The organism is Butyrivibrio sp. VCB2006, assembly GCF_000420945.1.
Taxonomy (GTDB): Bacteria; Bacillota; Clostridia; order Lachnospirales; family Lachnospiraceae; genus Butyrivibrio.
This window is the reverse complement of sequence record NZ_ATVX01000005.1, coordinates 1-55,637: the sequence shown is the minus strand read 5'-3', so window position 1 is coordinate 55,637 and position 55,637 is coordinate 1. Positions and strand designations below refer to the sequence as shown.

At 43.1% G+C, this 55,637-nt stretch carries 71 protein-coding genes, 1 tRNA gene and 1 pseudogene (1 of these 73 running past the window's edge); 7 read left to right on the top strand and 66 right to left on the bottom strand.

Annotation, left to right across the window (positions count from 1 at the left end):
- From G613_RS0106080 to G613_RS0106065, 4 genes are all read right to left on the bottom strand, one after another.
- Positions 1-165 carry the start of a flavodoxin family protein gene (locus tag G613_RS0106080; protein WP_029231807.1) on the bottom strand. 288 nt of this gene lie to the left of the window's left edge, so 165 of the gene's 453 nt are visible here — the first part of the coding sequence; its start codon is at positions 163-165; its stop codon lies beyond the left edge, outside the window.
- A gap of 53 nt (positions 166-218) precedes the next feature.
- Complete coding sequence (locus G613_RS0106075; protein ID WP_029231806.1) at positions 219-650, bottom strand: hypothetical protein; 432 nt, start codon at positions 648-650, stop codon at positions 219-221.
- A gap of 71 nt (positions 651-721) precedes the next feature.
- Positions 722-1,018, bottom strand: coding sequence for a hypothetical protein (locus G613_RS0106070; protein ID WP_029231805.1), 297 nt, complete (start codon positions 1,016-1,018; stop codon positions 722-724).
- 30 nt (positions 1,019-1,048) lie between these two features.
- Positions 1,049-2,071, bottom strand: a complete 1,023-nt coding sequence (locus G613_RS0106065; protein ID WP_029231804.1) for an HD domain-containing phosphohydrolase — start codon at positions 2,069-2,071, stop codon at positions 1,049-1,051.
- A 131-nt stretch (positions 2,072-2,202) separates the two neighbouring features.
- Here G613_RS0106065 and G613_RS0106060 point away from each other — a divergent pair, with 131 nt between their 5' ends.
- Positions 2,203-2,784 carry an Hpt domain-containing protein gene (locus G613_RS0106060; RefSeq protein ID WP_029231803.1) on the top strand — a complete coding sequence of 194 codons (582 nt, stop codon included), beginning with the start codon at positions 2,203-2,205 and terminating at the stop codon, positions 2,782-2,784.
- A 42-nt stretch (positions 2,785-2,826) separates the two neighbouring features.
- Here G613_RS0106060 and G613_RS0106055 read toward each other — a convergent pair whose 3' ends face one another.
- From G613_RS0106055 to G613_RS0106035, 5 genes are all read right to left on the bottom strand, one after another.
- Entirely contained in the window at positions 2,827-4,131 is a 1,305-nt protein-coding gene (locus G613_RS0106055; RefSeq protein ID WP_029231802.1) for an ABC transporter substrate-binding protein, read from the bottom strand.
- 13 nt (positions 4,132-4,144) lie between these two features.
- Positions 4,145-6,664 (bottom strand): response regulator, encoded by a 2,520-nt coding sequence (locus G613_RS18535; RefSeq protein ID WP_029231801.1) that lies wholly within the window; start codon positions 6,662-6,664, stop codon positions 4,145-4,147.
- A gap of 160 nt (positions 6,665-6,824) precedes the next feature.
- Complete coding sequence (locus G613_RS0106045) at positions 6,825-8,042, bottom strand: RNA-splicing ligase RtcB (RefSeq protein WP_029231800.1); 1,218 nt, start codon at positions 8,040-8,042, stop codon at positions 6,825-6,827.
- A gap of 56 nt (positions 8,043-8,098) precedes the next feature.
- The gene (locus tag G613_RS0106040) at positions 8,099-9,568 is read right to left on the bottom strand and encodes a DUF2828 family protein (RefSeq protein WP_029231799.1); all 1,470 of its coding nucleotides are present in this window, start codon (positions 9,566-9,568) and stop codon (positions 8,099-8,101) included.
- 81 nt (positions 9,569-9,649) lie between these two features.
- Positions 9,650-9,714: transfer RNA gene (locus G613_RS0106035), tRNA-His, on the bottom strand.
- A gap of 165 nt (positions 9,715-9,879) precedes the next feature.
- Here G613_RS0106035 and G613_RS0106030 point away from each other — a divergent pair.
- From G613_RS0106030 to G613_RS0106020, 3 genes are read left to right on the top strand one after another with little or no spacing between them, the layout of a single operon-like run.
- Positions 9,880-10,878 (top strand): WYL domain-containing protein, encoded by a 999-nt coding sequence (locus G613_RS0106030; protein WP_029231798.1) that lies wholly within the window; start codon positions 9,880-9,882, stop codon positions 10,876-10,878.
- The gene (locus G613_RS0106025; protein WP_029231797.1) at positions 10,875-11,384 is read left to right on the top strand and encodes a CinA family protein; all 510 of its coding nucleotides are present in this window, start codon (positions 10,875-10,877) and stop codon (positions 11,382-11,384) included. The genes G613_RS0106030 and G613_RS0106025 overlap by 4 nt, the downstream gene beginning before the upstream one ends.
- Positions 11,368-12,288 (top strand): DMT family transporter, encoded by a 921-nt coding sequence (locus G613_RS0106020; protein WP_051151040.1) that lies wholly within the window; start codon positions 11,368-11,370, stop codon positions 12,286-12,288. Before G613_RS0106025 ends, G613_RS0106020 begins: the two co-directional genes overlap by 17 nt.
- A 39-nt stretch (positions 12,289-12,327) precedes the next feature.
- Here the strand turns inward: G613_RS0106020 and G613_RS0106015 are convergent, their stop codons facing one another.
- The 8 genes from G613_RS0106015 to G613_RS0105980 all read right to left on the bottom strand — a co-directional run bounded on the left by G613_RS0106015 (position 12,328) and on the right by G613_RS0105980 (position 18,041).
- Entirely contained in the window at positions 12,328-12,867 is a 540-nt protein-coding gene (locus tag G613_RS0106015) for a macro domain-containing protein (protein WP_029231795.1), read from the bottom strand.
- 78 nt (positions 12,868-12,945) lie between these two features.
- Positions 12,946-13,539, bottom strand: coding sequence for a hypothetical protein (locus G613_RS0106010; RefSeq protein ID WP_029231794.1), 594 nt, complete (start codon positions 13,537-13,539; stop codon positions 12,946-12,948).
- Positions 13,540-13,558: 19 nt separating this feature from the next.
- Entirely contained in the window at positions 13,559-14,398 is an 840-nt protein-coding gene (locus tag G613_RS0106005) for a metallophosphoesterase (RefSeq protein WP_029231793.1), read from the bottom strand.
- A 63-nt stretch (positions 14,399-14,461) separates the two neighbouring features.
- On the bottom strand, positions 14,462-15,190 hold the full coding sequence (locus G613_RS0106000) for a MerR family transcriptional regulator (RefSeq protein ID WP_029231792.1): 729 nt from the start codon (positions 15,188-15,190) through the stop codon (positions 14,462-14,464).
- Positions 15,191-15,308: 118 nt separating this feature from the next.
- Positions 15,309-15,776 carry an HD domain-containing protein gene (locus G613_RS0105995; protein ID WP_029231791.1) on the bottom strand — a complete coding sequence of 156 codons (468 nt, stop codon included), beginning with the start codon at positions 15,774-15,776 and terminating at the stop codon, positions 15,309-15,311.
- A gap of 225 nt (positions 15,777-16,001) precedes the next feature.
- Positions 16,002-16,496: an NUDIX hydrolase gene (locus G613_RS0105990; RefSeq protein ID WP_330361445.1), complete on the bottom strand. Its 495-nt coding sequence runs from the start codon at positions 16,494-16,496 to the stop codon at positions 16,002-16,004.
- Positions 16,497-16,833: 337 nt separating this feature from the next.
- Positions 16,834-17,067, bottom strand: coding sequence for a C-GCAxxG-C-C family protein (locus G613_RS0105985; RefSeq protein ID WP_029231789.1), 234 nt, complete (start codon positions 17,065-17,067; stop codon positions 16,834-16,836).
- 86 nt (positions 17,068-17,153) lie between these two features.
- Positions 17,154-18,041, bottom strand: coding sequence for a hypothetical protein (locus G613_RS0105980; protein ID WP_029231788.1), 888 nt, complete (start codon positions 18,039-18,041; stop codon positions 17,154-17,156).
- A gap of 149 nt (positions 18,042-18,190) precedes the next feature.
- Here G613_RS0105980 and G613_RS0105975 point away from each other — a divergent pair, with 149 nt between their 5' ends.
- The gene (locus G613_RS0105975; protein WP_029231787.1) at positions 18,191-18,682 is read left to right on the top strand and encodes a hypothetical protein; all 492 of its coding nucleotides are present in this window, start codon (positions 18,191-18,193) and stop codon (positions 18,680-18,682) included.
- Positions 18,683-18,756: 74 nt separating this feature from the next.
- Here G613_RS0105975 and G613_RS0105970 read toward each other — a convergent pair whose 3' ends face one another.
- The 37 genes from G613_RS0105970 to G613_RS0105780 form a co-directional block, all read right to left on the bottom strand.
- Entirely contained in the window at positions 18,757-19,320 is a 564-nt protein-coding gene (locus tag G613_RS0105970) for a rhomboid family intramembrane serine protease (RefSeq protein WP_029674600.1), read from the bottom strand.
- Positions 19,321-19,575: 255 nt separating this feature from the next.
- Positions 19,576-20,013, bottom strand: a complete 438-nt coding sequence (locus G613_RS0105960; protein ID WP_029231785.1) for a hypothetical protein — start codon at positions 20,011-20,013, stop codon at positions 19,576-19,578.
- Between the two features lie 11 nt (positions 20,014-20,024).
- Positions 20,025-20,204, bottom strand: a complete 180-nt coding sequence (locus G613_RS0105955) for a hypothetical protein (protein ID WP_029231784.1) — start codon at positions 20,202-20,204, stop codon at positions 20,025-20,027.
- Positions 20,205-20,241: 37 nt separating this feature from the next.
- Entirely contained in the window at positions 20,242-20,664 is a 423-nt protein-coding gene (locus G613_RS0105950) for a hypothetical protein (protein ID WP_029231783.1), read from the bottom strand.
- Positions 20,665-21,074: 410 nt separating this feature from the next.
- A complete protein-coding gene (locus G613_RS19990) occupies positions 21,075-21,203 on the bottom strand; it encodes a hypothetical protein (protein ID WP_278246497.1) in 129 nt (42 codons plus the stop codon).
- Positions 21,204-21,604: 401 nt separating this feature from the next.
- A complete protein-coding gene (locus G613_RS0105940; RefSeq protein WP_029231782.1) occupies positions 21,605-22,435 on the bottom strand; it encodes a deoxyribonuclease IV in 831 nt (276 codons plus the stop codon).
- Between the two features lie 72 nt (positions 22,436-22,507).
- Positions 22,508-23,035 carry an NUDIX domain-containing protein gene (locus G613_RS0105935; RefSeq protein WP_029231781.1) on the bottom strand — a complete coding sequence of 176 codons (528 nt, stop codon included), beginning with the start codon at positions 23,033-23,035 and terminating at the stop codon, positions 22,508-22,510.
- Between the two features lie 326 nt (positions 23,036-23,361).
- The gene (locus G613_RS0105925; RefSeq protein WP_029231780.1) at positions 23,362-24,150 is read right to left on the bottom strand and encodes an inositol monophosphatase family protein; all 789 of its coding nucleotides are present in this window, start codon (positions 24,148-24,150) and stop codon (positions 23,362-23,364) included.
- 41 nt (positions 24,151-24,191) lie between these two features.
- Entirely contained in the window at positions 24,192-26,357 is a 2,166-nt protein-coding gene (locus G613_RS0105920) for a DEAD/DEAH box helicase (protein ID WP_029231779.1), read from the bottom strand.
- 15 nt (positions 26,358-26,372) lie between these two features.
- Entirely contained in the window at positions 26,373-26,714 is a 342-nt protein-coding gene (locus G613_RS0105915) for an arsenate reductase family protein (RefSeq protein ID WP_029231778.1), read from the bottom strand.
- 241 nt (positions 26,715-26,955) lie between these two features.
- Positions 26,956-29,667, bottom strand: a complete 2,712-nt coding sequence (locus tag G613_RS0105910; protein ID WP_029231777.1) for a heavy metal translocating P-type ATPase — start codon at positions 29,665-29,667, stop codon at positions 26,956-26,958.
- Between the two features lie 81 nt (positions 29,668-29,748).
- A complete protein-coding gene (locus G613_RS0105905; RefSeq protein ID WP_035774374.1) occupies positions 29,749-30,063 on the bottom strand; it encodes a metal-sensing transcriptional repressor in 315 nt (104 codons plus the stop codon).
- Positions 30,064-30,258: 195 nt separating this feature from the next.
- Positions 30,259-30,432, bottom strand: coding sequence for a hypothetical protein (locus G613_RS0105900; protein ID WP_029231775.1), 174 nt, complete (start codon positions 30,430-30,432; stop codon positions 30,259-30,261).
- Positions 30,433-30,444: 12 nt separating this feature from the next.
- The gene (locus tag G613_RS0105895) at positions 30,445-31,176 is read right to left on the bottom strand and encodes an AlkZ-related protein (RefSeq protein ID WP_029231774.1); all 732 of its coding nucleotides are present in this window, start codon (positions 31,174-31,176) and stop codon (positions 30,445-30,447) included.
- A 33-nt stretch (positions 31,177-31,209) separates the two neighbouring features.
- Positions 31,210-31,503, bottom strand: a complete 294-nt coding sequence (locus G613_RS17895) for an HNH endonuclease (RefSeq protein WP_029231773.1) — start codon at positions 31,501-31,503, stop codon at positions 31,210-31,212.
- 72 nt (positions 31,504-31,575) lie between these two features.
- Entirely contained in the window at positions 31,576-31,809 is a 234-nt protein-coding gene (locus tag G613_RS0105885; RefSeq protein WP_029231772.1) for a hypothetical protein, read from the bottom strand.
- Positions 31,806-32,105 carry a hypothetical protein gene (locus G613_RS0105880; protein WP_029231771.1) on the bottom strand — a complete coding sequence of 100 codons (300 nt, stop codon included), beginning with the start codon at positions 32,103-32,105 and terminating at the stop codon, positions 31,806-31,808. Before G613_RS0105880 ends, G613_RS0105885 begins: the two co-directional genes overlap by 4 nt.
- 504 nt (positions 32,106-32,609) lie before the next feature.
- The gene (thpR, locus tag G613_RS0105875) at positions 32,610-33,122 is read right to left on the bottom strand and encodes an RNA 2',3'-cyclic phosphodiesterase (RefSeq protein ID WP_029231770.1); all 513 of its coding nucleotides are present in this window, start codon (positions 33,120-33,122) and stop codon (positions 32,610-32,612) included.
- A gap of 108 nt (positions 33,123-33,230) precedes the next feature.
- Positions 33,231-33,449, bottom strand: coding sequence for a hypothetical protein (locus tag G613_RS0105870; RefSeq protein WP_029231769.1), 219 nt, complete (start codon positions 33,447-33,449; stop codon positions 33,231-33,233).
- A complete protein-coding gene (gene bcp / locus G613_RS0105865; protein ID WP_029231768.1) occupies positions 33,446-33,913 on the bottom strand; it encodes a thioredoxin-dependent thiol peroxidase in 468 nt (155 codons plus the stop codon). Before bcp ends, G613_RS0105870 begins: the two co-directional genes overlap by 4 nt.
- Positions 33,914-34,083: 170 nt before the next feature.
- A complete protein-coding gene (locus G613_RS19450) occupies positions 34,084-34,239 on the bottom strand; it encodes a hypothetical protein (protein WP_155828042.1) in 156 nt (51 codons plus the stop codon).
- Between the two features lie 92 nt (positions 34,240-34,331).
- Entirely contained in the window at positions 34,332-35,162 is an 831-nt protein-coding gene (locus G613_RS0105855; RefSeq protein WP_029231767.1) for an AraC family transcriptional regulator, read from the bottom strand.
- Positions 35,163-35,249: 87 nt separating this feature from the next.
- Positions 35,250-35,741, bottom strand: coding sequence for a MazG nucleotide pyrophosphohydrolase domain-containing protein (locus G613_RS0105850; protein WP_029231766.1), 492 nt, complete (start codon positions 35,739-35,741; stop codon positions 35,250-35,252).
- Between the two features lie 401 nt (positions 35,742-36,142).
- Positions 36,143-36,361, bottom strand: a complete 219-nt coding sequence (locus tag G613_RS0105845) for a hypothetical protein (protein ID WP_029231765.1) — start codon at positions 36,359-36,361, stop codon at positions 36,143-36,145.
- A 98-nt stretch (positions 36,362-36,459) separates the two neighbouring features.
- Entirely contained in the window at positions 36,460-36,918 is a 459-nt protein-coding gene (locus tag G613_RS0105840; RefSeq protein ID WP_029231764.1) for a PaaI family thioesterase, read from the bottom strand.
- Between the two features lie 43 nt (positions 36,919-36,961).
- Positions 36,962-37,654: a YczE/YyaS/YitT family protein gene (locus G613_RS0105835; protein ID WP_029231763.1), complete on the bottom strand. Its 693-nt coding sequence runs from the start codon at positions 37,652-37,654 to the stop codon at positions 36,962-36,964.
- A gap of 182 nt (positions 37,655-37,836) precedes the next feature.
- Complete coding sequence (locus G613_RS0105830) at positions 37,837-38,181, bottom strand: phenylpyruvate tautomerase MIF-related protein (protein ID WP_029231762.1); 345 nt, start codon at positions 38,179-38,181, stop codon at positions 37,837-37,839.
- A 50-nt stretch (positions 38,182-38,231) separates the two neighbouring features.
- Positions 38,232-38,534 carry a hypothetical protein gene (locus tag G613_RS0105825; RefSeq protein ID WP_029231761.1) on the bottom strand — a complete coding sequence of 101 codons (303 nt, stop codon included), beginning with the start codon at positions 38,532-38,534 and terminating at the stop codon, positions 38,232-38,234.
- 1 nt (position 38,535) lies between these two features.
- Positions 38,536-39,030 (bottom strand): peptide-methionine (S)-S-oxide reductase MsrA, encoded by a 495-nt coding sequence (gene msrA / locus G613_RS0105820; protein ID WP_029231760.1) that lies wholly within the window; start codon positions 39,028-39,030, stop codon positions 38,536-38,538.
- 94 nt (positions 39,031-39,124) lie between these two features.
- Positions 39,125-39,712, bottom strand: a complete 588-nt coding sequence (locus tag G613_RS0105815; RefSeq protein WP_029231759.1) for an SOS response-associated peptidase — start codon at positions 39,710-39,712, stop codon at positions 39,125-39,127.
- A 92-nt stretch (positions 39,713-39,804) separates the two neighbouring features.
- Positions 39,805-40,473: an alpha/beta hydrolase gene (locus G613_RS0105810; protein WP_029231758.1), complete on the bottom strand. Its 669-nt coding sequence runs from the start codon at positions 40,471-40,473 to the stop codon at positions 39,805-39,807.
- Entirely contained in the window at positions 40,470-40,661 is a 192-nt protein-coding gene (locus G613_RS17890) for a winged helix-turn-helix transcriptional regulator (protein WP_081647800.1), read from the bottom strand. The genes G613_RS0105810 and G613_RS17890 overlap by 4 nt, the downstream gene beginning before the upstream one ends.
- 108 nt (positions 40,662-40,769) lie before the next feature.
- Positions 40,770-41,450, bottom strand: coding sequence for a nucleotidyltransferase domain-containing protein (locus G613_RS0105800; protein WP_029231756.1), 681 nt, complete (start codon positions 41,448-41,450; stop codon positions 40,770-40,772).
- Between the two features lie 309 nt (positions 41,451-41,759).
- The gene (locus G613_RS0105795; protein ID WP_029231755.1) at positions 41,760-42,080 is read right to left on the bottom strand and encodes a putative quinol monooxygenase; all 321 of its coding nucleotides are present in this window, start codon (positions 42,078-42,080) and stop codon (positions 41,760-41,762) included.
- 13 nt (positions 42,081-42,093) lie between these two features.
- Positions 42,094-42,507, bottom strand: a complete 414-nt coding sequence (locus G613_RS0105790) for an EamA family transporter (protein ID WP_029231754.1) — start codon at positions 42,505-42,507, stop codon at positions 42,094-42,096.
- Between the two features lie 35 nt (positions 42,508-42,542).
- The gene (locus G613_RS0105785) at positions 42,543-43,100 is read right to left on the bottom strand and encodes a rhodanese-like domain-containing protein (protein WP_029231753.1); all 558 of its coding nucleotides are present in this window, start codon (positions 43,098-43,100) and stop codon (positions 42,543-42,545) included.
- A gap of 50 nt (positions 43,101-43,150) precedes the next feature.
- Positions 43,151-43,462: a hypothetical protein gene (locus G613_RS0105780; RefSeq protein WP_029231752.1), complete on the bottom strand. Its 312-nt coding sequence runs from the start codon at positions 43,460-43,462 to the stop codon at positions 43,151-43,153.
- A gap of 292 nt (positions 43,463-43,754) precedes the next feature.
- Here G613_RS0105780 and G613_RS0105775 point away from each other — a divergent pair, with 292 nt between their 5' ends.
- The gene (locus G613_RS0105775; protein ID WP_029231751.1) at positions 43,755-44,984 is read left to right on the top strand and encodes a hypothetical protein; all 1,230 of its coding nucleotides are present in this window, start codon (positions 43,755-43,757) and stop codon (positions 44,982-44,984) included.
- A gap of 171 nt (positions 44,985-45,155) precedes the next feature.
- Here G613_RS0105775 and G613_RS19445 read toward each other — a convergent pair whose 3' ends face one another.
- The 6 genes from G613_RS19445 to G613_RS0105745 all read right to left on the bottom strand — a co-directional run bounded on the left by G613_RS19445 (position 45,156) and on the right by G613_RS0105745 (position 51,491).
- Positions 45,156-45,329 (bottom strand): hypothetical protein, encoded by a 174-nt coding sequence (locus tag G613_RS19445; RefSeq protein ID WP_155828041.1) that lies wholly within the window; start codon positions 45,327-45,329, stop codon positions 45,156-45,158.
- A 19-nt stretch (positions 45,330-45,348) separates the two neighbouring features.
- Positions 45,349-46,098: a DUF624 domain-containing protein gene (locus G613_RS0105765; protein WP_029231750.1), complete on the bottom strand. Its 750-nt coding sequence runs from the start codon at positions 46,096-46,098 to the stop codon at positions 45,349-45,351.
- Between the two features lie 15 nt (positions 46,099-46,113).
- On the bottom strand, positions 46,114-46,959 hold the full coding sequence (locus G613_RS0105760) for a carbohydrate ABC transporter permease (RefSeq protein ID WP_013282097.1): 846 nt from the start codon (positions 46,957-46,959) through the stop codon (positions 46,114-46,116).
- Positions 46,960-46,975: 16 nt separating this feature from the next.
- Positions 46,976-47,899, bottom strand: a complete 924-nt coding sequence (locus G613_RS0105755) for a carbohydrate ABC transporter permease (RefSeq protein ID WP_042258082.1) — start codon at positions 47,897-47,899, stop codon at positions 46,976-46,978.
- Between the two features lie 153 nt (positions 47,900-48,052).
- Positions 48,053-49,498 (bottom strand): ABC transporter substrate-binding protein, encoded by a 1,446-nt coding sequence (locus G613_RS0105750; RefSeq protein ID WP_029231749.1) that lies wholly within the window; start codon positions 49,496-49,498, stop codon positions 48,053-48,055.
- 52 nt (positions 49,499-49,550) lie between these two features.
- Positions 49,551-51,491, bottom strand: a complete 1,941-nt coding sequence (locus G613_RS0105745) for a glycoside hydrolase family 127 protein (protein WP_029231748.1) — start codon at positions 51,489-51,491, stop codon at positions 49,551-49,553.
- Positions 51,492-51,825: 334 nt separating this feature from the next.
- On the opposite strand from G613_RS0105745, the gene G613_RS0105740 reads away from it, so the two are divergent.
- Positions 51,826-52,839, top strand: a complete 1,014-nt coding sequence (locus G613_RS0105740) for a LacI family DNA-binding transcriptional regulator (RefSeq protein ID WP_242662229.1) — start codon at positions 51,826-51,828, stop codon at positions 52,837-52,839.
- Between the two features lie 156 nt (positions 52,840-52,995).
- Here the strand turns inward: G613_RS0105740 and G613_RS0105730 are convergent, their stop codons facing one another.
- The 6 genes and pseudogenes from G613_RS0105730 to G613_RS19655 all read right to left on the bottom strand — a co-directional run.
- Positions 52,996-53,232: a GlsB/YeaQ/YmgE family stress response membrane protein gene (locus G613_RS0105730; protein ID WP_029231747.1), complete on the bottom strand. Its 237-nt coding sequence runs from the start codon at positions 53,230-53,232 to the stop codon at positions 52,996-52,998.
- Positions 53,233-53,259: 27 nt separating this feature from the next.
- Positions 53,260-53,442: a DUF6440 family protein gene (locus tag G613_RS0105725; protein WP_029231746.1), complete on the bottom strand. Its 183-nt coding sequence runs from the start codon at positions 53,440-53,442 to the stop codon at positions 53,260-53,262.
- Between the two features lie 320 nt (positions 53,443-53,762).
- Positions 53,763-54,020, bottom strand: coding sequence for a hypothetical protein (locus tag G613_RS0105720; RefSeq protein ID WP_029231745.1), 258 nt, complete (start codon positions 54,018-54,020; stop codon positions 53,763-53,765).
- A 58-nt stretch (positions 54,021-54,078) separates the two neighbouring features.
- Positions 54,079-54,846: a nucleoside phosphorylase gene (locus tag G613_RS0105715; protein WP_029231744.1), complete on the bottom strand. Its 768-nt coding sequence runs from the start codon at positions 54,844-54,846 to the stop codon at positions 54,079-54,081.
- Positions 54,847-55,015: 169 nt separating this feature from the next.
- On the bottom strand, positions 55,016-55,294 hold the full coding sequence (locus G613_RS0105710) for a GNAT family N-acetyltransferase (RefSeq protein WP_029231743.1): 279 nt from the start codon (positions 55,292-55,294) through the stop codon (positions 55,016-55,018).
- 48 nt (positions 55,295-55,342) lie between these two features.
- Positions 55,343-55,637, bottom strand: a pseudogene (locus tag G613_RS19655) (RNA-guided endonuclease InsQ/TnpB family protein); the annotation flags it as partial.

Below are 55,637 nucleotides of genomic sequence, written 5' to 3'. Positions count from 1 at the left end.
ATAGATACCGGATGCAAATCCGATAAGATCATAACCTGACAGGTCCTTTTCTTTTACCTGTGTAGCGTCAACAAGCTCCACGTCAAATTCCTTGGCGATGGCCTCAACTACCTTCTTAGTGTTGCCATGATGTGTTGATGCATAGACAATTACTGCGTTACTCATACCTTTTCCTCCTAGAAAGGCGGCCATTTCAGGCCGCCCTTTAATAATTATGATTATTTCTTTTTAGTCTTAGATGAATTTACATAAACAGCAGCTCTGGACAGGAACTTGAATTCCTCTTTGCCGTTTTTCTTAACTACTGCTCTCTCAATGCCCTTGGCAGTTCCCTTACGAACAGCCTCATTGAACATCTTACCAAGGCGGGCTCTTACCTGAGCCGGAGACTCAGCAATCTTGTACTCTTTAACAACTTCACCAACGGAAGCGAATGTAGGAAGGTCAGCAAGAGTGAACTCTTTATCCATCTTCTTGGCTTCATCTATCATGTTTGCAATAGCAAGTGCATAGCCATAGACTGTTTTTTTACTGAACTTCTCTTCCAGCATCTCACAGATGTAATAGTTAACGGTTACGTTTTCTTTCTTGGCTGCTTTCTCAATCTGATCGTACAATTCCTGACTGATTGATAAATTTGCTCTTGGCATCTTATCCCCCTCCTATGAGTATTGTATCATCTATATATGATGATACCACAAAACTCACACAATATAGATAATTATTTTTTACTATTATGTTCTAATCTCATCATGAAAATAGCGTATTCATCATTCTGGAACTCTAAATCCGGCGAATTCTCACCGCCGCCGTTAGTACTTCTTTTTATTTCTGCGTAGAACTCCTCCCCCTGATTAACTATGTCCATAACAGAAACGTCGATTCCGTTCTCCACTGCAATCTTGCAAAACTCAGCCAGTGGCTCCTTACAATTTCTTGTGTCCATGAGCTTATTTCTAAGAGCCTCATCTTCATTGGCTTTACTAAGTAGAATCTCAAGTTTGTCAGCAATACTCATATTTTCATCCCCAATCAAAAAAGCATGAAATCAAGTCTTGGCGTGGTCATCCCGCATGCGATACTCTTTGTCGTCGTCGATCATTGCCAGCATAATATCCGCAAACTTAGGATCGAACTGGCTTCCTTTACCCTTTTCAATCTCTCCTCTTACTATGTCCTGAGCAAGGACTCCTCTGTAGCTTCGGTTACTTGTCATAGCATCGTAAGCATCAGCTACAGCAATGATTCTGGCTTCTTCCGGAATATCATCCCCGGCAAGTCCCTGAGGATAACCGCTTCCATCGTATCGTTCGTGATGCCATTTAGCTCCAGCCGCAAGTTCAGGCATTTCCTTGATATTGCCAAGAATTTTCCCGCCGATTCCCGGATGTTTCTTGATGCAGGCAAACTCCTCTGCTGTAAGCCTTCCCGGCTTATTTATCACCTCATCCGGAATACCGATCTTGCCAACGTCGTGGAGAAGCCCCATCATGAAGATCTTCTCCTGCCTTTTCTCGTCGTAGCCGAGTCTGGCCGCTATCTCCTTTGAATATAGAGCAACTCTGCCCGAATGTCCATTGGTATAATTATCTTTTGCATCAATTGCATCTGCAAGGCTCTCTACAACGTGGAGGAAAAGATTCTCATTTTCCTTGGTTTTCTCATCAACCATGCTCTCAAGGTCCCTTTGGAGCCTTACAAGTTCCACAGCATGTTTAACCCTGAGTACAAGAACGCTGGCCACAAAGGGCTTCCTGATAAAGTCCATTGCCCCAAGAGAAAGTCCCTTGGTCTCTGTATCCTCATCTTCATTGGCTGTCAAAAAGATCACCGGAGTATCTCTCCACTTGGCCTCACTCTTTTTCAGCTCCTTAACAACCTCAAATCCATCCATCTCCGGCATACTGATATCCATCAGGATCAGATCCGGCGCAGCATTTTCCTTGGTGTATTCCAAAAGAGCTTTTCCCGATTTGAGCACAATTGCCTTAAGCCCGGCAGATGAAAGGGTATTCCAGGCTCTTTTTAAAATTATAGGATCATCGTCGACAATTATGATTTCCGGAATCATTATTACCTCCAACGAGATTAGTTCCCGTTTATGATATTTTATGATATCTCAAAGACGTTTATTCATCAACTAAATAGTGGTATACTCAAAATGTGCTAAACCCTAGAAAATCCAAGGAGGAACCTGCTTACGTGAACATTAATATCCCAGGCGTCGATGTCGATAGTGCCATTAATAATTCCGGCTCTGAGGAGCTTTTCACAGAGCTTCTTGGTGATGTTTACAAAATCATAGATGAGAAAAGTAATCAGGTAGAAGCTTTTCTAAGGGATAAGGACATTAAAAACTACACTATTCTGGTCCATTCCCTTAAGACCACCTGCCGCATGGTCGGTGCCATGGAGCTTGGAGAAAGCTTTTTTACCCTTGAAAAGCTGGGAAAAGAAAACGACCTTGAGCAGATAGAAAAGGCTACCCCTGAGGTTTTAAGCGCCTTCAGAGCTTTAAAGCCCTATCTTGAGCCTTTTGCTGCAGGTAACGGCGGACCTAAAGCCGCTTTTGATAAAGATGCAGTTTCAGCCATCTTAAATAAGCTCATTTCCGCAATAGATGACTTTGACCTGGGCTCTGCAGAAGAGGCCGCACGTTCTCTCTTCTCCTATAGTTATAACCAGGACCTGGCCCACAAAATGGAGGCCCTGGATAAACTCGTCACCAATCTTGATTATGTTGAGGCCAAGGATCTGGCTGGGCAGATTCTGGGAAGCCTCTAAATATCATTGTTCTGCGACATTTAATTCGTAATATTCCACTTATTAGTCCGTGTGTATCGATCCATAGTTTGCCACTGCTTCATCCACGGTCATTGTACCGTTTATGACAGCGTAGGCAGCTGCCCTAAACTGTTTTACCGCAGTATCAAGGATTTCTATATCTCTTACATTAATAGTTCTATCCTCCGGGAAGCCGGAAAGTGAGGCATATACTTCGTCCAGGGAATAATCCTTGGTAGGAGTTATAAGCCTTTTCTTTTCTGCCATAAGTCCGAGCTCAACTTTGCTGGTCAAAAATCTCATGAATTCATTGGTCATATCCAGATTCTTGCTGTTCTTGTTGGCGCAGAACAGGATTGATACTGAATCCATGTAGTATCCACCCTTATCACCGGATGGAGCCACGTAGAAATCATACTTGAAAGGATTTGCGGAAAAAGCTTCCGACTTACTCTCACGCTTCTTGGTTCCGGAAACAACGTCGCCGGAGCAGAGCATCATGGGCACATCCCCTTCAAAGAAGCGCAGGATCACTGCATCGTAATCATTCTCAATTTCAGCTGAGCACTTAGCCACATCAATACAGCCGTAGTCCACAAACTCTTTTAACCTGCTAAGAGCGGGTCTCATGGCTTCTCCTGCAGAAGGCTCAAGGTTATTAAGATCACCCTCTACGCTCCTGTCGCCCTTGACTGTATTGGCAAACATAGGATAAGCAAAGGAATAGCCGATTCCCGGCGTTGTTGTGGTATTACTTCCCATAACAGGAGATTCGTAGCCTGCTGCCTTGAGCTTGTCGCAGACTTTTTTAAGCTCTTCGAAGTTCTTTGGCACCTCCAGGCCCTCTTTTTCGAAGATATCCATATTTACCAGCATTCCATAGGAGGTTGCAAATATAGGCAAAGCCACAATCTCGCCGTTTTCCATATCCAGGGTAACTCCGGGACGGAGGCAATCAAGATTGATTTCCAGCTCTGAATCCGAGAGAACCTCTGCCCCCTCAAACATTGAATCATATTTCTCGTTTCCAATCATCCAGGGCTGAGCCACGAAAATATCCGGAGCCTCATCACCTGCAAGAGCATTCAAAATCGCATTTCCGTAATCATCCAGGCAGGTGTAAGTTATCTCGCCCTTTGGATAATGCGCATAAAATCTCTCGATTGCATTATCCAGGGACTCGAAATTCGAATACGTTCCTACTACAGACAGCTTATATTCTGTATCCGGCGAGTACTTGGGGGAAAACTCCTTAACCACCGATTTGTCCTGGCCGCATCCCATAACTCCCATTACCAGCATTGCCACAAGCGCCATAGAAACAATTGTTTTAATGCGATTTTTCATGTGTCCTCTCCTTTCAGCATCCTTCACCCAAAAACTCTTTTATCTGTGAAGTTAATTCGTTCTGACTAATGTCTTTTAGATTCATTCTCTTTAGCTTGTCCTCGTCCAAGCCTCCCGGATCAGGCATTTCGCTGCTCATAATGATCAGCTGCGCCTCATGCTTTTCCAGATATTTCAAAGCCTGCTCTCCTGATTTGACCACCACCACGTTGTACGCGGAAGAGAGCTGGTCTTTTAGTTTTTTGAGAAGGGCTACGTCTTCGTCTACTAGAAGAAGTGTATGAATAGGTTTTGAGTCTTTCTCTGCATCTACTGATTTATCTGCATCGGAAAATTCATCTAGTGGCTGCTCTATCAAATCTGTCGGCAAATATGTAAGCAGCATGTTTTCTAGTCTATTAGTGTCGATTGGTTTCGTAAGATAGTCATCAAAGCCAGCATTTATGTACATCTCGCGCATTCCTGAGACTGCGTTGGCCGTAAGGCATATGATCGGAGTCTTCAGGTTCGGTGTATCCGTGCACTCCTTCATTTCCTTGATAGTCTCGATACCGTCTTTGTCCGGCATCATATGGTCAAGGAAGATCACGTCGTAGAGATTTCTCTTAAACAGCGCAATTCCCGCATCTCCGCTGTCCGCAGTATCTATCTGTATCTTGGTCTTACCAAGAAGACTTACGAATACCTTAAGGTTGATCTCTGTATCATCCACCACCAGCACTCTTGCCTTAGGCGCAATGAACTGAGCTTTGTACCTTTGTCTGTCTCTGATAAAGCTCTTGTAAGCTGCATCAAACTCCCCAAGGGGCTCCCATTTCACCACTTTTTGCTTCAGGTCAAAAGAGAACTCGGAGCCCTTTCCATATTCACTTTCCACCTGAATCTTACTTCCCATCATGTTGAGGAAGTTCTGAGCAATGGCCATTCCAAGGCCGGTTCCCTCGATGTTTCGATTTTTCTTTTCCTCAATCCTCTCAAAAGCTACAAAAAGCTTGTTGAGCTCTTCCTTCTTGATTCCGATTCCCGTATCCTTGACGCTTACATGGAGTATTACGTGATTCGGCTCCTCTTCACATTTTGTGGAGGATATTGAGAAGACAACACTACCTTCCTGGGTGTATTTGACCGCATTTGAAAGAATGTTGGTAATAACCTGCTTGATCCTAATCTCATCACCATGAAGAATTCTTGGTATATTGCTGTCCACATCAAGCTTGAAGATAAGCCCCTTTTCATCAGCTTTTCGCTGAACCATGTTAACAAGGTCGTTCAAAAGAGATGCTATGTTGTAGTCCACGTTGATGATTTCCATCTTGCCCGCTTCAATCTTGGAGAAATCGAGGATATCGTTGATGATTCCAAGAAGCGTACTTCCTGCAGCCCGGATGCTCTCTGAGTACATCAATATTCCTTCATCGTGGCTATCTCTCAGGATCATCTCATTCATGCCGATTATGGCATTCATAGGTGTCCTGATGTCATGGGACATTGTGGACAAGAACAGAGACTTCGCTTCATTGGCCTGATTTGCTGCTTCCGCAGCCACAGTCAGCTTACGGTTGAAGTTTAGGAGAAGTAATAAGTTGAAATGAAGAAGAACCATAAGTCCAATGGATACGATAACAAGAAGAATCCAGTCAATTGACCTGTTCATTATCAGCTCTTTTGCCGGAATATAGGCCACCAAAAACCAACCCTCAAGATTGCTGAGAGGGGTATAAGCTATTACGCAGTCCTCATTCTTGGAGTTGTGAATATGCATGGATCCTATGTCTGTGAGGATCGTATTTATAACCTCGTTGTATTCCTGGGCAGACATTGGGTTATAGGATTTGAAATATTCAAAGAAATTGCTGTTTTTAAGGGATTTGCCGTGGATCATGTAGCTTCCGTCCCAGTCTATAAGGGATATTTCCACATCTTCGTACTCACCCTTCAAGAAGACCAGCTTCTGCTCAAGACGGCTCACCGGTACCACGCGTAAAAGAAGCCCCTGTCTCAGCGCCCCTGTTTCCTCGTCCATAACCTTAACATTGTTAAGAAATGCAATGGACTGCACACCGTTAAGCGGATTGGTATAGGCCCTTGTCAGGTTTACCGCACCATCCACGTTACTGATCTCAAGATTATCGAAAATTGAAATATGAGAATACTTAATTGAATAATCCGACGTATCCGTGGTACTGGCAGTAGTCGATATTCCCTTCATGGATCCGTCATCAATATATATCAGATGTCCCGAGATTTCCGGAGATATCTTGGCCTTTCTAATATACGAAATCGCCTCATCAATGGTCATAGGATCTCCCGCTTCCGCCGACCTATTGATGTAATTCGACCAGATATCGCACAGATGCTGCTCATCCTCCAGATAATTGGCTATGATCTGCTCTGTGGTCGTCGTCATCTTCTCAAAAGACGCAACCGAAGCCTGGTTTGACTCCCTCGCCCTATCGTTGGCATACTTCACGATAATGAAGAGAATCAACCCTACTATCACAATATTTATGATGATAATATATCGCTTCTTCAACCTGCACCCTCAGTAAACACTTAAAAATCTACATAACTGTACAGATTAATTATACTATTTTGCGTTCATTAATATTGTTAAAAAAGTATAAATGGAGAATAAAGAACTACCTCAGTCTTCTCCCACAAGCGGTTAAGTGCTATTTATGGCTCTAATAAAATTAGTTTGCTGCCTTAAAGTTATAAATTGGTTTCATCACATCGATAATCTCCACTGACTCCTTGATTACATCGATGATGTCATCCAGGGACTTGTAGGCCATTGGTGCCTCGTCGATGGTGGCCTCACAGACGGATGAGGTGAAGATTCCCTTCATGGACTCCTTGTACTCCTCCATTGAAAGGTTGTTTCTGGCTGCAGATCTGGACATCAGCCTTCCTGCGCCGTGGGGAGCTGAGTAGTTCCACTCCGGATTGCCCTTACCGATGGCAAGGACAGAACCATCCCTCATATTGATAGGGATCAGAACCTTCTCGCCCTTGTGAGCTGCAATAGATCCCTTCCTAAGGATCATCTCCTTTGTATCAATGTAGTTATGAACTGTGTGAAAAGACTCACCAGCTGACAGACCAGTCTTCTCCAAAAGAATCTCCACCATCTTCTCGCGATTTCTTTTGGCAAATCTCTGGCATATCTCCACGTCGTGAAGGTAGTCCTCAAGGTACTTGCCGGACAAATAGCACAGATCCTCAGGCATGGTCATTGGTCCCTCGTGGTACTTCTTGTTATAAAGCTCCTTAAGCGCGGCCTGAATCTCAGTACGTCTTCCCTGCTCCTTGTACTCTTTGATAAGCTGCTCCCTTGCCTCCAGATACTCACCGATTCCCTTATCAAGGTCCACCGCAAGAGTCTGGTAAAGCTCAGCTACCTGCTTGCCAAGATTTCTTGAGCCGGAGTGAATTATGAGGTACTGACTGCCATCAGCCGCTCTGTCCACCTCGATAAAATGATTACCGCCGCCAAGAGTGCCTAAAGATCTCTCAAGACGCTTTGCCTCCTTGAGCTGACGATAGCAACGTAGCTCTGTCAGATCGAACTTCTCAATTCTTCCATCCCACACATCGCGTCCGCAAGGTATTGTGAATGCCGCCATATCCAGCTTCTCCAGGTCAATCTTCTGCTTGCCAAGATTAACTGTGTACATGCCGCATCCGATATCAACGCCAACCACGTTAGGCACTGCCTTGTCTGTGATTGTCATTGTTGTTCCGATTGTGCAACCCTTTCCTGCATGAACATCAGGCATGATTCTTATCTTTGACCCCTCTGTCATTGGGTAGTCGCACATTCGTCTAATCTGCTCTATTGCCTCATCCTCCACAACCTTGGCGTAGCAAAGAGCTGTATTAACTTTTCCTTTTATCTCAATTGTATTCATAATTTTCCTTCCAATCCTGGCCGGGAGTCTTCATTCTCCCAGCATCTTCTATTAAGCTAAGCCGCTATTTTCTGATAACGCGCATTCATCAACACGCTCATCATAAATTTGTATGGCTCTAAATTACCCTCTTTTAACATTGAAAAGATCTGTGGGCTGCAGCCTGAAACAAGCGCCACGCCCTGATCATTCATCCCAACTGGCTGCTGCATGTTACGGCTGTTCACGTTCCAGAAAACTATCTGTGGAAGTCTGAAGCCGTATCTTGCGAACTCTGCCTTGGCATGTTCAAAGTTTGTTGCCTTCGAATTGCCGGCGCAGAAGTCGAACTCCATGTCAGAGATTATGTAAAGCTTCTCGGGCATATCTGCCTGTGTGAGCTTATTGTCCACAGCAGATCTTAAGATCAACGCAAAGGTCTTTTCAATATCTGTGTTGCTGCACTCGTTGAAGCCCATGCAGTAACGCACCTTCTCCGCAATATCTCTACCCTTGATCTCAATGAGTCTTGGGTTCGTTGAGAATGTTATGAAGTGATTTCTGAATGCGCCGGTATTTCTTTCTGCAAAATAGATGCCCAGGGACTGAGCAACTGCTGCAGGAGTAGGATGAGCGCCATGGTACATTGAGCCTGATCCGTCAACCACTACAAGAGAATTCTCCGAACCCGCATAATTCTCAAGGGCATTCCAGGTTACATTCATTGCACGTCTCTCGCCCAAAGTAAACTCTTTTCTTCTGATAACAGGCGCGATCACATCGTATGGTGTAAGTGTTCCAATGTGCATAACAGAAGGATCTGCTTCAGCCCTATTTATAAAGGCTTGATATCTCTCCCGATCATTTCTGACGAAAGCCTGTCTGTATTTGTACAGTGCCTTTGAAGGCTGCTTTTCATAGTCAAAAGAATAATCTCTTTCGCGAAGATTGTTCTCAATGATTTTGATCTGCGATCTAAGAGCTGAGAGTGTTTTGCGATACTCACAATCAGACATCTTCATGAATCTTGCAATCTTCTTGGCATTTCTGACAGCATCCTTGTTGCTTGTATTCACAGAAGGAAGCCATTTCGCCAAAAGAGATACATCTGCCTTCTCACCGTTTTCAGCAAGCTCGTCCATATCTGCATCAAAAGTTTTCTTAATGTATGCCATAACCTCTTTTTCTACAGGTGTATCAAGTAGAGCCAAAAGGTCATCGTATCTGCCATACTCTGCCACGTTCTCGATATTTCTTTTTACAGATTCAGGCTCTGCAGCTGCCAGATATTTGAGGATTACCTTGAATACTCTTCTCTCACCAAGGCCGCCTCTGATATCTCTTGCAAAGAAAAGCATCTTCATTGCAAAATCAGCATCCTCCGCATAAGCTCTTGTAAATCTTTTTATGATATTTTCATCAGCTGTGTTTCTGAGCGCACCGATTGTAGCAAAGAGATCAAGGCAGTCTGACTTGGTTGAAACATATGTAACTGCGCCGTTCTCTGTATAAGTTTTGTTTGCTTCTTTCTTTAAGAATTCTAACATTGCTTTTTACCCCTTTAATACTTGACCCATGATTCTGTGGCTGTCATGGGCCATTTTTCAAGACACATACACCCCGAAGGGTCGGAGCGGGATTCGGACCCGCGATTTCCGGATTCATGATCCGGTGCTTAACCACTTAGCTATCCTGTAATGATTGCTGCCTGTGTCTTTGTTGTGATTTAATAATATCGCTTTGAATTGGAGATAAAAAGATGCAGATTGACTTGCTAACGCAACCCCAATATAATGTGAAATATACATATAATCATGTTAAAAGAGATATTTTCACAACCCCAATTAAGAGGCGTAGCATGACAGAGAAATACAAAATTTATCTTTCAGATGATACTAAAACAAGACTCATAAACGACGCCGAACTCTTCGAGTTCACCAAGAAGGACGAGTCAGTGAACCTCAACGCCTTCCTCAAGACGCTGATTGTGAACTACTTTGACCGGTACAGGCAGGATAGCGAAAGCCTCCTTTCAAGCATCAAGCAGGATCTGACCGCCATCACATCCATAAGTGACAAGGATGCTGCGCTCCTGGCGGATAAGATTGTCAGCACATATATTAAGGCAGACAACTTCCAGAGCAGCAAGAACTCTGCCCTCACCCTGACTGTAAGCGGCTCCTCTTACGAGATTCTAAGAATCATCGAGAATAACATGTTAAAAGACACCTCGCTCTCCCAGTACCTCAAGGACATGTTCAACTCCTATCTGTCCATACCAAGAAGTGAGCGAGAGGCCATTATCTTCAAGGATACCTACGAAGACATTACCAGAGCTCTCAAGGAGCACCGGATATTGTCTTTTACCAATACAACATCCGGCGATGAGAAGGCCTACCTTGTAGAGCCTTACATTATCGCTCCTTCCAAGGAAGAACAGTGTAACTACCTGCTTTGCATGGATCGCAGCACCAGAAGGCCCAGAACCTTCAGAATTTCCAGGATCAGAAGCGTTTTTGTAACCTCTGATTCTTTTCCCGTAAATCCGGACACACAAAAAGAGCTCCAGGAAAAAGCCATCCGGAGCCCTCATTCGGTATCATTAACAGTCCAGGCCGTCGTTCGTCTGAACAAATATGGAGTTAAAAAGTTTAAGGCAATTACCAAGAACAGGCCTATCGTCTCTAAGATTGAAGGCGACCTCTACTACTTCGACTGGCCCGAGCTTCAGCTGGAAGAATACTTCAAGCGTTTCGGCAGAGATGCCCTCGTAATTGAGCCTGCCTCGTTAAAAGAAAAAATCAAAAAATTCTACTATTATGGTCTTAGAGAATACAACAAAGGAGCCATTAAATGAGCAATTTGGAAAAAGAAGTAAGAGAAAAATACGAGAAATTAACTAAACTTCTGATAGAGAAAAACCTCACAATAACCACAATGGAGAGCTGTACCTCCGGTCAGATTGCCTCTCTCATAACTGATACAGAAGGTGCATCAGCTATTATGAAGGGGGCTTTTGTCACCTACAGTAACGAAGCCAAAATTCGCCAGGGTGTTTCAAAAGATACAATAGAAAAATACGGTGTTTACTCCAAAGAGACCGCCACAGAAATGGCGCAGGTTTGCAGATCTTTTTACGACGCCGACCTCGGAATAGGCGTAACAGGGAGCTTCGGCAACGTGGACCCCAATAACGCAGACAGCGTCCCCGGGGAAGTGTATTTTGCAATCGCCACCAGAAACGCTGTTCAAAGCTACTACTGCGAAGTCCCGCCGCAGCCAACCAGGCTAGACTATAAGCTTTACATGGCCGGGAGAATAGTAGAAAACCTTTTGGAGAACAAACATGACATCAAAAATTAAAGATACCCAGATGAAAAGTTCATTACTGCTTCTTCTTGCGTCTGTTGTGTGGGGACTTGCGTTTGTCGCCCAGTCTGTTGCAGGCGGAAGCGTTGGCACCTTCACCTTTAACGGAATCAGATTTATTATCGGAGGCCTGTGCCTTCTTCCATTTCTTAAAGGACATAACGTCAGGCCATCCAAGATTCCACCTCGCAAACTCGTCGGCGGGTTTCTATGCGGATCTGCTCTCTTTCTGGCATCTTCTTTTCAGCAGGGCGGAATTGCCCTGGGAGCTGACGCCGGAGAAGCAGGATTTTTAACCGCCTGCTATATCGTCCTGGTGCCGATTCTTGGGATATTTATAGGAAAAAAGTGTTCTGTATTTGTTTGGCCCGCTGTAGCCATTGCCCTGCTTGGCTTGTACATGCTCTGCATCCCTGTGGCAGGCAGTGGTCTGAAGATTTCCCCGGCAGATCTTTTGCTCCTTGGATGTGCGCTGATGTTCTCAGTACAGATCCTGTGCGTTGATCACTATGCTAGAATAATGAGCCCTGTCGCCCTTGCTTGTATTCAGTTCTTTGTAAGCGGCGTGGCTTCTCTGGTGGCAGCCTTAATATTTGAGCTTAGGCCCGATCCCGCAGCATGGATCAGCAGCCTTTTGGCGCCTCTGTCATGGGTAGCCATCCTCTACACCGGAATCTTCTCCTGCGCCGTAGGTTACACACTTCAGGCCATCGGCCAGCGCGACATAAATCCGGCTCTCGCTTCTCTGATAATGAGCCTTGAATCCGTCTTTTCATCCATATTTGGTTGGCTCATTTTAAGGCAAACCATGACCGTACGCGAAATATTCGGCTGCGCATTCATCTTTGCCGCAGTACTTCTCGCCCAGATTCCGCAAAAGAGCTCTCAGCCAAGCTAAGCCATCTATTCCACACGCAAAAATGCCATGTAACGGTACTCAACCGCAACATTCGCAATCAAACACCGCCTCGGCCTTCATCATCTCATTCTGCCCATAAGCGCATAGTTTTACATCAATCTCATAATCAGGATAATCCTGAACGAATTTCTTGTAGGCCAATAAGCACTGCTTAGTTGATTCAGCCACCGGATTAGCCAGATTTCCTCCAAATATTCCGGAACTTATAAGCGGAAAAGAAATACTGTGATAGCCATTCTCTTTTAAAACAACCAGGGAGTTGTAATATGCCTTAAACAACTCTTCAAATGCAGTAGGCGTAACCGCAAAGTTTGGACCCACTGCATGAATTATCGCCTTTGCATTTGTCAGGTTAAATGCCGGCGTAATTACCGCATCTCCGTCCTTAAGCGGCGTTTTATACTTGCCACACGCCTGCGTAAGTTCCTTCATTCCTGCCTTATTGAAAATAACTCCGCATATTCCACCACCGGCCCAAAGCCCGCTGTTTGCTGCGTTTACTACAGCATCTGCTTTTTGATCTGCGCATGAACCATGTATAAGCTCTATCTTACTCATCTTTTTTCTCCTTACAACCTACATACATCTGCCACAATGTAATTGTTGAACACACAATCTGCCAATCAAAGCAAAACCTCACAAATTCAGCACAAAATAAAATGCCAAGCACATCAGCGCCGATCCCAGGTGCATGATCACGTAGGAAATCTTCCACTTGCCGCCGGCATTAAAGCCATAGAAATCTTCCCATCCCTTGCCTTCCGGCGCAAATACCACTTTGTAAAGATATAGCGGCCCGTACAATGCAACAGGTAACATTCCCAGAAATGCCGCCCCCAGGCTGGTTTCCCTTCTTTCAAATATACACAGCGAAGCAAGGGCCATCAGCGGCGTTAGCAGATGCATGAATAGATCAAAGCCTTTTAGTAGCGGCCCAATTCCATAAATTCTGGCCAGGAAAAGAAATACCGTCAGCATCGTAACTGTAACCCCAGCCGTTCCAACAATTTTCAGGTAATACACCCACATTTTTTCAGGGAAAATACACATGCACACAGATGCTGCAGCACACAGAAGATTACTTTGAAGGGTAAAATAGCGCATCGCCTTTTTTCCCCTCTGAACATTCCACTTTCCATCCTCTCTAAAAAGCCCCATTGTAAGGACTACCGTGAGGATCGCTATAGTTAAGTTGATTATAAAAGAAATGGTAGAATTAGCGCTTTTCATACACTAATTCTACCATTATTCATGAAATATCAATAATAACTATTTCCGGATGATTAAAGAACCTTGGATAAGGCATTCTTTCCCTGCAAAGGCCTCTGCTCACAACCATGTCGGTATCCTCAGAAAGCTCATACAGTCCACTAACATACTTTGGGTAGTAACCTTGATCCGGTGCCAGTGTTCCAATTCCGGTAAACGGATTTATCCACTGGCCTCCATGAGCATGACCGCTAACTACAAGATCAAAGCTATAACTCCTGTACACATCTACTTTTTCAGGCCTATGGGACAAAAGAACCTTGTAATTCTCCGGATGGGACATAGCATCCGCATTGTCAAGCTGACTTTGCCACTCTTCCGGTGACATATAAGTAGGATCATCAACCCCGCATATATCAACGTCATTTCCGTTTATGTTTATGGTACATGAATCTCCGTCAAGAACTACAACCCCTTTAGAAACAAGATATTCCTTAATTTCGTTTTCTCTTTTGCTCCAGATTTCATGATTTCCGGTGACGTAGAAACATGGATATGCAGAAGCTATGGCCTCAATGAGCGCTTTGGAATTGTCATCAGTAAACTTGTTATCAAATATATCCCCCGACAAAAGAACTGCATCAGGCTTCTCTTTTTTGATCATACGAACAAGTCGCCACTGATTCTTGCCATAGTAGCAAGAATGAAGGTCAGTAACCAGCGCAAATCTCACAGGTGAGCTTACCTTCCCCTTGCCCTCAAGACTGATGTGCTCCGTGACCGGAATTTCAAAATACATGATTACCAAAAAGAATAGTGCAATCAAGCGTAGCGGCCACTTCCAAAATTTTCCTTTATGTTGTCTATCAGCTTTTTTCATCGCAACCCCCAAACGAATTGTATTTATCAATAATACATCTTTGGAGGAAGTTTTGTTGTAGTTTTATTTTCCGCAATAAATCTTAATTGCCTGAAATACGAATTCTGCGGTTCCCTTTCCGCCCATCTTGTCGATGTTCTGGGTGAACTCTCCGCCACTTGCATAGCCGGTTCCAAGGCTGTAAAGAATTTCGTTAGTGCAGGTATACATATTCTCAGTAATGAAATCCTGGATCTTTTTTACCTGCCCCTGAACCTCCGCGGAAGCGGGATCCTTATCCTTCATGGTGCCGAATTCCTCAAAGAGCTTGGAAAAGTCAGCCATCATGCTGCTTTTATCTTCCTTGGTCCAGTTTTTACTCTTTTCCTCATACTCTTTATAAGCAGCAGTCTCTCCCCACTGCTCTTTTGCTCTCTTTGAATATTCCTCAAGTTTACTGCTATCAAATGCTGTAAAATCCAATCTTCTCACTCCTCTCGTTTTAAGGTAATTGCACAGATTGAGCAGATTCTCAATATGCTCCTTCTTTAACTCCAGAAGTTCAATCTGCTGCTCCAGTGCCTTCGTCTTGTCAAAATCAGATCTGTTTATTATTTCTTTTATGTCTTTAAGCGGAAACTCCAGCTCCTTGAACAGTAAAATCTGCTGCAATTTCTCCAGTGCTGCATCGTCATACAGCCTGTAGCCTGACTCCGTGTATTCTGCCGGCTTCAAGAGTCCTATTTGGTCGTAATACTGCAAAGTGCGTATACTCACTCCTGTCAGTTTACTTACTTCATTTACTGTCTTCATGGCTTTCATCTCCTTCACGTGTAACTATACCTTAAACCATGACGTAACGTTAGAGTCAATACTTTTTGAGAAAAAAAATATAGAGGCCGCGAAACCTCTATACTTCTATAAGCCTATATTATTCAGTAATCCCAAATTCTTTCATCAAACTGTCAAACCTTGCCTGCTCTTTTTCCTTAATGGGCTTGGAAAGGTCATTCACGCAATGATGGATTACGTCCGCATCCTTGATGACTTCGTCCATAGGGCTATCCACAGTCAGCTTGTCATCATGGTGATAAATTGCTGAGCAGATAATGTCTGTCTCCTCAGGCGTTGTCAACTCAAGCTTTGTGAGTATCTTCCTGGCATAATCCGCACCAAGATGGGCGTGGTCATCATAAGAACCCGTCTTATAGGCATGCATATCATGGAGCATAGCCGCCATAGCCGCAAGCTCCGGATCAAGGCCCCTTTTCTTAGCTATCATCTGCGCAGCGAGAGACACTCCGTAAAGGTGCGCTATTGCACTTGTCCTTTTATCCTCATCTTCCATCTTGTTAAGCTTCTTATCAACATACTTTCTCAGTTCCTTTAATCTACTCATAAAGCCCCCTTTATTCTGTTCATAAGTTATGTTTTATTGGATTATCTTCTCCTTGAATATATGGATGATATCAGATTACGCCTAATCCTCAGTTTTTCCTTTCTCACTCGTAGCCACTCCGCTTAGATAGAGTCAAGACTACGAGTATTAACTGATTTTTGGCTCAGCACTCGTAGTATTTTCTTTACGATTTTTGCTCAACCACGCGTAATCAATTCTCCATTATCAGTGCTTCGCTCTCTCCCTGACCATCTCGAGCTCCTCAGGATAGATGCAGTTCTTGAACGCATTATCCCTGACTCCGCTTATGCATTCATCAAGGTCCATCCACAGCACTCCGCTCACTTCTTCCTCTTGGAGAACAAGATCACTTTCTTCCACGTCAGCCCACAAAAAGTAAACCTTCGTGAACTGCCTGTCGTGGTACTCCTCTCCAAAAAATACGTCGTCCCAGACAATCCTTCTGTCGCCGCAGTATACAAGATCAGACTCGTTCGCCGTAATCCCCAACTCCTCGCGAAGCTCTCTTACCGCAGATTCAAGGAATTCCTGTCCTGCTGTAATATGGCCAGCGCTGGAAATGTCATAACATCCGGGAAAAGACTTAGTCTCTGCCCTCTTCTGCAAAAGAACCTGTATCTTGCCCTCTCTTCTTCTCAAAATCCAAACATGCGCCGTTCTATGGTGCACACCATTCTTGTGAGCGTATGCCCTCTCCACCGTTTCCCCGGTGGGATTTCCGTTTTCATCAACAATATCGAGATATTCCATCATCTAACCTCACAAAAAAATTTTTTGCCATTTCTTTCCCGTCCTTCGTATAAATAATCAGAACATAAAAAACACAGCAGTCCAAGTAGCTTATGCTTTACAAAAGGCCAGCAGTGTTAATGAATGTGAAAAAGATACTGGGAGCTGCTTAAGCCTAGCTCAGAGGTATCAACAAGTATCTACAGCGAGAATAGCGAATGCTTTATTCGAGCCAAGGGAAGCGTTACAAGAGCCTATCCGAAAGGATGGGCTCTTGTATCGTTTAGCTGTCATTATGATAAAAACTTTATTCCCCGATCATCTCTTCGAGCATTGCTGCAGCCTCACCAACCAGGTCATTACAGTTCCTGCCGGTACCAGCCCTCTTCGCAATAAGAGTCTTGCAATCAAGACTTCCATTTTTCTCAAGGAAGGCCTTCTCATACTCTGCTGCCTTGTCTATTCCCAGCTTTTCAAGCATGGCAACGACGCTCAGATATGTTCCACATTTTCCATCAATGCTTCTTGGCGGTGGAACCAATTTCTGCGCCTCTGCGCATCTCGTATTTTGAAATCCTCATTTTTATACGAGGGAAAAAATACATGGCAAAAGAAATTTCTTTTCCCTTAAGCGACCTCCGCTTTCGCCCTTCGTGACATGGGGTCTACCATGATGATCACATACAGGAATACCAGCGCAAAAGATAACACTCCGCAAAGTATACCAAAGCCAAATCCGTCATCAGCACCGTCCCACCAGAAAATTCTCTCAACGACCTCATAAATAAGTATATTTGTCAAAAAAGAACTTGCTGCGAATATCAAAAGCTGCTTCCTGGACTCTATCACCCTGAATATCTTGATGCATAAATACGGGAATAAATCAAGGATTACCCCGCAAATGATCAGACTCGTAAATTCACTCCAGTTATTATTTGGATCAAACATATCAAAAAACGAATTCATAAAGCTGTCCATTAGGTCAGACATTGATATCGCCCATAAAAAGGTGGAACAAAGCATACCGGCAAGTATTACCTTTACGCGTTCTTCCTTGTCTTTTGCCTTGGGTTGCTCGCCCCTCTTGGCATCACGTACTACGCCCTTTTGAATATACATAAATAGAGCCAGTAGCACGATCACAACCACGATCATGTTATTGAATATGTACAAGAGCCTGTCAGCCCAAAAGCCAAGGTCTGTTCCATAGTAGCTTTCTTCGGCGCCTGTGCCATGCATGCGACTTATAATGCCATTAATCAAAAGATTTCCCAAGAACACAGGAGTCAAAGCATAACCTATATCCATAGGCTCTTCCGGCCTGCACAGCAGCATAAGCAAAGCTGCCATTACTGTACCGCAGGCCACTGCGATAAGCCTGGGATGTCTGAACACGCTCCTGTACCAGGTTTCAAAAGCTCCATTATCATGTGCGATTGATACTCCCGCCAAAACTGCCAATTGAATTAAAAATATACCCCCACAAATAAGTGCCCTTTTAGCATTCTTGTTCATTTCATACCTCCCATTAGAATTTATTTAGAAAACGGTTAAACTTTTTTACGATAAAATTTCATGCGTCTTAATACTTCCTTAACTAGTACTTAACATTTCGTTGCTACCATATTACAAAAGCTATTACTGATGTATGGAGGATAATACTCATGGATGAATTTACTGTCACATACACTTATAATCTGCTATTCCAATGGTTAAAAGAAACGCTAAGCGTTACCCCATATAACATTACTATTCAATCAGACAAAAGTAAAACTACAATTGTCCCAGTTAAAAATCTGAAAAAAATCGAGTTGAAAAAACGGTATAGTGTAATTCATTTTTTACTTGGTTTCTTACTTGTATATGTGGCAATGGAGAGCACTATTTCTCTTAATGACCTTATTCATACCATTCCCATTGCCATCCTGGGAGCTATAGCTTTTTTAAATGGGGTTCAATATAAACTAGTATTCCACATGAGGGAAAATGCCGCATACCCATCGACATATAGAATTATTGTTCCCATCTTTGAGAGATCGAAGCTTCAAGACGCTCAAAGGGCAATCCGTGCTGTCATGCCATACGAGCCCGAAAAGAGAAAAGCAATATTCCCGCACCCGCAGAATATTCAGCCTGTTCAGATAAAAAGAGCTTAGAAAGCTTTATTCAAGCCAAGGAAAGAGAATCAGCTCCAAATCCATCTCTGAATTCTTTGCTGATTCTCTCATTTTTATTTCTTATTAAGTCTATATCCCACAATAGCACCAATAACGCCGCCCAAAACATGTGACAGATTTGATATATTATCCTGAAGAAATAATCCTTCATACACCTGCTGCCCGATGAAGATGATAGCAACCAGAATAAATGTCAGCGGTATTTCTCCATTCTTGAAGCTAGTAAATGATGTTAAAAGAATAAACGCAAACACTACGCCACTGGCTCCGCACAGAGCCACATTCCAGAACAAAAGATAATTCACAAGTCCTGTCACTACTGCAGTGATCAAAATCACCTGAAGAATTCTCTTGGAGCCATATTTTTCTTCAAGCATAGGACCAAGCAAAAGAATGTATGCTGCATTACCGATGTAGTGTTCCCATCCGCTGTGGCCTAATACATGTGTAAAGAATCTTACGTAAGTAAACGGATCTGTAAGTGCTGAATGATAGGTCATGAACAGAAGCTGATTGGTCATCCCAGCTGTCAGATACCCAAGTAACAGCACTCCAAAACTTATAAATATGAATCCAAGTACTACTGGAGAATTGAATGTAATCTTTAACTTCTTCATCTCTATGTGGAACACTCCGTTTTTGTTTTCTATTGTACTACACTTTCATCAATAATTATCGTTCCAGTAATCTTCAGCTGCATCATAAGCTTCGTCTTCATCCGGCATTTGGCTTTATTCTTAAGGTAATGTCTTACGGCCACTATGATGATTGCAAGCAGTAGTTCAAACATAAATAACATAGGAATCACCACCTTCCTAAAAGGGCACAGGGGCAGGAGATGATATATGATCATCCCCTACCCCAACTTATACTTAATCCACATCCCCATAATACCCTGGTTTGGTGTAACCATTCTCCCCCGTTGGAAGTCCGATGACGTGAAGTTCATCTGCAGAGTATACCCATCCTTTTCCGGAACCTGAGTAGCCAGAACTGTTGCTGCTGCCACTAGTTGAGCTGCCAGAGCTAGTTCTTTTACCACCGGATTTGTGATTAGGCTTTCTAGTTGATGTTCCTTTGCTGATGGAATCAATTGCTTCCTGAGTGAGGTTTCCATCTGCCTCGAGTTCGTCCATGTACTTTTCCTGCTGCTGACGCATCTTGGCAAGCCAAGCCTGGGCATAATCGTCGGAGTCACCGGCATGAACTGTGATACCGGTAAAGCCTACAATCAGCCCAACTGCGATTATTGTTGAAAGTGCAATTATCATCTTTTTCATGAGGTCACCTATTCCTTTCACATCAAACATTGGTTAAATCTTCATCGTCTTCGCCTTATGATCCAGTAGTAAGGGCAGCTGCACACACACCATATTCCCTTACCAAAAGATAGGAAAAAGATTTTCAGCACCAGGAACACTCCATACAATCCGAGCAAAACCGGTGCAAGCGCCATTGCTATTGCTCCATAAAATATAAGATCAAGAATCAAGTCAATCATGCTATCACTTCCTTTCTAAACTACTACGCCGACTAACTTATCCCCACATTTCTTCTTTCATCACATCCTGACAGTTTCTGAGGTTTGACATGCTATCGCAGAGGATGAGGACTTCATTCCAGCAGGTTGATACTTCATCTGCCAGAGAATCGGCATCTTCAATTCCCCACATAACTGCGAAGTCTTCGAAGCCGTTAATCTCAAGGTCTTCCCGGTAAAAGATATTTCGAAGGTCCTCTGCTACCTCTCCGCAGAAAGCAACGTTCTTGCAGCCTCTATTTAGAACCGCATCCGCTGTTTCTTTTACCATGGATTCATCCATGATCTCATCAGCTACGACGATCACTGTGTGGTTGGACAGGTCTCTAAGGTTCTTGTTGCTGCCAAGGATGCCTTTGCCGATTATTCCAAATGTGATGTTCTGGTTAGTCTCCTGTGGTGTATATACGTACTGGATCATGGTGTCCCTCCTTCTGCAAAAGTTATTGCAATACAAATCTTGGTTTCTATGATCCTAGTATGCGCCTTATTGAGTCCTATAAAACTCTCAACTAGGTATTGTGGCTTAATGGAGTTCTTTTGCCGTATATATGCAATATATTGCGGTATTGCACAAAAAGGCTTCTCTACAATGTAACGAAGCCGTAAGTTTATTATTATTTAATTTATTGGGGTTAAATTCTCGGCACCACCCACCGATATAAGAAGTAACAAAAGAAAGGAGGAAGATACACGATGAGAAATCTTCCTAAGAGATAAAGGTACCTTCACTGCGGCAGGCTCCCGGTGGAGGTACTTTTTTATGTTCTGATTAGTTCCCGGATAAGTTTCCCATTAGATACAAGAGCATCTGTTAGGCTTCTTTTAGTGTCATGCATTGAACCCGCTAATTCTTTTCCCAACTTCTTCATCTGCAGTGAGGTCATAAACCATCCTATAGCAGTCAAGGGCCTGGTTATGGTCGCCGGCATCTGCTGCCTCTTCTGCTGCCTTGTACAAAAGGGCAAGAGTCACAGGGTTGGCCTGGGTTGGGATTTGGTTATCCTCGAGAATCTTTTGGATCTGCGAAAGGTCATTTCTCGCAACTTTTTTGCCTTGTCCTTGTGTGGTGTCAGGGTATCTTCAGTGTTTATCTCATATTCATCTTCCCCCAGGCAGTAGTACTCGTACAAAAAGACTTCTGAAATATGCCTGAGGCAAACCTGTAGTTTACTCATAGTATGTAGAATCTTACCTTTCTCAGTTACTTATCCTCTGGCTGCAGAAACCGTTTTAATCTTCACTCTTGAGGTTGTATCTCCACCTCAGCACAGCAATGGTCACCAGTGTTGAGAAGACTGAAAAGCACAGGACGATTATCGGGGTGCGCTCACCTTTTTTGCCGAGTCTTCTGACAAAATTTATTCAAACCAGCTTTTCACTGTGGCAATCTCCTGGATATAGCCGTCATCATCGTTAGGGGTTTCGAGAATAAATGGGAGGCCCTCAAATGCCGGATGCATGGCAAATCGCTTCATTGCTTCCATTCCGATAAAGCCCTGTCCGAGCTTCTCATGGCGGTCTTTGGCGGCGCCGCACTGATTCTTGCTGTCATTAAAATGTACTGCCTTGAGCTTATCAAGGCCGATAATCTTGTCGAAACGGTCAAGGACGCCGTCCAGGTCTTTTACTATGTCGTAACCCGCATCCCAGGTATGGCATGTGTCAAAGCACACCCCAAGTTTATCATTTAGTTCTACACGGTCGATGATTGCCTTAAGCTCCTCGAAACTTCTTCCTACTTCTGAGCCTTTTCCGGCCATGGTCTCAAGGAGCACAGTTGTCTGCATTTCCGGGAAAAGAGCTTTATTAAGGCCGTCAGCTATCTGCTCTATTCCAACCTCCGGGCCCTGTCCTGTGTGTGAACCTGGATGGAAATTGTAATACTGTCCGGGAAGAGCCTCCATTTTTTCCAGGTCCTTCTGAAGCATATCAAGGCCGTTGGCTCTAGTGTCAGGATTGGCGGAGCAAAGATTCATGGTATAGCTGGCATGAGCTACAAGCTTGCCAAATTTCTTTTCCTCAAGTATGTTCTGTAAGGCCTTGACGTCTTCCGGGGTGACATCCTTGGATTTGCCGCCGCGAGGGTTTCTCGTAAACCAGGCAAAGGTGCTTCCGCCAAAGTCCACCATCTGATGGCCCATGGCCTCGTATCCGTTTGTAACTGATAAGTGACATCCGATGTATATCATAGTTTTCTTTCTATCTCCTTGGTCTGTCGAATATTCATAGATTCTTTTCTATGTCCTTGGTCTGTCGAATATTCATAGTATCTTTTCTATATCTTTCAGTTCGTTGCAGAAATCTTCGTCGTTGTGGTCCGATACGTGATGAAGGAATTCACTAAAGGGCATGACTTTCACGTCATTTACTTCTTTGGGGTCAAATTTAAAGCCGCTTTCCGGCACATCCACTCTGCACATGAATACAGAGAGAAGTAGGCCTGTGCCATCCTCCCAATCTACGATGCGGTTGAAGGCCAACTGCAGGTCTTTTGCCGGAATTGTTATATCCAGTTCTTCCTGAACTTCCCTTATGACTGCTGCCTCTGGCTCCTCTCCTGCCATCACAGCGCCTCCGGTCATGTCCCACTTGCCCGGGTAGTACTTGGCCTTGAGGGATCTCTGCTGAACGATGTATTGTCCTTCGCCCTCTCCCGGCGCGGGGCTTTCTGTTGTCTTCATGATTATGAGGACGTGTCTATAATATTCTCCGGGCTTTTTGGGATCATGCTTGGGTCTGGTAACCCCGGTGTACTGCCCGGAGCGGGTGAAAATGTCGATGTATTCCATGGTGGCTAGTTTCCTATACTTGTTATTCTTCTTTTATTCATTCATTTGCATTGGTTTTATTTTATCACTTCTGATGGAGGCAAAAAAAGGCTTTCACAAAAATGTGAAAGCCTCGAAAATTTACTTACCTTTGTAAACCCTTTGGAATAAATTCTATCTTTAATGTGCTGTTTGGTCCTACAACGCTCCAGTCAGGTAATACCAAATGAAACCATTCTTAATTCTTGTTATTACGAGCTCCCCTATAATCAATTCCACCACAATTATCTCTTCGATTTCCCCACTCACCTAGTCCAATCCCCCATCACAATAGCTCATGAAAAAGCTCACCCAAAGCACTCCGGGATTTCTTTTACACCACGACTCATGCAAAGAGTTGAGGAGGCGCCGGTGTAGGAAAGGGGGTTGCCGTCGATGTCGGTGACGCTGCAGCCTGCTTCCTTGGCGATGAGGGCTGCTGCGGCGTAGTCCCAGATCTGGATCTTGAGCTCGAAGTAAAGGCCGCAACGACCAATGGCAACGCTACACATATCCCAGGCGGCGGTGCCGGATCTACGAAGGTCGACACAGAGAGGAAGGAGGTTTTTGGCAATGTCAAAGGATTTGTCTCTGTATTCCTCGTAGTAAGGCGCGGTACCAAAGCATGCAAGCTGCTCGGAAAGCGGGGCTTCGGAGGACATGATCTTTTCGCCGTTCATGAAGGCGCCCTGGCCTGCTGTGGCAGAGAACATCATGTCGTCGTAAGGATTGTAGACAACTGCCATGTAGGGCTTGCCGTCCTTAAGGAGGCCCACTGATATAACTGATGGTCGATACTCATAGATGAAGTTTGAGGTTCCATCTATCGGGTCAATGACGAAGCAGTATCCGCTTGCCATCTTGGCGGAAAAGACATCCTGGCCGTCCTCTTCTCCAAGGAATTCGGCCTCAGGAAGAATTCTCTTAAATCTCTCCACCAGAAATCTCTGAACTTTCTCATCTGTCTCAGTGACGAAGTTGGCATGTCCTGACTTCTCCATGATCTTAGGACGCTTAGCAGTAAGTAGTATGTCTCCGGCTTCCTTTACTATTGAAATAATCTGATCTATAGTCATTATTCTTCTCCGTATTAGCATTCAGTAAATCAATTGTCATTCCTAATCTACCTGTAATCTATTTAAGCTCCATAAACCGCAGGTAAGTATTTCTGTCTTTCTTGTTCTATTGCCTTGGTGATCCATTCCTTGTCCATGATGTTGTCAAAAGCACCTGCAACAACGGATTCGTCGGCATAATTATCAAATTCCATCTGCTTCTCATCGAGGATCAGCATCATCTGGTCGTCAATTGTATCGGGGCAAAGAAGCCTGTACACAAGGACGTTTCTGACCTGGCCCATTCTGTAGACTCTTGAAAGAGCCTGGCTTTCCAATGAAGGCTTGATCTGAGGTTCGCAGAAGACCACGATGCTGGCCGCCTGGATGTTAAGTCCAACACCGCCTGCTATAATCTGGCTCACCAGAACGCTTCCCCCGGGGGCATCTGCCAGCTTATCCACCAGGAACTGCCTTGTGGCCATCTTGGTATCTCCGCTGATAACGCCAATGCATCTGCTGCCCAAAAGGGCGCTGACTTTGGAAATTGTTTCTTTGTAAAAAGAGTATATGATGACCTTTCTACCCTGGTCTCTGGCCTGATCAAGAAGCTCTAACAATCTCGCGCACTTGGAAGAGGTGGCCATGTCGTCCTGAAGGAAGGAAACTCTTCTCATGTCGGAGAAGCTTCCACTGAGGATGGCATCTTTGTAAGCATCTCTGTCCGAATCTGTAAGGCTACACCACTCCTGTTCCTGAGCAATCTCAGGAAGTTCCTTGAGAACCTGCTGTCTTGTTCTTCTGATATAAACGGGAGCGAGGCTTTCCTTGAACTGAGGAAGGTGGCTGATATTCGCCAGCTCTTTTACCTCCTTGGTCATATCAGGGCGGACAAAATCTATGAGGTTGCACATTTCATCCACGCGGTTTTCAAGGGGCGTGCCTGTCATCAAAAGAATTCTCTCGGACTCGTTGTCGAGCCTTCGGATGTACATAGTTCTTTTTGCATCAGGATTCTTCATGTAATGGGCTTCGTCGATGACCAGCATGGCCAGTGACATGTGGTTGTCGATGCGGTCCACAATCTTGCCCATGGATTCGTAGTTGGTTATGGCTGCGCCGCCGTTTTCCCTCCATCTGTTAAAAGAATCCTCGAGGGTCTGGCCATGTACAATATAGGCTTCTATTCTGCTGAACTTCTTAAGTTCTCTTGCCCAGTTAATGAGGACGCTGGCAGGACAGACAATGAGAAAATGACATTTATCTTTCTTTGTTGCCTGTATGTGGGACATGGCGGCAATGGCCTGGATGGTCTTACCAAGTCCCATCTCATCCCCCAGGAGGACTTTGTTCTGATGGAGAATGTACTTGGCTCCAAAGGCTTGATATGCTCTTAGTGTTCCGCAAAACTCATCGAGATTGAGCTGTGTCTCATTTATTTCTTCTGCAAGCTGGGCGGGAATGCTGTCATATACAAAGGGTTTGTTTCCTGTAGCATTGCCAAGGCTTTCCAGAAGTGCATAGAAGTCTGCGCTGTTGGTATTAAATGACTCTAGTGCAACACTCTGAGATGTATGGGATGCTTCCTGATACAAGTCGATAGTGTGAAGCATCTTATTAAAGAATGCACTGTTGCAAAACTCATATATATCATCTGCCATGGCCACGGTCTTTTGCTTGGTGGTAGCAGATGAAAAGATCCAGTGGACGCCGTTTCTTATGATGCCGCTATCCTTAATCTTCAGGGCATAAACATCGAGGTTCTGTGCTGCTTCCAATGCTTCTTTTCTAACTTTTTCACTATTAAGGTAATTGGCAATCTCTGTAATTAGGGCTGCGTTATCCTCCGGGTTTTCTGCCTGGGGATCTGCATCCAGGCGGATTGTGACTCTGGAGGCAAGGCTATTGGCAAATTCGGTAATGACATTTCTTATTGCCTCAGTCTGCTTTTCTCCAATGCCGTCAACTGCCTGTATTTCGTAGTCAGTAGCCTTAACTATCTGCCCAAAGGTGGTGTACCCGGCATCAATAAGGGCCTGCACACGGATTCCTGCTTTGGCGTTTTTAAGCTCATCCACAGAAACATTACAAAGGTCCTTACGAGCCTGGTTCCCTGCAATCTTGTTGCACAGATGCTTGATATTGTTTGCCTGAATATCCCTGTCATTGTAGATGCTTTTGAAGGTGGCATTTGTGTCGTCGATTGCCTTTATCAGCTTTTTTAGGTCTTTAAAATTTGGCTTATCCATAGTTATCTATGTCTCTTATTCCCACTTTTTCCATACATCCGGCTGATAGCCAAGAGTGGCCTGTCTGCCGTTTCTGACCACAGGGGTCTTGATGATCTGCTGGTTCTCAAGGAGTTTGTCGAACTTGTCCTCATCTGCAATGTACTGGATAAGGGCTACTGTGTCCTTGTCCTTGGCATCTGGGTTGACCATGCTCATGACGCCGCCAACAGCGCTTGCCACGGATGTGAGCTCGCCCTTGCTAAGGCCCTTCTCCTTAAGATCAATAAACTGATATTTGATATTGCGCTCTTTGAAGAAACGCTCTGCTTTCTTGGTGTCGTTGCACTTCTTGGTGCCAAAAATCTGGATATTCATCCTCGTACCTCTTTTTAATTATTGTCATTGTTCTAATTATAACAAAAAACTGCGTCATTTCTTAAGATATGTACCCTCCTTACTGGATATCCAATAAAGAGGGTACATATCATAATCAATAGCGTAGTTTTTAACTTTTATAATCCTCTATTCAGGCTTTGCTTGATGTCTGTTCCCACTTCTTCCATATGTCTTATTATTGACCTTGCATAAGTATTCTGCTCGTCAATTTCTTTCTGTCTCACGCGATTCCTGCGTACTCATAGCCGGCTTCTGTAACTGCTGCCTTAATGAGCTCCTCGTCAACGTCCTTGGAGTTTGTGATAGTTACAAGGTTCTCCTCGTGGGAAGCTACTGCTGTTTCGATTCCATCAATTGCCTCAAGAGCCTTCTTTACATGAGCCTCACAGTGTGCACACATCATTCCATTAACTTTGATCTTCATTTCTTTATTCTCCTTTTCTTTGATTTCCTTTTCATTTATATCTTTGCCTTTGATATCTTTTTCTTTGGTTTCTTTTTCTTTGATGTCTCTGTCTTTGATATCTCTATCTTTGACATCTTTATCATTGATATCCTTGTCAGTCTGATTATTATCCGACTGGATGATCCTGTAATTGATTGGATTTTTTACTGTCTTATCCTTAGTTCCATCGTGAACCTTGAGCCAATTTAGCCTAAGCGCATTGGATACTACGCAGAAGCTTGAAAGGCCCATGGCTGCTGCTCCGAACATTGGGTTGAGAGTCCATCCGAAAGCAGCCACATAACAGCCTGCAGCAAGGGGTATTCCAATAACGTTGTAGAAGAATGCCCAGAACAGGTTCTCGTGAATATTCTTGATGGTAGCTCTGGAAATCCTGATGGCTGCTGCCACATCACTAATGCTGCTCTTCATAAGAACAACGTCTGCTGTATCTATGGCGATATCAGTTCCTGCTCCAATAGCTATTCCAACATCTGCGCGGGTAAGAGCCGGGGCGTCGTTTATTCCATCGCCAACCATGGCAACCTTTCCCTTTTCCATGAGCTTCCTGATAACTGCCTCTTTTCCGTCGGGCAGAACTCCGGCTACGACTTCATCAACTCCTGCCTGATCTGCAATGGCCCTAGCTGTGATCTCATTGTCTCCGGTCAGCATCACCACATGGATGCCCATGTTCTTGAGCTCGGACACTGCCTGAGGTGTGTCCTCTTTTATTGTATCAGCAACTGCAATTATTCCAATAAGGTTATTACCCTCGGTGAAAAGAACCGGTGTCTTACCCTGAGATGCAAGTTGGTCTATACAGCTAGAAGCACTTACTCCATCCGTGTTAGCATAAGTGTTCTTTACTATTATTTGGGTTAATTTCTGGTTATCCAGAATTCCCGAAATAAACTTCGTATTACCACCAGTGATTGTAACTCCATCAAGCTTTCCCTTAAGTCCGTTTCCAGGAAGAGCTTCAAACTCTGCAACGTCCTTAAGCTCTGCCATTTTCTCTTTTGCATATTCAACAATAGCTTTTGAAATTGGGTGCTCACTCTTGGCTTCAAGTGCATATGCTGCGGTAAGCAGGTCTTTTTCCAGGGCTCCCTCTACAGGAAGGAGGTCTGTAACCTGCATAATTCCTGTTGTTATGGTTCCAGTCTTATCAAGGGCCACGATCTGGGTCTTACCTGTAAGCTCCTGGACCGCTGCGGTCTTGAACAGAATTCCGTTCCTAGCACCAACGCCGTTTCCAACCATTATGGCAACCGGAGTTGCCAATCCCAAAGCACATGGGCAGCTGATTACGAGAACCGAAACAGCTCTTGCCATGGCGTATCCAAAGGTCTGTCCTACCAGAAGCCACACGATAAAGGTGACCAAAGAAATTCCGATTACTGTGGGCACGAATACCCCTGATACTCTGTCTGCGATCTTGGCAATTGGTGCCTTGGTTGCAGCGGCATCGCTGACCATTCGGATGATTCCGGCAAGGGTAGTGTCCTCGCCAACTCTTGTGGCCTCGCATACCATGTAGCCTGAGGTATTGATGGTTGCAGCAGAGACCTTGTCTCCGATCTGCTTCTCCACCGGAACGCTTTCTCCGGTGAGGGCCGACTCGTTAACGGCGCTTGCTCCCTCTTTTACAATACCATCCACAGGTATGCTGTCGCCGGGCCTTACCACGAATCTGTCACCAACTGCTACTTCTTCTATAGAGACAGTCTTCTCTTCACCGCCTTCAAGAATAACTGCGGTCTTGGGTGCCAGCTTCATAAGTGACTTAAGAGCATCTGTTGTTTTGCCTTTCGATCTGGCCTCAAGGGTCTTGCCCACTGTGATGAGAGTCAGGATTGTTGCGGCAGATTCATAATAAAATTGGTCCATGAAGTACATGACCTTGTCTGTGGCGCCATTCATCACTGCACCAGTCATAGCGAAAAGGGCGTATACGCTGTATGCGTAGGATGCAGTAGCTCCAAGGGCCACCAGCGTGTCCATGTTGGGGAATCTGTGAATGAGGCCCTTGAATCCGCTGATAAAGAACTTCTGGTTTATCACCATGATAAATCCGGCTATGAGGAGCTCATAGATTCCCATTGCCACGTGATTGCCATCAAGAAAGGTCGGCAATGGCCAGTTCCACAGCATGTGTCCCATTGAGACGTACATCAGTGGGATCAGCAATATTACTGAGGCTATGAGTCTCTTTTTAAGTACCGGTGTCTCTGTATCTTTTAACGAATCATCGTAGTTTGCCGCGGAGGCGGCCACTTTACCAGCTTTCTTGAGGCTTGCGCCGTAGCCTGCTGCCTCTACTGCCTTGATTATTTCCTCGCTAGATGCGCTGCCCTCAACGCCCATGGAGTTGGTGAGAAGGCTCACAGCGCAGCTCTCTACGCCGTCGATGGCATTTACTGCCTTCTCAACTCTGGCCTGGCACGCGGCGCAGCTCATTCCGGTTACATTGTATTGTTCCATAGTTATTCCTTTCGGGGACTACAAGATGCAATCACCCCAGTCCCCTTAGCATTTCACATACTTCTACTCGGTTTCCATAGGTCACTTCATGAGCTTCTGCAGCGTAACTACAAGCTCATCAATAATCTCATCGTTACCTTCGCGAATGTTGTCAGCCACGCAGCTTCTCATATGGTTCGCCAAAAGAACCTTGTTAAAGCTGTTAAGTGCACTGGTGATGGCAGAGACCTGAATCAGGATGTCAGTGCAGTATGCGTCGTTTTCAAGCATTCCCTCAACGCCACGTACCTGACCTTCGATTCTCTTGAGTCTGTTCATGAGATCTCTTTTTTCCTTGTCGTCTCTGTCCTTGTGTTTACCGGAGCAGTGTGGGCAACATTCATTCATTTCTTCCATGTTGTTTGCGTTCTCAGACATATCTTTTTCTCCATAAAAATACCCCACTAGGGTATATTGCCTTTAAACACAATATATACCCTAGAGGGGTATCTGTCAATTACATTTTGTAAAATCTTTTTTTCTTCATATGGATTTGCAGTTCGCTTAGTTATTACTTGGCAATCGCATGCTGCATCAATTCATACTCAAGCTTTACTCAACAATCGAATACTGCATCAGCTCGTATTTCAGCTTGGTTCCCTCCGCTATTCCCTCAGGCAGAAGTGCTCTCGCCACAAGCTTCAGGTCCGAAGATTCAATATCTGTTCTGCGTAAGTTTGCGTAGTCGCCGTCGATACTTTCAACAACATAAAACCAGGTTTCCATAGTTTTCTCCTTTTATTTCTTACCGGTGAATAGTTTCTTAATCTGCGCATCTGTAGCCACCGGATATATCTCTTTTACGTGATCAGCTATAGTTCTTCCGGAATCTTCAGGTTTTTCGCTGTATCTGGAAGTCACGTGCTCGTAACCCCAGATTGTTTCGGGCTTGGTAAAAATGGCAATGGGCCATCCGTAGAACTCGCCCTTTTTATTCTTGCGCTGTCTGAAATCCCTGACGCAGAGATATGTCTTCATCTGAAGATCCGTAATTGTGCCCTCAAAGCCCTTCTCGCCGCCCTTGCCGAATCCGGCCCTTGCCTTGATCTCATTGGAGTAAATCTCATCATTGGACTCGAAGAGGTCCATTATCTTTTTCTGGCGCCTTGATGCTTTCTCATCATCCCAGAGCGCATCAAAGTCATAGCCATCGCGCCGCAGATTAGCGAAATACGGAAGCCACTTCTTGGAAATGAATCCGGCCTTCTTCTCAAAGAACTTACCGTAGGCCACTTCGCCGCTCCGGGCTATGATCTCGCGCCATTCCCAGGGGTCCACCTCAGGATCTCCGCACCACCAGTACTTTGGCACGGTCCTCTCCTCCAAGGAAAATCCCGGAATGTCATTTTTGAATAGTGGCAAAAAACCTATCTCATTTATGTAGTTTATCGCTTCCCGCGCAGTATGGATGCATTCCGGATCGTTCCATTCAACGCCATACATGATCCATGTTCCGTTCTCATTTCCCATATAGTCACCACAAAATCAAATTTCAAAATTGGATTACGGCTGTTCCCATTCAGCCTTGTATTCGTTGGCATTTAAGATGAAAGCTTTTTTCAGATAGGGATAGTATTCCTCAACAGTCACTATCCTTGAGCCCTTCTGCTTGTTGCAGTTCTTGCACAGCGGAAGAAGGTTTCTTTCATCATCGGCTCCGCCTCTGTATTTAGGCACAAAGTGCTCTATTGTTGCCTTTTCAAAAGAAAGCTCTTTTCCGCAACGAGCACAAACACCGTCAGTTTTGCCTAAAACAATTCGCTTTGTCTCGGCTTTTCTTTGCTTTTGTCCCCTCATGTAAATTCCCCCGGATCAAATTGATCTATTTACATCTTGTACCCACAATCAGCTCTTCCAGAACTCGTCTATTTACATCTTGTACCCGCAGTCTGCTTTTTCCGGTCCCTCAACTCCGGATTCGTAGCGCGCTCTAAACTCCATATTGATCTCGCGGATCTCTTTTACCCCATCAATATATGGTTGGTACATCTCGATAAGTCCTGCGCTGCAGCCATCACAGCTGCCGTTGACATTGCCGATAGACTCCGCCACGATACGCTCTCTTTCTTCCCTCGTTGTGTCTTTTATCAGAATTGAATTCATTCCTCGTCACCTCCAAGCCCGTAATAAAGTATCTGGTTGTATCTGGCATTGGCTTCCTCTGCAGCTTTTTTGTCTCTCCATCTGTCCACGTCGCTGCAGATTGCCAGCATTTCGTCCACAACCATCTCAGCTCTTTGGGGCTTCACATTATATAAATATGCCAGCATCCGTTCCATTGCTTTGGGGCTTCCAAGCTGCCTCGCCACTTGATTTCCCAACTCCCCGGGAAATCCAAGCTCCTCAACTGCCCGAACCACCTCGTCGTGCTTCCTGGCCCATTCAATACGATTGTCCATCCTGTTCCTCTCCTTCCATGGCATTGATCAGAGCCAGATAATACCATGCCAGTCTATAATCTGTGTTTGGTATTACAGGCAATCGGACCTGGTAATAACATTACAATCTACATCTATTGTTTGTTATTACAAGATTCAGATCAGTTAATACCAAAACTATCCATATTCCCTATTTGATATTACAGAAATCAAAACCAGTAATACCATATCAATCTACATCTCTTGTTTAGTATTACAAACTATCAAACCTGGTAATAACATACTAGTCTGTATTATCTTTTTTGTTATTACAGACTTCAGATTAGTTAATACCAAAACTATCCATATTCCCCATTTAGTATTACAGCCACCCAAGGCGAGTAATACCAATCAAGCTTATTTTTTATGTTTGATATTACATTGTTTTAACAGGTAATGATAATCACTTTCCCCCTTCTAACTACCAGACAGTCACTGCCCCATCCAGCTATCAACCTGCGAGCCTCAACACTGCCTATCCGGCACTCAAAACGCCCTCACATATCCAATCTCAGTATAAACCATGCCATGCCTGCTCTGCTCGGATTTCATGAGGGATATCCCATTCACCCTCATCTTTTCTGAAGAAATCTCATCAGAGGGCAGGAAGATGTCCTTGGCGCCACTGGCGCGTCTCACAAGGGTGATGTGGGACATGAATTTCTTTTTATCAAAATCGATGTCATTATCGGAAAGCGCGTTCCTTAGCCGCTTCACGTAATCGGTAAGATCAGGATTGTCTTCTACATTGGCAAATACCATGTCTTTGAAGCGCCTCATGCCTGATACCTTTATGGTAAAAGAACGAAGTGGAACATCACGCATTATTTCCTCAATCTTCTCGGGCTCATCGCTCTCGCCGATGAATACCAGGGTCATGTGAAGATTCTCTTCCCGGGTGAAATTGCCGTTTACTCCGCATCTCATGAGATCATCCTGCATCTCGATAAGAGCATCAGTCATGTTCTCGTCAAAGTTTATTGCTATAAAAAGACGCATATTGCCTCTCCTTATTGAATACTCAAGGAATCATGCTAAATCAATTTTTCCGTTATTATTGATACCCCATGTCAGTAATAACCATTTCCCCATTATCACCATACGGCATCAATATATTTTCTCAATATCCCCGCTGATTCCATACTCGTCCTTGAATTGGAAGAGGTCCTCAGAATCCCTGATCAGCATAACCTCCTCAAAAGCACCGGTATGGATATCCTGGAAGCCCGCGACCTGCTCGCCGTTGCAGATGCTGGCCTTGATCACAGGTTTCTTGTTTTCCTTGTCGTAGGTTTTCTTTAAAACTTTCTTTTTAAAGAACATCATTTGCCGGTTCCTCTTAAAATATCAAGCATGTCCTGTGGGTTCTCTGCGGCTTTAACTTTGCCCATAGCTTTGACGATAACGCCCTTTTCATCAATCAGGTACGTGGTCCTCACAACGCCCATGGACACTTTGCCGTAGTTATTCTTCTCTTTCCAAACGTCATAGGCCTTGATAACTTCAAGCTCTGTATCCGATAAAAGAGTGAATGGCAGACCGTTCTTTTCTTCAAACTTCTTGTGGGAAGCGACTGAATCCTTGCTCACTCCCAGAACAACCGCTCCTTCTTCACGGAACTGAGGGTATAATTCTCCAAAACTGCAAGCCTGCTTGGTACAGCCGGAAGTATTGTCTTTTGGATAAAAATACAAAACAACCTTCTGGCCTTTGTATTCTGACAGTGAATGCATTGTTCCATTCTGATCCGGCAACTTGAAATCCGGGGCTTTTGTTCCTACTTCCAGCATAACTACACCTCCTATTATCTCCACATATTCCGCCAAACATCGAATAAAATGCGCCATCTTGGCGATTTATATCTAATATAATCATTATAAATCGCCAACCGTTATTTCAATATCCCCAAATATAAAAAATGCCATGTAACGGCATGAAACCGAAACATGGCAATCCTCTCTTACATATATGTCACTGTATCATCCAGGTCTTTTCTGCTGTTGTGATTATCAAGTGGGCCTGCCTCAAGGATAACGTTGAGCCTTGCTCTGTCTACCTTTCTCTCACTGTATTTTTTGCATGAATAGCGGTTCTTAACTACGTCTCTAAATTCCATAATGATTTCCTTTCTATCAGCAACAATATGTTTTGCTCTATTGTATTGTGTGCAACTTTGTATAATTATACTACACCGCTATCCATAAAAAATCAATCTTTCTTTAGCGGAACCCAGATATACACGGTCATTTCATCTGATTCCTCTTCGGGCGGGAGATAAACCTCAAGGTCATATTCTCCCATCAGCGAATATCCCTTAAGCGCCGGAAGCCACTCTGACCAGATCTTGGTGTTTGTATCCTGCAGGGTACTTATCTTGCATGGGAACTGTGCCCACAGACTTCCTGGAATCACTCTGGTTTCGCAGCCCTCAGGAATCTCTTCCCATGGAAAATACAGGTCTGCAATCCAATAGTCAAAGTCCTTCCCTTTCATATCAATGCAAACTCCAAATGTGCCCATGATAGAACGTTTCTCACCCTTGGCCAGCCATTCGTCCCAGAACTTAGGTATTTCCTGATAACTGGTTTCGGAATTAAAAGGTCTCTTTACTCCAACAATAGTAAATGGTGCTTTTTCAACGATCTTATAATCTAACATGTTTCCACCCTCCATCGTGATTTTGATATGTAACGGAGCAAAAGAACGAAGTGCAGCTCCCGGTCCCCTTGCCTGTGACGGGGTTATTCCGTGGAACTTCTGAAAAGCTTTGGCAAAGCTATCCGGTGAATCATAGCCGTACTTAACAGCTACATCGATCACCTTCACGTCTTTTCTGCTAAGTTCCTGAGCAGCCAGCGTCATTCTGCGCGCACGAATATACTCACCGACTGTCACACCGCAAAGAGCTCCAAAAATGCGTTGGTAATAGAAGGGCGACAGCGCCGCTTTATCGGCTATATCCTGAATGTCCAGTTCATCCGTCAGATTTTTTTCTATGTAATTGATGGATTCCTGAAAACCTTCAATCCAGCCCTGCATCCCATCTGCTCCTCTCTCTTGCTATATCATCAGTATATCAACCTCTGATTATTGTCCCCGACATTTTGTGCACTCTTTTGCACGGTCTCAAAAACCTTTTCTCTCTTCTGCCTTTTTTATCAGCTGCGTTGCCTCCTTGAAGGCTGCAGGCAGATAATCTTCGTGCCACTCCTTACCGGCTTTTTCTTCTTTCTTGATCTTGTCCCAAGCCTGGTGCATCTCTTCTTCGGACGCGTATGTCACGCCACTGAACACGTGAGGATGTCTTCTCACCATCTTATCCGATATGCCTTTTACCACATCATCAAAGGTAAAAAGACCTTCCTCCTCAGCCATAACGGAATGAAACATTATCTGTAATAACAGATCGCCAAGCTCTTCCTTAAGGTTTTCCGGATCCTTGGTCTCTTTTAATATATTTATCCCGCATACCACTTCGGCGGCTTCTTCTATAACCGGAGCCTTAAGGCTTTCATGAGTCTGGGCTCTATCCCAGGGACAGCCATTCTCGCTTCTGAGCTTTTCCACTATTTCTTTTAATCTGTCTATTTCATTCCCTATAGAATTATCACTAGCCATTTCAAGTTCCTCCCGATAGATACTGTTATCAATTGCATTCATCAATCATCGATCATCAATCAGATCTGTCTTCACATTCTTTTCACAACTTTTTAAGCTTCGTTTAAAGTTCGGGTTTTAATATAAGATCATCAAGAAGAACAAAACTTCTTGAACCCCACACACATACTTTTTCATATTCATAACACAGCCCTTCGGTCCCCACACACCGGAGGGTCCTCCCTAAAGCAGCGCCGTTGGTCTTTTCTCATATAAAAAAGGCCAGCGGCTTCATATATGTCTTAACCTCATCTCATTAGAAATCGTCTATTTCAATTATACTCGAAAATCAGCCTGCTCAGTGGGGCAAATAAAAAAAGACGATGCCGATCAATATCAGCACCGCCCTTTAGTTAACCATATTACTTTTTGAATAATCCACCAGCTATGTTCTTGATGTCATTCAGATCAAGCTTGCCATCTGCGACTGCGGACTGGACTAACTTGATATCTGCTTCGCTAACGTCGATGTTAGCTTTCTTCAGCAGGTCTTTGGCTTGCGCCGGATCTGCCTTGGCAATCTGAGCCATGAGTTCTTTGTTACCATTAATCTGTTTGAGTATTTCTGCGATGTCTCCCATGTTGAACCTCCTCCAACAATACAAACAACTGTAACAAATATATTATACACTCTGCCCCATTATTTCCCAAACTTCAAATTATGATACACTCTGCTCAATCATTTCCCAAACTTCAAATTGTCACCAAGTACAGGAACTTTGCTGGCAAAGAATGAGAATTCTCCGCTATCAAGCAGGTTCCCCTCATCGTCTGTAACTCTGATATCAAATACCAGGATGTGCTTACCTGTCTTGAGCTTCATGCACTCGCAGTAGATATACTCGGTGTTTACTGCAGGAAGCAGGAAGTTGAGGTTTGCTGATACTGTTGTTGCGTAGTAGCCGCTCATGCTGGCTGTGGCTCCTGCCATGGCATCTACGAAGGACAGCAGTGCGCCGCCGTGGATACTTCCGTAGGTGTTGTGAAGTCTGCTATCAGCCTTGATTCTGGCCTTGCTGTAGGTGGAGCTCAGCTCCATAATTTCAAATCCGATAAAACTGTTGTATTCATTAGCGTACAGCTCAGGGATCATCTTCTCTCTCATTGCTGCTTCTTTTTCTGAACGTGCTTTTCTCATAATTATTTCCTTTTCATTTCTAAATTAGTACTTATGATTCCCTTCACGCCGCCTTGTCGTGGGCAAATACCCTGACAGAATCCGCAAGGTGCTGATGATGAACGTTGGTCGCATCAAACTTCACAGAGTTAAACGCCATCTGCATTATCGGGCCTGAAGCCAGCGCGCAGATGATCGTTCCTATTCCAACCGGACCTCCAAGGAGCCATCCGATAAATGTGGCTGTGCTAAGAAGTGCAATGCTCACAGCTCCAATAGGCATCTTTTTGGCTCTCTTGGTAAGTGCCACAAGAAGAGTATCCCTTGGGCCGCAGCCGAGAGACGCGCTCATGTACGTGTACTGAGTGTAAGCGGCGATCACAAGGCCTATCAAAAGAACTATAATCCCCGCCACCGGTGATTTGCATTTCGGAATCAGATTTATTTTGTTGAAAAAGTCTACTGACTTGCCCACCACAACGGCGTCAATAAACATGGCGATTCCAATTGGTTCTTTTAACGCAATATCAATTCCAAGGATTGAATAGGAGACAATTACCGAAGCTGTCCCATATAGAATTCCCAGGCTCTTGGAAAGTCCCAGATTCAGGACATCCCAGGGTGCCGCGCCTATATTGGCCTGTATTGTGAGGTACACCCCAAAACCATTAACAAAAAGACTGACCGCCGCCAGGAGCATATTTGCAATAATTGCCTTGGTTGTGCGGTTCTCTTTTATTCTCGAATTATTCAACATCTTAATGCTCATCTTTCCAAAAACAAACGCCGCAGGCACGCCTATTCCAGCGTTCCCGCGACGATATCATATTCTGTACTTATATAAATCAGCAAAATCATCGCAAAACCCGCATGACCTTACGAGCAAGCACGACTGATGATAACTCACCCTGGAAAGAATGTCAATCTGAAGACCTATTCTCAGAAATTATTGCCATTCCATCCCCAGTCGTCTGATCCGAAGTAGCGGATGTACATATGGTCCGGAGCAACTCCGAGAACATCCCCATATATTCCCGTCAGCTCTTTTGTCATCTTGCCATAAACGTCTGAAGATGCATTGCCATAGATCTTAACCTCGATAAATGCTGTAGGCTGGGAATCATCGCCTCTGAAATACATGGGAATTCCGCCCTCGATTGCCAGCATAAGCCAATTCTCGCTCTTTCCCGGGATAATAGCAATAGCCTGACCCAGGCGCTCCTTGAGCTGTGTCTCTTTTTCTTTTGATACTGTTACGTTGGTTTTTGTTGATATGAATGGCATAATCTTTCTCCTTTATAATCACTCATGACGTCCATCGTCAGATAGCAAGCTCATCTCAAATGGTCATCACACTTTACTCCCATTGTTTTCAGCATTTCCATTGCTTTCATGTAGGATTCTCTCATGGCTGCAGGGCTGTTTGTGGCAAGTCCCGCTTCCTTCGCCTTCGAAAGCATATTCTCATCATCACTTATAAAAAGAGCCTCCGATGCACAGGTCTTTATGTAGTCAGCCGCCTCATCTTTTCCCATTCGAAGCACTTTGGCATGATGGCGCTCTTTTAACATATTCACTTGCTTTTCAAACACCTCATCGGCACTATCCTTAAGACATACAATTATCTCTGAATACATCTCATTTTTTCCTTCCGGATTCTATCAGCTCTTTCTCGAAGGCCTCTGGGTTCTTAAGGTAATAATCCTGGTGGTATTCCTCAGCCTCATAGAAATTCTTATATGGTAAAAGAGCTACATGAGTCTCTTTACCTGATTTCTTTTCAATCTCAGCTAGCTTCTTTTCCGAGAGTTCTTTTTCCTCATCATTATTATAGAAGATTGCCAGAGTATATGAGAAACCTTTATCGATGTATTGTCCCTCCGCATCAAAGGGATCCACGTTGGCAAAGTAAATATCAAGGAGCTTATCAAAAGAGACCTTTTCAGGATCATAGACAAGCTTGATAGTCTCCCTGTGGCCTGTTTCCTGATGCTTCACCTGCTCATAGGTTGGATTTTCCTCATCTCCACCTGCATAACCGCAGATAACCTTATCAACTCCGTACATCTTGTAAATTGGCGTAACGCACCAAAAGCAGCCGCCTGCAAAATATGCTTCTTTCATTCTCTTCATATTTCCTTGTCTCCTGCTGTGAGCAGCGCCCACTTCTTATCAAACTGACTGAAAATATCTGTTGTAAATTCCATCGTTTCCCAATCCTTTCATATTAGTCGAAGAGACTAAGCTGTTCATAATCGCTGCTCCTGTCAAGCTCCGGCATTGGTTCACTTAGCATCTCCAATGCGGCCGTCGAATCTTTCAGATAGTCTCTGACATTACCTTTATCTATCATTACAGGCATTCTGTCGTGAACAGGCTTCATTGACGCATTCGCCGCAGTTGTCAGTATCACAAAAGAATCCCTGTTCTCACTAAGATCATAGAATCCGGCAAGATAAATAGGCTTGTTATCAGTTCTTTTGAACTTGAACTTCGTCTTACTTACGTCCCACTCGTAAAAACCTGCCGCAGGAAGAATACATCTCCTGTGCATGATGCTCTCCGAAAACATCGATTTTTCTTTTACCGATTCAGCCCTGGCGTTGATAATGAGCTTTTTATCCCTGGACAATATCCCCCAGAACAAGTCTGAAAGCAAAATATCTTCATCTATCCCCTTGTTCCAGATAATGCCCGGAGTTGCCATCCCCGGAGAAATATCCCCCGAAGGGGTAGCCAGCGCCCCTCTTGAAAGGTGCAGATCGTCCTCAACTTCGTATGCAGTTTTGTCAGTTAAATAATATCTTCCGCACAAATCTTACTCGTCCTCCGATATAAAAAACAGATTGCATACATTGTACACAACTTAATCAGATGGTACAACTTCCTTCTCCAAATAATCATCTGTCACAAAATCCAGGCGATTCCCTTAGCAAGCCGAATATCAGCATCCTTAAAGTGATTTCCCGGATTCAGCTCAAAAACCGTATCTATACCGCTGTCTTTGTAATGCTCATAAGTCTCTTTAGTTTTATCTTCAACCGTGCCAAGCAGGTTATTTCTTGTTCGTGCCTCTTTATCTCCAAGAGAGAAATATACCCTGTCAGGCTTTCTCACAAAATCATTTTTGCTGGCATATTCCACAAAATCAGGAAACCACATGGACCCCGATGCACTTACGACTCTTGAAAATATATCCGTCTTATACAGGCTATAGATAGCAAACAACCCTGCCAGAGAATAACCAGCTATAGCTATATATTCAGGTTCAACAGCAATTTCCTTCTTTATTGCTGGGATAATGGTGCCTGTCAGAATTACAAGATACTCATCTGCACCCCCTGTACATGGGATGTCATTTTTACTTAAAGGCGGACATTCCCACGGTGACATCTCATTATCCCAATTAATGTCACTGATGACAGCAAGATTCACTTTCTTATCTGTCATTGAGCAAAGCGCACTGTAAATGCTGCTACCGTTTCCCTGAAATGTGTTAATAATCACAAGCGGAGCAGCCTCATCTCTGTCACCATATAAATAAACATGCTTTCCCTCAGCTATCATTTCCTTCATTTATCCTCTTTTGCTTCATATATCTCTTTTTCATGTTTAAAGCCCCAGTTCATGATTGAGTAAAACACAGGGAAAAGATCTTTCCTCATATCAGAAAGTGAGTACTCCACATGAGGAGGGACTTCATTAAACTGGACCCTTGTAACAAGACCGTCATCCTCAAGCTCCCTAAGACTCTTAGTAAGCATGGTATTTGTGATTCCCGGCAAGTCTTTCTTTAGACAAACCTTTTCACGAAGGCTTATTTTGCGTGGAATAAAGACTGTATTAAAGTATTCGTCAGTTATGCTGGAATATTATTTGTATCCCGATGTTCTTTTCAAAACATCTTTACACCAATCCAATAATAAATCTATTTTCAGATCCATGTTCTCATAAGTAACATTTTCTGAGAAACATTCCCAAACCTGAAGATCAATACCTTTAACTATAGAAGTCACCTCGTTTTTTTTCTCGATAAAAGTATTATATTCGAGATAATAAAGATTCTGAAGAATAAAGAAAATATCTCTTTTAGCTAATGGCAGTTTATTAACGTTCTTTTCCATTTCAGAATGAATACGTCTATGGCAAAGAATATGATATAAATTTCCGACACTCATCTTGATATAGTTCGCCACATCCTTTTTACTGTAATTCGGCACTATATCATTCAGTTTACCATATATATCCGAAGTGGTATGAAGTACATGGCAGATTTCTTCAGGGAACCAATTCAACAATTCATTCCTTCCGCAGACGAATCCACATGCACGATTATATTCACCAAGTTCTTCCAGTATCTGACGATAAGCATTCAAATCTTTTGAATGTATCTCATCCAATACCAACATAATATCAATGTCGCTCTCAGGCGTAGCTTCGCCTCTAAGATAACTTCCTTGAAGTCCAACATATAAAAGCCTTTTGCCAAACTTCATTTTCAATTCTTCTGTCAATCTTTTCGTATAATCTTCTATATCCACTAGATTATTCATTTATATATCACCTATTATTTGGATAAACTGCATTTGCCACTTTTAACTGAAAATTATATTTTAATGCCATTCTAAGTTGTCTGAAAAAGGCGCATCACCATATACTGTAATGATATAGCTCCCATCTGTCTTTTTCAGCTCACGATACTCGTATTTTGCATCAAATTTGTACCAGTCCCTGTGAACTTTTTACTGCTCGGCTCACTATCCTCATCCATCGTCTCAATCAAAAAACTCACCGGTCTGAATCCATCGTTACAGGAAATCATTGCAGACTTGGGATTCTTACTTTCTTCATAGCGGCTCCTGTCACTTTCTAATAAACATCTCGTCATCGCCAAGCTCATCGCTCACGAATCTCTCCACAGTCATATGAAGATCGTACTTCTCACGAAGCTCTGCAAGCTGCTTCATCATTGGACTTGCATGATGTGCATCAATGGCCGTCTGGTCTGTCCAACTGTCTATCAAAAGAACTGTCTCCGGATCATCAAGTGGCCTAAAATACTGATACCTCAGATTCCCTTTCTCAGCTCTTATAGCATCCGCGATTCCTGACTTTTCCATCTCATCAGCAAAAGCCCTAGCAGAACCATTTTGTCCTTTATAGTACAGATTCACAGTTATCATCTGAACTCCTCCATCAAATTACCATTATCAGTGTCCCTGCTCCAATAAGCACACATCCGATCAAAGACTTCGCCGTAAACTCCTCATGTAAAAAGACAAATGCCAGCACCAGCGTGATTACTACACTCAGCTTATCAATAGGCACTACCTTTGAAGCTTCACCCATCTGCAGTGCTTTGTAATAACACAGCCATGAGGCTCCTGTAGCAAGTCCTGACAGAATCAAAAAGAGCCAGCTCTTTCTACTGATCGAACTTATACCGCCCTGAGCACTTGTTATAAACACCATAACCCAGGCCATTACCACCACAACACAGGTCCTTATCGCTGTAGCCAGGTTAGAATCAACTCCCTCAATACCTACCTTGGCAAGTATTGATGTCAGTGCTGCAAACACTGCTGAAAGAATTGCAAATACAAACCACATATCATTTATCCCCCGCTTACATTACTCTGTAATCTCTATCTGATTTCCTTCAACTCATTTACCGAAGCATTATCCTCCCATGTAACCGGCATTTCTTTTCCATCAATAGAAAGTGTCATAGCTGTCTCTTTTGCCTCCTCTGTAATAACCTCTCCAGTCCAGTCGATAATTCCGCCAAACTCAAAGACATTGGTATATCCCATATCAAAAAGCTTCTGTGCTGCCTCTTTGCTGCGCCTTCCACTCCTGCAATAAACAAGAATTACCTGTTCAAGGTCAGGAAGTTCCGATGGCATGGAATCAACTATGCTTTCGTTAGGAATACATATAGCTCCCGGAATGTGCCCTTCATCATACTCATCCTGACGCCTGACATCAACAATCACATGACCATCATCAATATCCATCATCAGCTTTGCTGTTTCCTGATCAATCTGCGTGTAGCTGTCTTTATCGTTCTTTGACGCAAGAAAAACAGATGTCGGTCCATCAGCGCCACCAATGATTGTTATATCAGATTCAGCTTTAGCTCCACAGCCTGTCATTATCATGGCTAACGTAAGTATCGCCAGCGATAAATATCTTCTTTTCACTTAATTGTCTCCTTAGTCATTACTCTTTTATCTATTCTCATGTATCCCTCTTAACACCCTTTCCTTCCACTTTTATGATCTTCTATAGAGCAGGCATCAGGTGTTCCATATTCAATTAGGCCCACAACCGCAGGATCAAGAGTAATGCTTCCGTCTTCAAGAACAAAGGCCGGTATACCAACATCTCCAATTTCCTTGGAATGATCGAATGCCGGATTGGTATCACGAAGTCTGGTAAAAGCCCCCATATTCCTGATATTTTCGCCAATGTTAATATACTCAAATTCATTCTCACGCCCTATTATCTGCTCATGAATGTAATCGCAGTAGGGACATGTAGGCATTCCGTAAATTTTGATCATTGTTCTCCCTCCATAATGTCATTGTAAATATACCCCAATAAAATCAATACTTTCTTCATATACTTTTAACTTCCCTAATTATATGCAAAAAAGTACTTCGATGCTATATGAGACAACGAAGTACCATCTATATAAATCCCCATGAAATCGGGTTGTTGTGGGAGAAAGGCTACGAACATTTTGGCGCAGCCTTTGTGTGTTATGAAAAAGTGGTGTATCCTTCCGCTGTACCTAAAATGTAGTAAGATATCAATGAAGAATAAAACATTTAAAAATTTAACGGAGTCATTACATGAAAAAGAAAATACTATTTATGGCAATTGCTGCTGCACTTACTTTAAGCGCATGCTCAGGCAAATCCACACCCCCTAATCAGAAAGGCAACTCAGATGCCGTATCAACTGCATCCACTGCGGAAGCAACAACAAATTCAGCTATGATCAGCTCGACAACAGAATCAAATAACAGTTCTGAGGCAGCCTCAAACACAAGTACAGAAGAGCCTTCAGCTGAAGCCAGATACAAACAAGCATACAAAGAAATCATCGAGGCCGATCGTGAAAAGAAAGCATCCCTTGCAGAAGAAGCCTCATATGATGAACTTGCAGAATGCATCGACTGTTACTGGCTATACGATATAGACAAAGATAATATACCTGAACTTCTGATAAGATACGGAGACTGCGAAGCCGCATATCACGGAAAGCTATATTCCTATATTGATGGAGAAGCGAAATTCATAGATGATCTTTCAATGGGACACACTGGATTCTATGCAGTTCCTGATGAAAACGGAATACTCAGCTATTGGGGACATATGGGATATGCAGAATGCTGGAAGCTAACGCTTAATGGCACCGTGCTTAGCTCCGAAGAATTATATTCAGAGGATATCAACGAAAAGATGCAAGCTGGAGAAGACGTCTGGTACAAAGCTTCAAATGAGATTGTACCCGGGGCCTATTACCTGGATTCATATGATTACAACAACACCTATCCAATGGAGATGTATGAGACCATTACAGCTTACGCCAATGGAAAAGAAAAATCTGATTCAGAAAACTACTCTTTTCCCGATAATAACCCGGACTACTACACTGATATTATGCAAAAAGATGTCATGGTTAACGCTGTAGCCCTTGATCAGTTCATGAACACATTAGGGGAAGTACCTTTCAGTAAGCTCTTTGAAGAAAATCAGATATATGACTATGCTCCAGGAGGCCTTACTCCCCTAAAAATCACTTACGCTGATTTAAACGCTGATGGCATATACGAATGCATTTTCTACCTTAACGAAGGAAATAACCCTGAGGATCAGTACATGGATTATAGCGTTATTCTGAGTCTTCAGAGCGACACAGTTTATGCGTATCTGAACTTTTGTCCTTATGAGACCTCCATTACCGAAGATGGCTACTTTATAACTGAGTCCGAGGAGTACGCCAGTGAGCGCTACGTAAAAAGAGTACTCTATGATAGGGAAAAATGTTTTATCTATAGCGTTCCTTCCGAAGATTGAATTATATTAACGCTATGACGATGATATTTTACAGAAAAATCATATCTTTTTCAGTGAAACAATGTTAAGATGAGTTCACTCCATGTAGGGAGCCGTCGAGCACCTACATATCATAAGAAAACAGGGAGACACCAGTTCTGGTTGTTCTCCCTGTACTACGTTTATGTGGGATTACATCATCAATATCTCATAAAGCTCTGGTGTCAGGTACTTCTTAAGAAGCCCATCCGCATCTACGTTCTCCATCATTGCATTGAATCCGCCGATGGTATCTTCTTCAAGTCCTCCCATTGATCCTGGCCTTCTCACTGTAGTTATTCCCACCGTTATATTTGCAGTTCTCACCTAAAAGGCATATCCTCCCCTAAACATCCCTATCAACTCTCCTCCAATATGTGGAAGTGGATGTCTTCACAGCTTCTTCATAAGGATCAGTAATTCTCCGCTTTATCACTGGACATATTATGCTGCAAGAGATCAAGCCATAAAGAGAATTACCAATGATCATTGGCACAAGAATTGAGTACGGCATAAGAGCAAGTATTATGAACAGATAAATTGCTGTATATATAATAAGCTTCAGGCTGCTCTTCCACTCCAGAATAAGGAGTATGGCTGCGTTTCTAATTATTCCTGACAATCCAAGGCGCAGATGAGCAGCCAATACAAAAGTCCATGCTGCAAAAAGAATGCCTATGCCAAATATTGCGCAGCCGGCACCCGTGATGATCACATATGAAGTATTGTCAGAGACAGCTTTAAAGTTTCCCGCAAGGCTCATGAGATAATAGCCATAGAAAATGACTGCAGACTCCATGATGCCCAAGACAAGCTTTTTAATAAAGCCATCTTTAAATTCTGCAAGATAGTCCTCCAGGGTAAAGTCATAACCCTTCAGAAACATTTTGCCGGTAAAGGCGCAAAGTGCTGTCCATGCAGCCGGTATTGTGATTAGAGGAATGCAGCTTATGATAAATACTATATTTATCATGAACAGCTTTCCTGGAAAACTAACAACAAGATATAAGATGCGGAAAAAGCCGTCCTTAGGCGGCTCTTTTTCCACATCGTTTTCTCCAAGATACCATTTCATAAAACGATTCAAGTATTTCATTTTTTCCCCTATATATTAGTTTTTCATACCAGTCAGTACTATACCTTCTACAAAGCTCTTTTGCCCAAATATATAGATTACTATACCAGGCAGAATAGTCATAAAAGTGGCTGCCATAGCCATGGGCCAGTTTGTTCCAAAAGAGCCTGTGAAATTGGTGAGTGCAATGGCAAAAGTAAACTTGCTCATACTGTTAATGTAGATTATCTGCTGGAGCATATCATTCCAAATCTGTATAAATAACATCATTCCAACAACAACTACTGCTGGCTTGATCGCAGGAACAAGAATTGTCCACAATATCCTCATGCGGCTGGCCCCATCTATTGATGCAGCTTCATCAAGGTCCCTGGGGATTGTCATAAGGAACTGCCTGATCAGGAAGATGTTAAAGAATCCTCCACCTGTTAAAAACGGCAGGATCAGAGGCCAATATGTGTCACCAAGTCCAAAGAATTTTGTCCACGCAATATAAAGTGGAATCAGCGTAACCATGCCTGGAAGAAGAATTGTGCTGACACAGATCTTAAATATAAGATTTTTGCCTCTAAACCTTAGTCTGGCAAAGGCGTATCCACAAAAGATGGCAGTAATAACACCAAATGTCACAGCCGGAATGATAATTGAAAAGGTGTTTTTAAAATATGTCCAGTATTCGAAGGTCTGAAGGGTCTTGGTGTAGTTGGACCATAGCCACTCTGTTGGAATAAAGGATGGCGGATAAGCGTTGACCTGCGCAACACTCATAAGTGAAGATCTGAATATCCACCATATTGGAAGGAGTGTCAGAAATGCAAAAAATAAGGCAATCAATGTTACAACTGAGCGGTTTGCCAGTTTCCTTTTTTCTTTTCCTGTCATGTCTGCTCCCCCTTTCTCATGCTTCATCGCTAAAGATGCTATCTTTTTGAGTTACAAATAATACTATTGTAAAAATGCCTACTAGAACAAAGAATATAACTGAAAAAGCTGCTGCATATCCAAGCTTATTTTTTTCAAATCCATACATGTAGATAACATAAGATAAAAACATAGACTTCTTGGCCGGGCCGCCATTTGTAAGGGCTAGAGCCGGATTAACTACCTGCAGATGTGTGATAAGAGCAGTCAATACATTATAAAAAATAATAGGCTTGATGCATGGAATAGTTATGTTCCAAAATCTCTGCCATGAGTTGGCTCCATCTATCTGAGCTGCTTCCTTGTACACAGTAGGTACATTTTGAAGTCCTGCAAGGAATATTACTATGAGATTTCCGCTGGCCCATACTGCGATGAGAACAAGGGCCGGTATTACCTGCCTTGGACTGTCCAAAAATCTCTGGGGTGGAATTCCTAGCATTCTGAAGATGAAGTTAAAGAGTCCATAGTTCTGCTCATAAAGCCATTGCCAGCCTTTGAAAACACCTATTGCCGGTAGCAGATAGGGTATAAAGAAAATAGATCTGAAGATAGTTCTTCCAAAAATATCCATGTTTAGAATAAGTGCTATCACCAGAGAATAGATAACCGCGCCGATAACTGCCAAAAATGCATACAAAAGCGTTGCCTTTACAGCACTTGCAAAATACACATCTTTTGTAAAAATCCTAATGTAATTATCCAGACCCACAAATTCAGGGGTGGACAAACCATTATAGCTAAACAAACTAAGTACAAACACTGCTATGGTAGGAAGATAACTTATAAAGGTGATTCCAAGGAATGCCGGAATCAGGCACAAGTAGGCACATCTTTCCTCTTTTCTATTATATTTGGACTGAGAAGTACGTATTTTTCTTTTGCCGGATGCTCTTTTCATACTCTTCGCCTCGCTTGTACTATATATCCCCGCAACTTCCATTGTATAATCCCTCTCCCCTGATATCAACGCCGGCGAAGGCAGTTATACTGCACTTTTGACCATGTTTCAAAGGCTATAATAAACTGTCTTCGCACGGCAATGTATTAATTGTTAATTATTTGTGCTGAAAATATCATTTAGCTCATCATAATACTCATCGATAGCTTCTTTCATTGTCTGATCCCCAGACCAAACAGCCGAGAATGCTGAATCAAGAGTTGCATTAAACTCGTCTGTTGCATTGATGTAATACCATGCTGTTGACTGAGAATTTTCTCTTGCGTAGTCTACTACTGCACTCTTGTACATATCATGGTCAGGATAATTAGGGTTATCAATCCACTTATTTGTAAATTCATCATCTGTGTACCACTTATCAAGAATAGGCATCCATGTTCCTGCTTCAATAAGTGACCAGCTGTTTTCTTCCTGGTAGTACCACTTGAGCCATGTCATAGCTTCTTCAGGGTGCTTGGTTGTAGCAAATACCACGTTTGGTCCGCCAGTACAAATTGTAACCTTCTCCTTCATGTAAGGAAGAACGCCTACGCCATATTTAAAATCTGCAGATGGTCCAAGGAAGGTTCCAACATTCCAGGTTCCATCTGTAGCCATAACAACCTTCTTGGAACCAAGTGAGGATTCAAGCGCGTTAGCTGCGCTTGTTACAGGAGGTGCACAGTGATAAACATCTGAAAGGTCTGCAATTTTCTGCAGTGCTTCTACTGTTGCATCGTCATTGATAGTACATTCTTTGCCGTCAGCACTATAATATCCGCCACCATTACTCTTTGCCCATACTTCAAGCTGCCATGGAAGAGTGTTAACTGTGCAGCCGTAAACATCAACGTTTGCTGGATCAAAGTCTGGACTTAATGCGTTATTACCGTTGATATCAACTGTGAGAGTCTGAGCTATCTTAACAAATGTATCCCAGTCCCATGCACTGTCTGCACTTGCAGGAGGTGTAAAATCAGCAACATTTAATCCCTGTTTGGAACAGATTTCTTCCAAAAGATCTATGTTGTACCAAAGGGTAAGTACCTCATTGGCTGCTGAATAAGCCACAGGTGTTCCCTGATATTTAAAGGTTATGGAATCAAGAGGTTTGGAATCACCTTCATCGTACATTGAGCTGATGTCTGCAAGTAATCCATTCTCTGCAAATTTTAATACTCCAGCTTCACTCATGATGGCTGTATCAGGAAGTTCTCCTGCTGTAGCCATTGCGTTTAACTTGGTTACATAGGTATCATGGTCAATCTTGATTACTTCTACTTCAATTTCATCCTGGGACTGATTGAACTTATCAGCCACCGCCTGAGTTGCAGCAGTTTCTGTCTCATTGCCCCACTGAGCATAGGTAATATGTACCTTTTCTCCAGTGCTCTCACTAGTTGAAGCAGGTGTCTCTGTTTTAGGTGTCTCTACTGCGTTCTGCGTTGTGTCCTGCGCTTCCCCCTGTGCGCTTTGAGAACTTGCACCACAACCTGTTACCAACATTGCCGTAGTAGTAACAACAGTTAATGCCATGCTCAACAATCTTTTCTTTTGCATACTTGAAATATCCTCCTTTAGAATATTATTTTTCAGCAGTAATGTTCTATCTTTAGATAGAAATATTCTGCCAGACTTCCATCTCTCCAATACCTCTGTTGTTCCAAAAAGCATAGGGAACCGCTCTGATCTTCACAGGCTTCTTAGTAAATCTTGCCTCTCCGTAAAGGCTGCCATCTTCAATACCAACACTCTTAACCCTGTAGCCCTCATACTCTATCGCCGGTACTTCTCCCGGAAATTCTTCATAAGCTTTGCCCTTTAGCAGATTAGCATCAGTGTCCACGTAAATGTCAGATAAGTTCTGTCCATTGTCCGCCTCCTCCAGGCAATAGACCATAGGTCCATGCATTACAGCAACCTTACCTGCATCAGCCCTGACATTGTGGTCTGCTGCCACAAATCTTGGATGAACCCCCATATTAAGCTCAATCCTGTGTTTACCACCCTTAAGAGCAATTACTGCATAGTTATTGTCAGCTATATAGGAAAGCTTTTCACCATCAAGGGCTATCTCCATATCTTTGGCATAGGCCGGAACTCTTATCCTGATATCTGTAGCCTGCAGAGTAGAAATCCTGATATCTACTGTTCCATCTGTCAAAAGAGCTGACTTAAGCTCCACAAATATTTCCTGACCGGAATTATCCACCGAAAGGGTTGATGATATGAACTGATTAATATAGATTCCCTTTTCATCACAAGCATATAAATACTGAGAAAGAGAAGCCAGCGTTCTCGCAAGATTAGGAGGACAGCAGGCAACACTAAACCATTTCTGCCTGACAGGTTTAACGTGATCCATATAGGTATTCTCAGTACAAAACTGCGGAATCATCTCTAATGGATTTACGTAAAAATATCTGTCTCCTTCCAGATTCATAGCTGCCAGAATGGTATTGTACAATACTCTTTCAACTGTATCATAATAGCTTGCATTTTTCTTTAGGGCAGCCATCCTCTGTCCAAACATCATCATTCCCACAGAAGCACAGGTCTCACAATAATTTGTGCTGTTAGGCAGGTCGTAATCTGTGGTAAAGCACTCCAAAAATCCGCTGCTGCCAATTCCTCCTGTGATATACATTCTCTTGCCTACCATGTTATCCCACAGTCTGTCACAGGCTTTTTCCATTTCTTTATCCTGCTGCCATTTTGCCAGGTCTGCCATAGCACTGTACAGGTACATTGCCCTTACAGCATGACCTTCAGCCTCAGTTTGTTCTACTGGAGGTTTCTCTGCCTGTGCATACTTCATAGAATAGTTTCTAAACTCAGGAAAGAACTCAGGGCCTTTTCTGCCATCAATCTCATTCTGCAAATAATTAGGTGCAGTTCCCCTCTGCCTGACAAAATAATCAGCCTGCTTTAAGTACTTATCATCCCTGGTCCACCTATAAAGCTTGATCAAAGCCAACTCAATTTCTTCATGCCCTGGAACTCCAGGAATCTGTCCTTTCTTTGTTCCAAATACCCTGCAAATAAGGTCAGCATTCCTCATTGCAATTTGAAGAAATTTCTCCTTACCAGTGGCCAGTGCATAAGCAACTGCTGCCTCAATCATATGTCCTGAGGTATATAATTCGTGTCCCTCAACCAGGTTTGTCCATTTCTTTTCCGGAGCTGTTATCTGAAAGTAAGTATTTAAATATCCGTCTTTTTCCTGAGCCTTTTCCAAAATATCGATCACCTGATCAATTTTACATTCAAACTGAGTCCCGCTGCCTATTGCAATGCAATAGGCAGCTGACTCTATCCACTTATATAGATCAGTATCAAGAAAAACTACTCCTTGCCGTTCTCCCTCTTGTAGTCCGGCAGCTATACGGAAGTTTTTGATACATCCCGTAGGATCAGTTCCTTCCAGTTCATCATTTAGAGCTTTCCACTGATGAGTCAGCATGACTTCACTTACTTTATTGATATAATGCCCGAATAAAGGATCAGTGACTTTTACCTGCTGAAGTTTCAACGGCCTTATTTCTTTTTCCATGCCCAATGCCCCTTCATATTTTTTAGTTAATAAGCACTCCGTTTTCATCAAAGGTGTACATCTCTCCTTCTAGTTGTGTGCAAAGTTAACGTTTTCCCTTTTCATATATAAAGCTGTAGTCCTCGCTACGACTCATGATTTTCTTGTAACCCATCTCCCAATTTCATTTTAGGTAAACGTTTACCTTAATTTGGATTTTATATTGTTGCATTATATATGTAAATAGCAATTTTCAATAATATTGCGAGCAATTTTTTGGTTGTTTTTTATTAAGAAAACGTTTACCATTATCTTGTAATTAGTATTTTGGAAGTGAGGACGAACTGTGTCTAATATGAAAGACATCGCCAAAAAAGCCCAGGTATCTGTCGCAACAGTATCCAAGGTTTTAAATGGCACCGGAAATATAAGTGAAGAGACCACCAGGAAAATTCTGGAAATTGCTGAGGAACTTAATTATCATCCCAACCTCTATGCCAGAAATCTAAAAACTGGTTCCAGCAGGACAATTGGGATCCTTGCAGAGGACCTTACCGTATTCAACACTCCTCCAGTAATAGACGGCATTGGAGCCTGTTGTGAAGAGAAGGGTTATCGTTATCTCTTGGAAAATCTTCGCATAAACACTCTTGGTATTGATCCTGACAATGATAAGGATAGATACTCAGAAATCAAAAACAATGCAGTTTCACACATGAGTTCCATGCAGGTTGATGGAATTATTTATCTTGGCTGCCATTCTCACAGAGTAGTACCAAGCATATTTGAAAACAATATTCCTTTCGTATGCGCTTACTGCATTTCTCCATCCCTTGCGATTCCTTCTGTTTTGTATGATGATCAGCACGCCGCCTATGAAGCAGTTTCTCTTCTGATCAAAAAAGGGCACAAAAAAATAGCCACCATAACTGGCAAAGTAAGCAGTGTTCACACCAGATGGCGACTAACAGGTTATCAGGAATCCTTATATGATCATAACATCCCCTACAATCCCGGGTATGTAGTAAATGGTGATTGGTCAAGAGACAGTGGCTACAACGCCACCAAGAAACTTATCAAGCAGCATGTGACTGCTATTTTTTCTCATAACGATGAAATGGCCATGGGCGTAATAGATGCCTGCAATGATGCCGGGATTCAGGTTGGCAAGGATATTGCACTTATTGGATTTGATAACAGGGAATTATCAACAGTGTGTCGTCCAACACTCACAACTGTTGAACCCCCTCTTTTTGATATCGGCTACAAATCAGCCGAAGGCTTGATTTCAAAAATTGAACATAAAGAAGACATTCTGCGAGGCGAAGTGCGACTTCCTTGCAGGATAATAGAAAGAGATTCTACCTGAGAGCTTATATGGACTACTTGTCACTTTGCAATGAAAAAGAACTGAAGATGATCAAACCATATATCGAGAAGTTCATAGAGAAAAAAGCTGAAGATTAATCATTATCATTAAAAAAGTGACCCATGAATTCATTGATTCATGAGCCACTTTATATTTTTATGAAAAGAGCTTTCTTCCAGCCCAGATGCAGATGCAAGCACCTACTGTTGAAACAATAAGGCTGCCAATCAATCCTGTAGCAGTAAATCCGAGAAGCTTAAACACAAGGCCTCCAACAAATCCACCGCCGATACCAAGAAGTATATTCTTGATAGTTCCTGACGTTTCACTCATAAGCTTGCTGGCAATGAATCCAGCGATTGCACCAAGTATAAGTCCCCAGATAAGATTCATAGCATTTCCCTCCATTCTTCGTAAATGTTATCTATTTGCAACTGGACTGATTACCGGCTTACCATCCCTGTCCAGTAAAGGGGTAAGTCCTCCGGAATATCCGCTGACATGATACAAGTAGTTTACGCCTGTATCCTTGTCAACCCAGATCTCAGTAACATTAACTGCTCCTTGAGTGTAAACTTTTTCAAATCTTGTATTCTTTGCCATAACTTTGTCCTCTTTCTCAACCGTGCTCTTTATAAATATCTGGTTGATGATATCATTATATTTGAGACGATATTGCGAATATATATCAAAGTACGTGCCTGGAAAGATCATATTCCACCATTTTAGCGAAATATGCCAGTAAGACTGCTGGTTAGACCAAGAAAGGACTGTATACATGAGTGGGAACAATACAGAAAACAGTAAAAAAAATAAGAGCAGCATTTCTGCAGGAGCAACTGCACTGATATCAGTACTTGCTGTACCAGTTACGCTGCTTGCAGGGCTACTCTTATCCAATCGCAAGAGAAAGTAATCACCATTTACTTGTCAGAAACTTCCATATTGTTCCCACAAGTCTTCTGAGACATTCTGGAAGAATCTTCCTTTCTTTCTTCTGGCTCCTTAATTATAGTAGGCTCAACTGTAACTTTATGCCTTTTAAGAACAGGCTCACCATTTGCATCTTCTGTGAATTTGATAGTCCTTTTTGAGGCAGTTATTATCTCCTCAATCTGCTCAATTCTATGATATCCCCCAAAACACCTTTTGTCAGTTAACGCGTAGTATAAATTTTTCAAGCCCCAAACCGGTATTCCTTTTCATCCTTTTCGTTTGTCACAAGCCCAAACGACTCTATTAGTTGTAATCTCTCAAAATATCCAGTCCAAGCAATAATGCTTTTTCATGCGATCCTGTACCAAATGACCTGGCATCATACTCATGCACATTAGCCAATGAATCAGCAGTAAATAGGAACTGACCAAACTTTGCTCCGCGTTTCCTGCAGCATGCTGCAAGAGCTGCGCATTCCATCTCAACTACTGAACAGCCTTCCTCAAGGCGGTATTTCACCATTTCTTTTGTTTCCCTGAAAAAACCATCTGTAGACCAGGTTGTACAGGTAACAAACGGAAGCCCATGCTTTTTAAATGAGTTCTCGATAGCAACTATCGGTTCCTGATCAAGCTCAATATATCGGGATGCCGGAAGATAGTGATATGAAGTACCTTCGGCCCTGAGTGCCTTTACGGGGACAATGAAGGCATCCTCCGGAAGATCCGCAAGAACTCCGCACGAACCTACTGCAATTACCTTCTTACAGCCACAGTTAACAAGCGTATCAAGGACCTGCGTAGCTGATGCAGAGCCTATAGGTGACTGAACCAGGCAGATATCCTCTTTTTCTTCATGAAGAACATATATCTTTATATTGTGAGAAACGGTGATTAGCTCTTCAACCATATCCGCATTATTGTCTTTGGCGTATTTATGAACAACATCTCCAAGAAATGCAAATAAACACTTCTCTGGCAATCCTTCCGCCGTCCAGTCATGATCAGGAGATATAACTTCCGATGAACTGTCATCATATTCCAATAATGGTATTTCATTTTTTATTATCATGATTGTCTCCTCCTGGATGTAAAAAAATAGATCTTATCAAAACTATCTTTAGCTTGATAAGGTCTTAATATACTTGTTCAATGAATCTAAAAAGTTTATAGATTCATCATATAGCACGGCCTCATCTTGCATGATAAACATCTGGACTATTATCCTGAAAATACGAGTTCTATTCACTATACATACAAATGGTTCCTTGCGACAATTTAAAACCATTTTTTTCATAGAACTTAGCCGCAGGTGCATATTCACTTGTGTAAAGAACAACTCCTGCAAATCCCTCTTCTTTACTATATTCTAATACGGCATTTAATAATTGCCTTCCAATTCCTTGTCCTTGTCTTTTAGGCAATACTGCCATCTCATTGATATATACTTCTTTTTTACTTCCTGATAACTTACATACTGCAAATATACATCCAATTATCGTGTCGTCTTCTTCATACACATATCCTATGAACTACCCTCACCGGCTCCACGTCGGAAAGGGTTTCTGTTATGCCGCATGGCGGCATGAACCTGTAGGATGCTCTATGCATCCTGCAGAACAGGGCATGTCCACTATGCCCCTATCCCATTGGCTTACCTTTGGGAATACTTTCCTTAAGATGTTTGCAGCTCCATTTATGTCTGCATTTGTTATTGTACCATCGTAGTGCCTGTAAAGTCCTCTCTGTATCCTCTTTCCTGAGAAAAAGTGGTTTCCTGAACTGTTCTTTTTATGCACAGGGATATAGTCTTTTGCAAGAAAGTCTGCCTTTGATGTGTAGCTTTCTTCCGTGAGAACAAAC

Excerpts from the sequence above, each read along its gene's own strand:
- G613_RS0106075 (WP_029231806.1), bottom strand. The coding sequence starts at position 650 with ATGCCAAGAGCAAATTTATCAATCAGTCAGGAATTGTACGATCAGATT.
- G613_RS0106070 (WP_029231805.1), bottom strand. The coding sequence starts at position 1,018 with ATGAGTATTGCTGACAAACTTGAGATTCTACTTAGTAAAGCCAATGAA.
- G613_RS0106065 (WP_029231804.1), bottom strand. The coding sequence starts at position 2,071 with ATGATTCCGGAAATCATAATTGTCGACGATGATCCTATAATTTTAAAA.
- G613_RS0106055 (WP_029231802.1), bottom strand. The coding sequence starts at position 4,131 with ATGAAAAATCGCATTAAAACAATTGTTTCTATGGCGCTTGTGGCAATG.
- G613_RS0106045 (WP_029231800.1), bottom strand. The coding sequence starts at position 8,042 with ATGAATACAATTGAGATAAAAGGAAAAGTTAATACAGCTCTTTGCTAC.
- G613_RS0106040 (WP_029231799.1), bottom strand. The coding sequence starts at position 9,568 with ATGTTAGAATTCTTAAAGAAAGAAGCAAACAAAACTTATACAGAGAAC.
- G613_RS0106030 (WP_029231798.1), top strand. The coding sequence starts at position 9,880 with ATGACAGAGAAATACAAAATTTATCTTTCAGATGATACTAAAACAAGA.
- G613_RS0106025 (WP_029231797.1), top strand. The coding sequence starts at position 10,875 with ATGAGCAATTTGGAAAAAGAAGTAAGAGAAAAATACGAGAAATTAACT.
- G613_RS0106020 (WP_051151040.1), top strand. The coding sequence starts at position 11,368 with ATGACATCAAAAATTAAAGATACCCAGATGAAAAGTTCATTACTGCTT.
- G613_RS0106015 (WP_029231795.1), bottom strand. The coding sequence starts at position 12,867 with ATGAGTAAGATAGAGCTTATACATGGTTCATGCGCAGATCAAAAAGCA.
- G613_RS0106010 (WP_029231794.1), bottom strand. The coding sequence starts at position 13,539 with ATGAAAAGCGCTAATTCTACCATTTCTTTTATAATCAACTTAACTATA.
- G613_RS0106005 (WP_029231793.1), bottom strand. The coding sequence starts at position 14,398 with ATGAAAAAAGCTGATAGACAACATAAAGGAAAATTTTGGAAGTGGCCG.
- G613_RS0106000 (WP_029231792.1), bottom strand. The coding sequence starts at position 15,190 with ATGAAGACAGTAAATGAAGTAAGTAAACTGACAGGAGTGAGTATACGC.
- G613_RS0105995 (WP_029231791.1), bottom strand. The coding sequence starts at position 15,776 with ATGAGTAGATTAAAGGAACTGAGAAAGTATGTTGATAAGAAGCTTAAC.
- G613_RS0105980 (WP_029231788.1), bottom strand. The coding sequence starts at position 18,041 with ATGAACAAGAATGCTAAAAGGGCACTTATTTGTGGGGGTATATTTTTA.
- G613_RS0105975 (WP_029231787.1), top strand. The coding sequence starts at position 18,191 with ATGGATGAATTTACTGTCACATACACTTATAATCTGCTATTCCAATGG.
- G613_RS0105970 (WP_029674600.1), bottom strand. The coding sequence starts at position 19,320 with ATGAAGAAGTTAAAGATTACATTCAATTCTCCAGTAGTACTTGGATTC.
- G613_RS0105960 (WP_029231785.1), bottom strand. The coding sequence starts at position 20,013 with ATGTTTGATGTGAAAGGAATAGGTGACCTCATGAAAAAGATGATAATT.
- G613_RS0105955 (WP_029231784.1), bottom strand. The coding sequence starts at position 20,204 with ATGATTGACTTGATTCTTGATCTTATATTTTATGGAGCAATAGCAATG.
- G613_RS0105950 (WP_029231783.1), bottom strand. The coding sequence starts at position 20,664 with ATGATCCAGTACGTATATACACCACAGGAGACTAACCAGAACATCACA.
- G613_RS0105940 (WP_029231782.1), bottom strand. The coding sequence starts at position 22,435 with ATGATATACATCGGATGTCACTTATCAGTTACAAACGGATACGAGGCC.
- G613_RS0105935 (WP_029231781.1), bottom strand. The coding sequence starts at position 23,035 with ATGGAATACATCGACATTTTCACCCGCTCCGGGCAGTACACCGGGGTT.
- G613_RS0105925 (WP_029231780.1), bottom strand. The coding sequence starts at position 24,150 with ATGCTAATACGGAGAAGAATAATGACTATAGATCAGATTATTTCAATA.
- G613_RS0105920 (WP_029231779.1), bottom strand. The coding sequence starts at position 26,357 with ATGGATAAGCCAAATTTTAAAGACCTAAAAAAGCTGATAAAGGCAATC.
- G613_RS0105915 (WP_029231778.1), bottom strand. The coding sequence starts at position 26,714 with ATGAATATCCAGATTTTTGGCACCAAGAAGTGCAACGACACCAAGAAA.
- G613_RS0105910 (WP_029231777.1), bottom strand. The coding sequence starts at position 29,667 with ATGGAACAATACAATGTAACCGGAATGAGCTGCGCCGCGTGCCAGGCC.
- G613_RS0105905 (WP_035774374.1), bottom strand. The coding sequence starts at position 30,063 with ATGGAAGAAATGAATGAATGTTGCCCACACTGCTCCGGTAAACACAAG.
- G613_RS0105900 (WP_029231775.1), bottom strand. The coding sequence starts at position 30,432 with ATGGAAACCTGGTTTTATGTTGTTGAAAGTATCGACGGCGACTACGCA.
- G613_RS0105895 (WP_029231774.1), bottom strand. The coding sequence starts at position 31,176 with ATGGGAAATGAGAACGGAACATGGATCATGTATGGCGTTGAATGGAAC.
- G613_RS17895 (WP_029231773.1), bottom strand. The coding sequence starts at position 31,503 with ATGAGGGGACAAAAGCAAAGAAAAGCCGAGACAAAGCGAATTGTTTTA.
- G613_RS0105885 (WP_029231772.1), bottom strand. The coding sequence starts at position 31,809 with ATGAATTCAATTCTGATAAAAGACACAACGAGGGAAGAAAGAGAGCGT.
- G613_RS0105880 (WP_029231771.1), bottom strand. The coding sequence starts at position 32,105 with ATGGACAATCGTATTGAATGGGCCAGGAAGCACGACGAGGTGGTTCGG.
- thpR (WP_029231770.1), bottom strand. The coding sequence starts at position 33,122 with ATGCGTCTTTTTATAGCAATAAACTTTGACGAGAACATGACTGATGCT.
- G613_RS0105870 (WP_029231769.1), bottom strand. The coding sequence starts at position 33,449 with ATGATGTTCTTTAAAAAGAAAGTTTTAAAGAAAACCTACGACAAGGAA.
- bcp (WP_029231768.1), bottom strand. The coding sequence starts at position 33,913 with ATGCTGGAAGTAGGAACAAAAGCCCCGGATTTCAAGTTGCCGGATCAG.
- G613_RS19450 (WP_155828042.1), bottom strand. The coding sequence starts at position 34,239 with ATGGAATTTAGAGACGTAGTTAAGAACCGCTATTCATGCAAAAAATAC.
- G613_RS0105855 (WP_029231767.1), bottom strand. The coding sequence starts at position 35,162 with ATGCAGGGCTGGATTGAAGGTTTTCAGGAATCCATCAATTACATAGAA.
- G613_RS0105850 (WP_029231766.1), bottom strand. The coding sequence starts at position 35,741 with ATGGCTAGTGATAATTCTATAGGGAATGAAATAGACAGATTAAAAGAA.
- G613_RS0105845 (WP_029231765.1), bottom strand. The coding sequence starts at position 36,361 with ATGGGAGACATCGCAGAAATACTCAAACAGATTAATGGTAACAAAGAA.
- G613_RS0105840 (WP_029231764.1), bottom strand. The coding sequence starts at position 36,918 with ATGAGAAAAGCACGTTCAGAAAAAGAAGCAGCAATGAGAGAGAAGATG.
- G613_RS0105835 (WP_029231763.1), bottom strand. The coding sequence starts at position 37,654 with ATGTTGAATAATTCGAGAATAAAAGAGAACCGCACAACCAAGGCAATT.
- G613_RS0105830 (WP_029231762.1), bottom strand. The coding sequence starts at position 38,181 with ATGCCATTCATATCAACAAAAACCAACGTAACAGTATCAAAAGAAAAA.
- G613_RS0105825 (WP_029231761.1), bottom strand. The coding sequence starts at position 38,534 with ATGTATTCAGAGATAATTGTATGTCTTAAGGATAGTGCCGATGAGGTG.
- msrA (WP_029231760.1), bottom strand. The coding sequence starts at position 39,030 with ATGAAGAGAATGAAAGAAGCATATTTTGCAGGCGGCTGCTTTTGGTGC.
- G613_RS0105810 (WP_029231758.1), bottom strand. The coding sequence starts at position 40,473 with ATGAAGGAAATGATAGCTGAGGGAAAGCATGTTTATTTATATGGTGAC.
- G613_RS17890 (WP_081647800.1), bottom strand. The coding sequence starts at position 40,661 with ATGCTTACTAAGAGTCTTAGGGAGCTTGAGGATGACGGTCTTGTTACA.
- G613_RS0105800 (WP_029231756.1), bottom strand. The coding sequence starts at position 41,450 with ATGAATAATCTAGTGGATATAGAAGATTATACGAAAAGATTGACAGAA.
- G613_RS0105795 (WP_029231755.1), bottom strand. The coding sequence starts at position 42,080 with ATGATAACTGTGAATCTGTACTATAAAGGACAAAATGGTTCTGCTAGG.
- G613_RS0105790 (WP_029231754.1), bottom strand. The coding sequence starts at position 42,507 with ATGTGGTTTGTATTTGCAATTCTTTCAGCAGTGTTTGCAGCACTGACA.
- G613_RS0105780 (WP_029231752.1), bottom strand. The coding sequence starts at position 43,462 with ATGATCAAAATTTACGGAATGCCTACATGTCCCTACTGCGATTACATT.
- G613_RS0105775 (WP_029231751.1), top strand. The coding sequence starts at position 43,755 with ATGAAAAAGAAAATACTATTTATGGCAATTGCTGCTGCACTTACTTTA.
- G613_RS0105765 (WP_029231750.1), bottom strand. The coding sequence starts at position 46,098 with ATGAAATACTTGAATCGTTTTATGAAATGGTATCTTGGAGAAAACGAT.
- G613_RS0105760 (WP_013282097.1), bottom strand. The coding sequence starts at position 46,959 with ATGACAGGAAAAGAAAAAAGGAAACTGGCAAACCGCTCAGTTGTAACA.
- G613_RS0105755 (WP_042258082.1), bottom strand. The coding sequence starts at position 47,899 with ATGAAAAGAGCATCCGGCAAAAGAAAAATACGTACTTCTCAGTCCAAA.
- G613_RS0105750 (WP_029231749.1), bottom strand. The coding sequence starts at position 49,498 with ATGCAAAAGAAAAGATTGTTGAGCATGGCATTAACTGTTGTTACTACT.
- G613_RS0105745 (WP_029231748.1), bottom strand. The coding sequence starts at position 51,491 with ATGGAAAAAGAAATAAGGCCGTTGAAACTTCAGCAGGTAAAAGTCACT.
- G613_RS0105740 (WP_242662229.1), top strand. The coding sequence starts at position 51,826 with ATGAAAGACATCGCCAAAAAAGCCCAGGTATCTGTCGCAACAGTATCC.
- G613_RS0105730 (WP_029231747.1), bottom strand. The coding sequence starts at position 53,232 with ATGAATCTTATCTGGGGACTTATACTTGGTGCAATCGCTGGATTCATT.
- G613_RS0105725 (WP_029231746.1), bottom strand. The coding sequence starts at position 53,442 with ATGGCAAAGAATACAAGATTTGAAAAAGTTTACACTCAAGGAGCAGTT.
- G613_RS0105715 (WP_029231744.1), bottom strand. The coding sequence starts at position 54,846 with ATGATAATAAAAAATGAAATACCATTATTGGAATATGATGACAGTTCA.